The following is a 57,671-nucleotide window of genomic DNA, read 5'->3' as shown; positions in this document are numbered from 1 at the left end:
CCGGTCCTTATAATCCATGATATGAAGCATCCACATTATGTCGAAGCCACGCCAGAAATCATGCCGACGTACTTTCATTTCGCCCGTAGTCTGGTCGAGATACAGCGCAGTGCGACCAAAGTCATCAAAGTCGATACGCCAGATTGGCAAATGCGCTGGGTTTAGCTCGCTCGGAGCTTCTGTTGTCAGCAGTTCAATATTGGTAATGCGCGCTTCTTCTTTGAATGCATAATAACTTTCAGCAAGTGCGCGGATATCGGACTTACCGAGAACCACAGGCTCTAGTGTGTTGGCATCTACGAGACGATCACCGAAATGCGTACGTAGTTGCCAAAGCAGCCTGTATTCACCATTAACCAGACGATTGACCAACTCTGCTTCTGTGGTATGCGGAAATTTCTCTGTGACCTCTGCCAGTGATGCAGCACCAGGGTTTACTGGTAGCTTCTGGTCACTTTCCTGAGTTAAATGAACTCCATGGATAAACGGCAGCTGAACAATCACCATGTAGGCCCCGGATATCGCCCAAATCACCATCTGTACGCCCAGTACAAGTGATAACCAGCGGTGCCAGACACGGTAGGTGCCGGAACGTTGTTTCATACGTCAACCTCAAAAAATTCGAAAAGCGCCGGGAGCCCCATCAGCCCCCCCGGACAAGTACATTAAAACTCGTAACGGAGTTTCAAATATAGTTGGCGACCCATAAGGTCGTAGGTCATGGTGTCTGTGTTCGCATCAGTCCAGCTTCGAACATAAGGAGCTGATTTATCGAACAGGTTGTTCACGCCGGCCTGCACAGTCCAATTGTCATCAAGATAATACGTACCCTGAACATCGTGGTAAAACACGTCAGAGACGCTGGCACCGATATCACCAGGTGAAGCATTGATATCGTCGGCACTGCCAATCATACGAACCGTGTAATTGAATCGCCAATCGTCGCTGCGCAATGTCATATTTACATCACTACGCACGCGGGCAAAACTTCCGCTGCCGCCAGTTAGTTTGCCTGCATAGTCAATTACAGGGGCACCTTCATACGGCTGAATGGAATATTCATCCAGGTACGTCAAGTTCCAGTTGAAGCGAGCGTCAAGCCCAGCCAACGTGGTCGCATAGAAAACCGATGCATCCCAGCCCGAAATCTTTTCGTTAGCAACGTTATCTGGTTGAGCAGATAAGAAGTTAACCTCACCAGTCAAAGCGTTACGGGTGAACGTATCGTCACTACAGAATTGATGCGACATACCTTCTGAATTATAGCAAGCAGACAACTTCGTTGAACCAGCTACGCTTCGAATGGCGTTCGACATTTCAATACTGAAGTAGTCAACGGTAACCTGCAGGTTTTCTACCCAGTCTACGTCCCACACCAATCCTGCTGTGAACGTATCTGCGTGTTCTGGCTGCAGGTTAATATTTCCGCCAGTCTGCGTCAGAATGTTGGAACCTTGCTGTTGGAAGCCTTCTGGCACGCCATCTGCCTGGCAGTTCGCTGAAACGACCGGATCTGCACTTGGCTGATCCCAACCGCTACATGGGTCGCTGGTCGTCAGGTTACCTTCACCAACACCTGAAAATAGCTCTGGAATACTCGGAACGCGGAATGCTGTGGAGAACGTACTACGCAATTTCACGTTATCGTTCACATTCCAATGCAGGCCAACCTTGTAGTTACCGTCGCTTCCGAACAAGTCATAATCTGAATAACGATACGCTAAATCCAAAGAAACTAATTCAGCGAATTGCATATCGGAAAGCAAAGGAATCGATGTTTCTACATAGGCTTCAGTAACTGAATACTCACCACTTAACGGCTCTTGTTGGTTGGTGTTCATAATGCCAGCAACAACCGATGAGTCCGGGTTGTTCCAGCCACGCTCTTTACGACGTTCAACACCAAAGGCTACCGGAATATAACCATGTCTGTTCTCGGTTAAGTCGCCATTAATATTAAAGCTAAGTGTCCGTTGCTCGTTACCGCCATTATCATCAATACGGAACAGTATATAATCCAATGCTTCCGGGCTCATGCTGTCAGCACCCAGAAGCGTGCTACATGGGATGTCACCCCCGCACTCTGAAGGTGTCAGAACCTGGTTAAGGCGTTGCAGGTTTACGATGTTGTCTGCACCGTCGCGCCCAGTGTTACGTCCATAATTGTATGAAAATTCCCAGTTCCAGCCATCACCGACTACACCTTGTAAACCAGTCACAAAGCGCCAGGTATTTACTTCCTGATCAAAATGACGGCCTCCACCTTCGTCAAGGCGACGCATCAGAACTGTAATGTCTTCACCGACTGGGTTACTTGGATGGTCTGCTGCAAAGTCGATATTGCGCAATGTATTCGGCGCACCCGTCTGATTTGAGCGACGTTGGTTGTATAGCACTTCAGCAAAAGCGTACGTATCGCCCTGTAGTCTGTAGTCACCAAACGTGGAAAAACTAATCGTCGAAACTGGGTTCACCGCATTGAGGTACGGAAAGGAGTTACTGCCATGAACTTCCGGATCATAAGGGGCGTAAGAATTCGGGTCACCGCCAGGATCCTGATTGAAATTGATAATCTGGCCCGCATCAGGCCCACTGGAAATTACAGCGCGGCCACCCGGTGTTGAACCACTTGGTGAGCAAGACAGTTGCCCTGTCGTCCGCTCAACAAGCGGACATGGAGCACGATCAGCCATATTGACTTCATCAGTATCGCGATAGCTTAATGTTAATACTACTCGACCGCGGTCTGAACTTGCACCGAGCATCATATTAATCTGGCGTTCTTCCCCGTCGCCGTGCTCAGTTCCTGCCAGACGGCCTTCAATCATAAAGCCGTCGTAATTTTTTTTGGTGATAATATTAACTACCCCGGCAACCGCGTCTGCCCCGTAAATCGCCGACGCACCGTCTTTCAGTACTTCGACACGTTCGATAATCGACGTTGGGATTACGTTAAGGTCGACTGACGCATTGGCACCTGAGCCTCCATTCACTACGCGTCGGCCATTCAACAGCACCAACGTTCTGGAAACACCTAATCCACGCAGGTTTACCTGAGCGGTTCCCCAACCGCCACCAACCCAGTAGGTGCTGGTTGGGTTACCGCCAAAGCCGGCCGATGCAGACATTTGCTGGAGAATCAGCTCCATTGACGTTAAGCCCGAAGCTTCAATATCTTCTGCTGTAAATACCTGTACCGGTGCAGCGCTCTCTGCTTCCGTGCGCTGCAGGCGCGATCCAGTGACTGAGATCCGCTCTACATTTGCGGATTCTTCAGCAGCGTCTTCTTGTGCCTGAACTGCCGTAAATGGAAGCATCGCCAGCCCCATTGCTACAGCAAGTTTTGAAAGTCTGTGGTTTTTCATGCTAGTCCCCTGATTGTTGCTTTTTGATTAACTACCATTTAATTGTTAGCAGATTTTTGCTTGTATATGCAACTTTTATATCAGGCTATTTTTGGGAATTTGACTATCAAATATAAACCTTTTCTATACATTTATGGTCATAATTTACGCAAATATTGTAGTTGTATAGACATAGTATCCGCATAAATACGCACAAATATTGTATTTCTTATAGCCTTGTATAGATCGCTTGCTTGCGGGTTGTATATCTTTTGGGGTAGTGAAAAATGTTGTAAAAAAAATCATCTCGATGATCTTTCCTTTCGCCTCGTCTTTATTTTGTTGATAGGTGTCGGTGTTAAATCATGATTATTATCGCTAAATGTTATAGGCTGAATTGAGTATTTCGATTACACCAAGGAATAAATGCTGCTGTGAGCATAAATAGCTCAAACAGACGCTCCCGTTTTGCGAGAAGATTAACCACCAGGCTGCTGATTAATATCAGCCTGTGGTCGCTTATGCTTGTTGTCGCACTCTCAACAGTCAGCTTCTGGGTTTCATATCAGCAAGCAAAAGCGGATCATATTCAGAGCCTTACTGAACAAGCGGAACGCCGCATAGAACGGGAAAGCAGATTGTTCCGCACTATTGAAGACCGAGCAGCTCAACTTGCCGCTGCCTTCGAGAGAAGGTATTCAGCGCTCGCCGATAACCCGGCTTACACAGAAAAATTTGACCGTTGGCACGTTGAAACAGAGCCAGGTACCTTAAGGCTAAGAGAGGATTTTTTTGAAGGTACTACCGCTGACAGTCAGTGGTTCGAATCCGTGACTACGTTTGCAGGCCCTGGCCCCCGACCGCTTTCAGACGAAATTAAGGCGAGAACCATCATCGCCCAGTATCTGGTAAACGAATTTGGCCCAGCCTTGCATGGCCTGGTGACCAACACCCATATCTCACTACCCGAAAACATCCTGACAATTTATCAGCAGGACAATCCTTGGGGGTTATTAGCAGCACCTGAGTTGGTAATAACTGACTTTACCACCGTGGGCTCAACACTTCAGGAGGACAATCCTGAGCGCACTCCAGTCTGGACTGGTTTGTACTTTGACCTCTCTGCAGGTTACTGGACGATTACCTATCAGGTTCCGGTTGATATTGATGGCCAACACATGATCAATGCCAGCCACGATGTCGCCATGACCAAACTCATCGCCGGCCTGGTGGAACCGGAAATCCCAAACGCCCAAAGCATGGTTTTTAACAACAGCGGACAACTTATTGCAGCAGAAGAAACGCTTTCTGAATTTCATCAGCAACAACTACTAACTCAGCCGGCAACTTGCGCCTTTTAATGCTGGCTTTATTGGTAGATTCTAGTGCTTGTTCAACCCATTCAAGGGGGATAGACTGTTTGAATGTTGACAAGTGTTCCGGAACAGCGAACGTATCTGTATCAAGTAACCAATGACTAAGTAAAAAAATACCCTCATAACCAAACGATGATGAGGGTATTTTGAACTAACCTTGGGATCGTTCAACCGATCGCAAAAATATTTCTTAACTGAACGGTGTTAGCCCGGAGGCGTCTTTCTAATCATAACATATCGTCTTAGAACGACATTGAGAAGCTCGCAGAAATATGATCCCGGTCTTGCATTGGGTCATAATCAGCACCGCTGTAGTTGTTATAACCAACAACAACGCGATACTTACTCATGTAGCTTCCTTCAACTAACAGACCAAGGTTCAAGCGGCCTTCGATGAAGTTCGCGTTCGGCGAGTAACCTTTCACGTCATGGTTAACAACCAAAGTCGGGGTGACGTTCCAACCGCGAATTGCGTTGTTAAAGTCGAACGCTGCACGCAAACGATAACCATAAGACGTCGTGGTTACGAAACCTTCACAGTTAATGTTGCCTGCTGGCGCTGGGTTACCCAGGCGCTGCTGGTCACGTACTGTTAAACACTTACCGTAGACTGGGTTACGACCGAAACGCTGCTGGTCTAAACCTGGTAAGTTGTCGATGTGGTTTGCTGCAACTTCCGCAATCACTGTCATCCGGTCAGAAATCCAGAACTGCTCGAAGAAGTTAATGAAAGTCATTTGTGCTTGATAGACTTTCAACTCTTCGTAACCAGCTGCGTAATTACCAACTGGGACGCCATTCGGACGTGCCGCATGAATGCGTTGCTCAAAAGTACTTGGTACGTTTGGCTGCAAACCTGCAGTTAAGATTTCTGTGGTGTTAATTTGGACGGCCTGATTTGGACGATAGCTCACTTCACCAGCCCATGACCAGTTACCTAACATGGTACTAAAGCTTGCGCCCCAAATTTGGTTGTCTTCTGGCCACTCAGCAAAATACATTGGACCATTCGTCGAAACAATGTTGTTGCTTGGTGCTGGCGTGTTCCAGTCATACGCAGAGATAATCGGCGCATGGTTGTGAACATTAATGTAGTAAAGACCAAACTCAGTGTCGAGGTTCAATGAATAGTGGCGTAAGCCAATACCCCATTGACCGCTATTGCTCGCTTTAACGTCCTCAGCACGCGCAACGTACAAGCCAGCTTCAACTGATTCACGATCGCTTAAGAAACGACCTGGAGCAACTTCTGGGTTCAGAGTAACTTTGTTACAACCTGGGCCACCAAGAATGTCCACCGTCGAGAAGAAGGTACCGCAACCATCAAGCTTGGTATTGTCCCACTCGAAACCAACGAAGGTATCAAGCGTGGTGTTGTCGAATAAACCGATCGACGCACTCACCATACCAACCGGTAGCAATGCTTCTTTAATTTCTGCGCCCGGGCGACGTGCAGCGTTTACATCTAATGGGTTAATCGAGTTAACGCCGTTGAAAATAAACGTACTTTCACCCCAGCTCAGTACTTGGCGACCAACCCGGAAATCTACTGGACGGTTGCCTAAGTCAAACTGTGTGTAGTAAAACGCATCGAGTAAGTTGATGCCTTTACCTTTTGAATAGTCGTCAAATGAGTCAGAGTCGAGACGTGCATTTGGGAAGTAATTTGTGCCTGTATGACCATGAGCGAACGCTTCGTTCTCAAGCACATCGTCGTACCAGTAATTAAACCGCACAAAAACACCGCCCATGTTGGCTGTGCTAATGTCGAGATCGTGAACACCTTTGAAAACTAACGAGGCTAAATCGCCACGGTCGAAGTTTAGGTTACCGTCATCGGCAACACCAGACTGGCCACGACCACCTTCATAGTTCCCTGGATGCAAGACGCGCAGGTCCCGTGAACCGGTCCGCCAAATCGCACCTAAAGAGAAGGTTGAGTCAAATTTAACAGCAAATGGACCAACTTCGAAATCCGTTGCTTGTGCTGGAGCGGCCGCGATAGCTAAGCCGACAGCTGCTGCAAGTGGGAGTTTTTTGAACATAGTTGTTTTTCTTTTCATTGTTGTTGCCACCTATCCTGCGTACCCCAAGCCGGGTGTCCCTGGCTAATGACTTTCAAAAATCATGTATGATTACTCGCATTTACGCAAGTCTTTCAAACAAATTAGCCAACTTTTTTTAATCTTTTATTAACAAGCAGGTTAGCAGAGGACCAACCTGCTTGTCACGCAGTTAAGATAATGCTTTTTCTAATTCCGGCAGGGCTTCAAATAAATCTGCAACCAAACCGTAATCGGCAACCGAGAAAATCGGCGCTTCTTCATCTTTATTAATGGCAACAATGACTTTCGAGTCTTTCATACCCGCTAAGTGTTGAATGGCGCCACTAATACCAACTGCAATATACAGCTCTGGTGCGACAATTTTACCCGTTTGGCCAACCTGCATGTCGTTTGGTACGAATCCGGCATCAACGGCCGCACGGGAAGCGCCAATTGCAGCGCCAAGTTTGTCGGCTACTTTTTCAAGTAAAACGAAGTTTTCGCCGTTTTGCATACCGCGACCACCAGAAATAACGACGCGTGCCGCCGCCAGGTCTGGACGCTCAGAAGCAGCCACTTGCTCACCAACAAATTTTACTTTCTCAGAAGCGAAAACGTCCCCGATGGCTTCAACCGCCGCACTACCACCTTCAGCAGCGACAGCATCAAATGCAGTTGAACGTACAGTAATTACTTTAATTGCTTCGTCACATTGAACGGTTGCAATGGCGTTACCGGCATAAATTGGACGCTTGAATGTGTCGGCTGATTCAACCGCAATAATGTCGGATACTTGTGCAACATCAAGCAACACCGCAACACGCGGCATGAAATTCTTACCGGTTGTTGTAGCTGGTGCAACAATGTGGCTATAACCTTTGCCTAAGCTCACAACCAGCGCGCTAAGGTTTTCAGCGAGGTGGTGTCCGTAAGCGGCGTTGTCTGCATGCAATACTTTGCTTACGCCAGCAGCTTTTGCCGCTTCGTTAGCAACGTCTGCACAGTTTTCGCCCGCGACTAAAACGTGAATGTCATCACCCATCGCTTGGGCGGCAGTTAACGTTTTCAACGTGGCAGGGTTGAGGGTTTTATTATCGTGTTCGGCGACAACTAAAATGCTCATAGTACTTTTGCCTCGTTTTTCAATTTCTCAACTAACTCGGCCACACTGGCCACTTTAATACCTGCGCTGCGTTCTGCAGGTGGCTCGACTTTGAGCACGGAAATTTTGCTTGCTAATTCAACACCTAGGTCTGCTGGTGTTTTCACGTCGAGCGGCTTGCGCTTGGCTTTCATGATGTTTGGTAGCGACGCATAACGCGGTTCGTTGAGACGTAAATCGGTCGTCACAATGGCCGGCAAGGTCAGTTCAAGGGTTTGCAAACCGCCGTCAACTTCACGAGTTACCTGAACTTTATCGCCGTCAACTTTCACTTCTGAAGCAAACGTACCTTGTGGCATGTCACTCAAGGCTGCCAACATTTGGCCGGTTTGGTTATTGTCTGAGTCAATTGACTGTTTACCTAAGATCACCAATTGCGGTGCTTCTTCAGCGACCAACTTGTTGAGAATCTTGGCCACTGCTAGCGAATCAGGCATGGCGTCAGTTTCTACATGAATACCGCGGTCTGCGCCAAGTGCTAAGGCCGTACGAATTTGTTCTTGGCAAGCTTTCGGACCAATCGAAACCACCACGACTTCTTCAGCAACGCCTTTTTCTTTCAGGCGAACAGCTTCTTCAACCGCAATTTCACAGAATGGGTTAAGCGCCATTTTAACGTTACTTAAGTCAACATCAGACTGATCGGCTTTGACGCGAACTTTGACGTTATAGTCAATCACGCGCTTCACCGCGACCAAAATTTTCATAACCTCTTCCTTCTTCTCAAACCTACGTCGAATTGACATAAGCGTGCATTATGTAAAAGCAGCCTGCATGACACAAGTGTTGGCGGTATAATGATGGCAAATTCACCAACACCGAACTGTCAACTCTAGCTGGCAGTCTGTTTAAAGCAGTCTCAAACGAGGAAACCGCCATGACATGGCCAACTGCAGACGAAATTCAAACAAGTTTACAGCAAGCCAACGGTTGGGAGGCACGTTACCGACTATTACTCCAGTGGGCACGGCACCTGACTGCAGAGGATCTTGCTGAGCGCAGCAACGACAACTATGTCGACGGCTGTGAAGCTGCGGTTTGGCTCGATTATACCGTAAAAAGTGACGCAACTCTTTACTTCCAAGCGGATAGTGAATCACGTCTGATTCGCGGTCTGTTAGTGGTTCTATTCGCGCCATTGCAAAACCAGACACCCGCAACCATTGCCAACTTCGACTTCAATGCTTGGTTAACAACCTGCCAATTGACGCATCAACTCACGCCTTCGCGTACCAACGGCTTGTATCAAATCACGTTACGGGCACAAGCGCTAAGTCGTTCACTGCAGCCTTGATCACAAGGGTTATCTGCTTACGAACTGGGGGTTACCTCGGGCAACAAACGTTTCAACAATTGCGCCGCAGCGAACAAGCCAAAACTTGCGGTCACCATCATGGACGCACCAAAGCCCGTGGCGCAATTCATATTCACGCCACGGTCGCCCGGTTTTGCGTAAGACACACTGCCATCTTCACGCGGGTAACGTAACTGCTCGGTGCTATACACACAATCGATGCCAAACTTACGTTTCGGATTACGGCTAAAACCGAAATCGCGACGCAATTGATTACGCACTTTCGCCATTAAGGGATCCTGCGTCACTTTCGCCACATCGGCGATGGCAATTTGGCTTGGGTCAATTTGCCCACCAGCACCGCCAGTGGTCACCACGGTTATTTTCTGCCGCTTACACCAAGCCAACAATGACACCTTGGCTTGTAAGCTATCGATCGCATCGAGCACCCCGTCTGGAGCTGAAGCGAAATGCTCGGCTAAGTTGTCTTTGTTAATAAAGTCGTCGATTAAGGTCAGCTGTAGGTCTGGATTAATCGCGCGTAAACGCTCACCAAGAACATCGACTTTCAACTGACCGACGGTGTTCGTTAACGCATGAGACTGCCGATTCACATTACTAAGGCACACCTCGTCCATGTCTATCAGCGTCAGTTTGCCGACACCACTGCGAGCCAAGGCTTCTGCTGCCCACGAACCCACGCCACCAATACCAACCACAGCAATATGCAGTTGTTGTAATTGTTGCGCAGACTCATGACCGTAAAGGCGTTCAATACCGCCGAAGCGACGCTGCCAATCAGCACTACTCATGGCTTATGCTTTTCCTTATAACTCGATTGTTTCTAATTAAATAGCGACCGGTGCCTTGATGTGCGGATGCGCTTGGTAGTTTTCAAGCTCGAAGTCTTCGAACTTGAAAGCAAAAATGTCTTTCACCGCTGGGTTAATCCGCATCGTCGGTAATGGCAGTGGCTCCCGGCTTAATTGCAGCTTGGCCTGCTCCATGTGATTTGAATATAAATGCGCATCACCAAAGGTATGGATAAACTCACCGAGTTCGAGGTCGCACACTTGCGCAACCATCATGGTAAACAATGCATAACTGGCGATATTGAATGGCACGCCAAGGAAAATATCGGCGCTACGCTGATACAGCTGGCACGACAACTTACCGTCAGCAACATAGAATTGAAACAGTGTATGGCACGGCGGTAGCGCTTGCCGCCCCTGCTCTGCATTGACCTTTGGTGACACTTTCGGGTTCGGCAACAATGCCGGGTTCCAAGCGCTGACGAGCAGGCGACGCGAGTCTGGATTTTGTTTAATTTCCGCAATCAAGTCGGCAATTTGGTCGACATGCTGGCCGTCTGGCGTTGGCCAGTTCCGCCACATCGCCCCGTAAACCGGTCCCAAATCACCGTCAGCGGTAGCCCACTCGTCCCATATACTCACACCGTTTTCACGCAAGTAACGAATATTGGTGTCGCCCTGCAGAAACCACAAAAGCTCATGAATAATCGACCGCAAATGACACTTTTTGGTTGTCACCAATGGAAAGCCTTCGGCAAGGTCAAACCGCATTTGGTACCCAAACACACTGCGCGTGCCGGTGCCGGTGCGATCTTCCTTCACGGTTCCGTGTTCAAGCACGTGGCGCATTAAGTCCAAATACTGTTGCATGCTTTCTCTCCTGCTGTTGTTTGTATCTGCTTTAGCTGATTAAACTCTGACGTTATTTACGTTTCTTATTTTTCTGCGTTGTCGACCCTTTCGGCTTAGCTGGCTGTGCTGTGCTTGTTGGAGCTGCAAACTTTCCTTGGTAGGCGAGCCACATAATGAGCGCACCGGCAATGACCATGGGTAACGACAACCATTGTCCCATACTAAACAATCCGAGCAAGCCGAGGTGCTCGTCCGGCTGCCGGAAATACTCCACCATAAAACGGGCAACGCCGTAGCCAAGCAAGAATAAACCGCCAATGGCACCGACCGGCCGAGGCTTGCGACTAAACCAGTACAAAACCAAGAATAACAGCAAGCCTTCACCAAAAGCTTGATATAACTGCGACGGGTGTCGTGGTAAATCACCTGCAGCCTCGGCGGGGAACACCATCCCCCACGGCACTTCCGTGACTCGACCCCACAGCTCGCCGTTAATGAAATTACCGATACGCCCAGCGCCTAAACCAACCGGCACCAGTGGCGCAACAAAATCACCGACGCTCATGAGCGTGCGTTGCGTGCGTTTCGCATAAATCACCAACGCCGTGATGACACCAATTAGGCCGCCATGAAACGACATGCCACCTTCGCCAAAACGGAACAAATAAATCGGGTCCGCGAGCAGGCGTTCAAAATTATAAAAGAAAACGTAGCCTAAACGACCGCCGATAATCAGTGCTAAAAAGCCCCAAAACAGCAGATCTTGCCAGGCTTCACGGTTCCAGTTCGGGTCTCGGTCAGCTTGTTTGTTTCCCCACCACAATGCAAAAGCAGCACCAACCAGGTACATCAGTCCGTACCAATGGACTGACAAAGGTCCTATTGAAATAGCGACTGGGTCCCAACCGGGGAATTGTAAATACTGCTCTGACATGAAAATTCCTTAAAGCAATTTAGCTAAGTAACAGATGCACCGACACAGACACCAATAAAATGGCAAATGCTCGCTGCAAATAGCGTACGGGTAAACGATGGGCAATGGCGGCACCAACCCGGGCAAAAATCACCGAAGTCGCTGCGATGGCAAACCATGCTGGTAAATACACATAACCGATTAAGCCGGGAATATCTCCGTGCTTCAGTTCCGGTGCCAGTAGCATGTAACTAAAGGTTCCCACAGCCGCTAACACCACACTGCATACTGCCGCAATGGCCACCGCATTGCGCATGGCCACTTGATAATAATGCAGCAACGGCACCACTAAGGCGCCGCCTCCGATGCCCACGAGTGCAGCAATCGTACCAATGCCTACACCTATGCCGCGCACCACTTGTGGATTATGTTGCCGGTCTTGTGCTTGTGGACGCTGCTTCCAGATCATTTGCAGCGCCAGCAACAACAAAACGATAGCAAAAACCCGCTGCAATACGTCCGGCGGCAATCGCGCCCCTAAAGCCCCACCAATAAATCCGCCAACCACCATCGCTGGGGCAATTAACTTCACCCACGACCACTGCACATAACCACGTTTAGCGTGAGCGCGCGCACCTGAAAGGGTCGTTAGCATAATCGTCGCTAAGCTTGTGCCAATCGCCGTCGGTACCACAAGTGCGGTCGGCATTCCCATTATCGGCAATAAATAAATGAGTAAGGGGACAATTAAAATACCGCCGCCAATGCCCAGCATGCCCGACAGTAAGCCCCCGGCGACACCGCCTGCGAGACAGATCAATAAGCTCATTAACATGGTTACTTGCCCGCCCGGACAAACCCACCAAGCCCTAAACCTTCAAGTTTAATTCGCAACAGTCGCCGCACTTGGTCGGGATGTGTTGAGCTCATCACTTGGGTTAGTAGCACCTGCAACATTTTGCTGTCGAGATGACGCAAAATCCAGCGTATTTTATCAAGGTTGTGCGTACTCATCGACAATGAACGATAGCCCATCGCCACTAAGAGAATTGCTCCACCTGGGTCGCCCGCCATTTCCCCACAAACGCTCACCGGCTTGCGCAATTCGGTACAGCGTTGAATAATGTGCTGCAGCGCATGCAACATCCCCGGGTTGAGAGTGTCGTACAGGCTCGCCACGCGCGGGTTGTTGCGGTCAACGGCGAGCATGTACTGAGTTAAGTCGTTCGTACCTACCGAGAAGAAATCAACTTTCGGGGCAATCGCATCAAGTTGATAAAGCAATGCAGGCACTTCAATCATGACACCGACCAGCGGTCGCTTAAAATCTAAGTTCGGGTTGGTTTGCACCAATTCATTGCGCACTTCAAAGTAGGCTTGGTTAATCAGTCGAGTCGCTTCTTCCACTTCATCGACGGTGCTGATCATCGGCAATAAAATTTGTAAGTTGTGCAAACCGACATTGGCGCGCAGCATCGCTCGTACTTGCACCAGGAAAATCTCTGGGTGGTCTAAGGTCATGCGAATGCCACGCCAACCAAGGAATGGGTTTTCTTCTTGAATTGGAAAATATGGCAATGGTTTGTCGCCGCCAACATCGAGGGTCCGCATCACCACAGGTTTGTCACGACAACTCTTTAGGATTTGCTTGTACAACTGATACTGCTCTTTCTCAGTTGGGAAGCGTTCCCGCATCATAAACGGAATTTCCGTGCGATAAAGTCCAATGCCCTCGAACGGTCCAAGATTCTCGTGCTGATGATCCGCATTCAAGCCTGCATTTATTTGCAGTGAAATGGCAATGCCGTCTTCTGTTTCGGCTGGCAGATCGCGGTTCGCTGAGACAATCTCGACTAATTCGCGCTCTTCGTCACGGAGTATTTCGTATTCTTGAATCAGCTGTTGTGGTGGGTTAACGAAAATATCACCACTGTATCCGTCGACGATCAAATGCTGGTCAGACAGGTAAGCGAGCGGAATGTCGCTAACCCCAAATACCGCTGGAATGCCCATACTGCGTGCCATAATGGCCGCATGCGAGTTGGTTGAGCCTTGCAATGACACTAAGCCCTGCAATTTATCGCGCGGGACGCCGGCAAGCATACTTGCCGTCACTTCTTCGGCAATTAAGATACAAGCGTCGGGGAAGCTATGGTTTTGGGTTGATTTGTCCTGCAAGAACGACAAAATGCGCTGACCGAGATCACGTACATCCACCGCTCGCTCGCGCAAGTAGGAGTCGTCGAGCTCCTCAAACTGAGAGACAAAATCATCGACTGCCATTTTGACGGCGGTTTGCGCCATCCAGCCGTCTTTGATTTTTGCTTCTACCGCGTCACCTAAGCTTGCCGCATCGAGCATGCTTTGATAAACGTCAAAAATCGCCAACGTATCTTCGGCCACATACTCTGCAACTTGCTCTGCCAGCTCACGCAACTGCATGCGAGTTTGCATGACCGCCTTGCGGAACTTATGAATTTCACGCCATGGGTAGTCGGTTTTGCGTGGCACCACCGAACTTAATGTCGCTGGCGGTCGACCAATAAAAGCCTGACCAATTGCAACACCGGGTGCTGCGGCCAGTGCTCTTAGATTACGGAGCCAAGGCGAATAGTGACCACTAACTAACCCGCGCGCTTCAGCGTGTGCAATAACGGTTGCCAGCTGCGCAGCTAATGTGACTAAAAAGGCTTCTTCTTCACCGGAAAAGGCGCGGGCTTTTTTCTGCTGTGCCGCAAGGACACCAAGAACTTTACGTTGATGAATAATCGGCGCAACCAACATGGCGCGAAAGGCTTCTTCGCCAACCGATTCAACGAGCTTAAAATTTGGGTGTTCTACGGCATTGGCAACGTTCAGCGGTTCTTCCCGCTGCGCCGCTAAACTAATCAGGCCTTCGCCGAAATTCAAAGCCACCCGCTCATGCTCTTGCAGCACAAGCCCTTCGGTGGCCATGAGTACAAACTGTTCGGCTTCATGGTCGGCAAGGTACACCGAACAAACGTCACTGCCTAATGCTGCCCGTGCTTTTTCGACAATAGTCCGCAGCGCCGAATCTAAATCCGGCGCTTGATTCACGGCCTCTACAATTCGCTGCAGTACAGTTAGCATGAGTTATCGTTTACGCTTATGTCGTTTCGGACGGGATTTGTTTTTGAACGGCATGGCTATTGCGGCGAATTCTTTCATCACCCGACGGTAAACGTCGCGCTTAAAAGCCACCACTTGCCGCACAGGGTACCAGTAACTCACCCAGCGCCAGCCATCAAATTCAGGATGGCCAGACTGGAGAACGTCCACATCCGCTTCGTCACAGGTCAGTTTCAGCAAAAACCACTTTTGCTTCTGGCCAATACACAGCGGACGCGTCCCTTTGCGCACCAATCGTTTTGGTAGTCGATACCGATACCAAGTGCGACTGGTATAAATCAGTTCCACTTGGTGCGGTCTTAAACCAACTTCCTCATAGAGTTCACGGTACATCGCTTGCTCGGGAGATTCACCATCGTCAATCCCTCCTTGCGGAAACTGCCAACTCTGTTGACCAAAACGCCGTGCCCAAAATACTTGCCCATGCTCGTTACAAATCACTATGCCGACATTCGACCGATATCCTTCGGCATCAATCACGCGAGCATCCTCTCAAATCTTGCATTACCCTGATTTGACCACAAAGCAGCGCTCGCGGCAAATATCTTGTTGAGTCCAGAGGCCTTTTCGTCGTCACCCAAAGCCACTCTGAACCACTGCAGGCTTGGCGCTTGCGTCCACTTGCACAAATGCCTAACATGACGGACATGATCACCGTTCATTTGGAGCATGACTGTTGACTGCCTCCCCACTCGCAATAGCCACAACACCACCCGCTGATATTGAAGAACTCATGCAGCGCGCCGACCAACTTATCGGTCAGTCGTTTGGTGACTTAGCCCGCTATGCTGGGGTCGAGGTACCCACTTCCATGCGCCACGCAAAAGGTTGGGCGGGGCAACTCATCGAGCTGTATTTAGGTGCAACGGCAGGGTCAAAGCAACAACAAGACTTTCCCACTCTCGGTGTTGAACTCAAAACCATCCCGGTTTCTCCAGACGCCAAACCATTGGAAACGACCTATGTCTGCATTACGCCTTTACTTGGCTTAAATGGTGTCACTTGGCAGCAAAGTAATGTGCGCAATAAGCTCCAACAAGTGTTGTGGATTCCCGTTGATGGCCGCCGCGAAATACCGATTGCAGAACGCACCGTCGGCATCCCTATTCTGTGGCAGCCAAGTCCTGAAGAAGATCAGCTGTTACGTCAAGATTGGGAAGAAATCAGCGAACAAATCATCCTGGGCCAAGTGGAATCACTGACCGCCCGGTTTGGTACTGCTCTGCAGTTGCGCCCTAAAGCTGCGGATGGTTCACGCCTAACCGATGCGGTTGGTACCCATGGCGAGCTCATCAAAACACGTCCACGTGGCTACTATTTGCGTAAAGAATTTACGCAGCAAATATTGTTACAAGGCTTACAGCAGCGGCTGCAAGCAGGGTTAACATTTTAAATGCAGGTTTCCCGATGAGTACGCCACAGGTCATTATTCGCCCCAGCAGTAAACGTCACGGTCAGTTTTTGACGCTGCTCGGCGTGGCTCTCGTTCTCATCCTCTTTATCTGGAATCTCGTTGCACCTTTGCCGTTGGCTGTTTTAATTGTCACCTTAAGTGCGGCCATCGTGCTCAGTGTCATTGGCATTGCGAAAGTGCTGGAACCGGACGCCGCACTGACGGTCACGCCGCAATTCATTTGTTATCAACATCGCAAGGGGCAGTGGCAATTGGCATGGGACAATATTCTGCGCTTTGACCAACCCCGCATTCAACGTTTTCTCGATTTACAAGACATGCCCTATGTTGGTTTTCGTTTGCATTCGTACCATGACTTCTTGGGACAGATTTCGCAGCGCATGGCGGTTCATTTAATGCTTGAACAACGTAACCTATTGGTGGTGGCACTGCGTTATGAAAAGCCAAATGAGCGCGACTATGCTCAGTATTTCGACGTACCGCTGAAATACAAAAGCAATGAGGGACATGTTTATGAGGGCGTAAAAGCGGCGTTTTGTTGGCGCATGGAGCAATTGCGCGAGTTATTGGGCTATGACTTGTATATCAGCGAAAACGCATTCGATCGCCCCGCTGATGAATTTGTGCAATTGTTGCGGCAACTGCGTGCAACCCGCAACAATCATATCGAAAACAAGCCGACTAGCGAGGGTACGGATCCGCCAACGCATTAAGCTGTGGACGGGCAAAGTGATAACCTTGCATCAAATAAATGCCGAGGTCTTTTAACGCCGACACTTCGTCAGGGGTTTCAATGCCTTCCGCAATCACTTTAATGTCGAGCTCACACGCTACCGCAAGAATACCCTTTACGATAATTTGATTAACTCGCCGTTCGTGAATATTACGAATCAAGTTCATGTCGAGCTTGAGTAAGTCGGGTTGAAAGTCAGCTAGTAAATTCAAACCCGCATAGCCTTCACCAAAATCATCAATTGCAGTTAGGAAACCATGCTTTTTGTAAGTATCGAAAACCTCAACTAACAGTGAATGGTTTTCTATCTTCTCGTGCTCTGTTACTTCAAAAATAATATTCTGATGCGGAAAGCTTAGCTTTTTGGCAGTTCGCAATGTCCGCTCTAAGCATGTTTCTGGCTCATAAATCGCATTGGGCATAAAGTTAATGCTCAGTTTACTCTTAAGAGCCAGCGCTGCAGCTTGTTCAATGGCTGTCATGCGACAGGTTTGATCAAACGAATACATATTATCTGACGTGATTTGTGCTAGCACTTCCCCAGCGCCCTGCCCTTGCTCTCCGCGCACCAGCGCTTCATAGGCATACACTTTCTCAGCCTGAATATCGACAATCGGTTGAAACGCCATTTGGATATTGAAGCCTAAATTTTGGTAACACGAACATGTTCCGCACGCTGGCATGGGGAGTCCTTTAAATTTTGGTTCTGCATTAACGTCAGCTATGGCTATAATTTGCAGAGTCGTCATTGTTAGCGCAGACTGACCTCTAAGTCATGTAAACGGGTAGAGGTTAGCCATGTGTTTAACCATACCTGCATTTACAGAAAAAGCCTAGAATTGGTTCACCAAATAGCAAGGTTATGGTAACAAAAAGTGGCAGCTACATAGGCAGCATTGCCGATAGACTCCAAAAGAAGACAAGGAATCCCTGTGACAGAAATACTTAACCAAGGCGGCAAGCCTTACCATGTAACTGGTTGGCGCGAGTGGCTAGCACTACCAGACCTCGGCATTCACAAAATCAAAGCCAAAGTCGATACTGGCGCACGGACATCCTGTTTGCATGCGTTCCAATTAGAGCCATTTGAACGCGACGGTCAGAACTGGTTACGCATCTGGGTTCACCCTATCCAAAACGATTTAACTGAGCATGTTTGTGAAGCGCCGATTCTCGAACAGCGCCAAGTCACCGACTCCGGTGGCCATAAGGAAATGCGCTATGTGATTCGAACGCGAGTGATCATTGGCAATGGCGACAGCCGCCAAGAATTTTCTGCTGAATTAACGCTCACAAATCGTGATACAATGAAATTTCGCATGTTGTTGGGGCGTCAGGCTCTCAATGGGCGTTACTTAGTCAATCCGCAAGCTTCTTATTTACAAGGAATTCCAGCATGAGAATCGCTATTCTCTCACGCAACAAACACCTCTATTCCACTCGTCGCCTCATTGAAGCAGGCGAAGCGCGCGGACACGAAATGCACGTGCTTGACCCCTTACGGTGTTACATGAACATTAACGCCAAAGAGCCCGAAATTCACATGCGTGGCAAAGAGCTACCGCAGTTCGATGCAGTGATTCCGCGCATCGGCGCTTCCGTAACTTTCTATGGCACAGCGGTATTACGCCAATTCGAAATGATGGGCACTTACCCGCTAAATGAGTCAGTGGCAATTAGCCGCAGTCGTGACAAACTTCGCTCACTGCAGTTGTTGTCGCGCAAAGGCATTGGTTTGCCAGTAACCGGTTTCGCGAGCAAACCGTCTGACATCCCTGACCTGATAGACATGGTTGGCGGCGCCCCACTGGTGATTAAATTACTTGAAGGTACCCAAGGTATCGGTGTGGTACTCGCTGAAACTCGAAAAGCGGCAGAAAGTGTAATCGAAGCCTTCATGGGCCTTAACGCTCACTTTATGGTGCAAGAATATATTAAAGAAGCCGGAGGCGCTGACCTGCGCTGCTTCGTTATTGGTGACAAAGTCATTGCCGCCATGAAACGCCAGGCCAAACCAGGTGAGTTCCGTTCAAACTTGCACCGTGGTGGCAGCGCAACGTTAGTTAAACTCAGCCCAGCTGAGCGAGCCACCGCGGTTAAAGCCGCCAAAACCATGGGCTTAAATGTTGCAGGGGTTGACCTCTTGCGCTCAAACCACGGCCCATTGGTCATGGAAGTGAACTCCTCACCGGGTCTTGAAGGTATCGAAAGCGCCACTGAAAAAGACGTCGCAACCCAGATTATTGCCTTTATTGAAAAAAACGCAAAACAGCATAAAACACGTACGAAAGGGCGCGGTTAACGCCCGTTTGTCGTCGCATTAGAGGAATCATGCTATGGCGCGTAAACGCAGCCAACCTTTTCAGCTCGGTGAAACAAGTGTCGCTCCGGGTACGCAGGAACGTGTGCTGCTGCCTGCGGCGCGGCTTTATTCAGATACACCGCTCGATCTTCATGTTGAAGTTCTGCATGGCACGAAACCTGGGCCAGTGTTATTGGTGTGTGCCGCCATCCATGGCGACGAACTCAATGGAATCGAAATCTGTCGCCGATTAATTCAGCTTGTCGATCCCCGTGAATTATCAGGGACGCTCCTGATTGTGCCAGTTGTGAATATGTTCGGTTTTATCCAACAAACTCGCTATTTGCCTGATCGCCGTGATTTAAATCGCTGTTTTCCCGGTTCCGAGCGCGGTGCCTTGGGCAGTCGCCTAGCGTTTTTATTTCGCACCCAATTGGTGGAGCGCGCGACCCATATTATCGATCTCCACACCGGCGCGATTCACCGCAGTAACCTGCCGCAGATTCGAGTGAACTTCGACAATTCAGAAGCAACTGCGATGGCCGAGGCATTTAATTGCCCCGTAATCATGAACTCAAAAGATCGCGACGGCTCTTTGCGTTCAACGGCCAGTGAATTCGGTATTCCGCTTATTCTTTACGAAGCAGGCGAAGCACTGCGTTTCGATTACGCGTCCATTAAAGCAGGTGTGAACGGCGTCACCAACGTCATGAAAATGCTAAAAATGATGAAAGGCCGACGGACACGCAAAAAGGTCACACCAGTGTTTTCTCAGCGCTCGGTGTGGATGCGCAGTGAAGGCGATGGCTTGGTGATTCTGAAAGTCGAACTTGGCCAACAGGTCAATCGTGGGCAGCTGCTGGCCCACATTGCGCCGCCTCATGGTGGTGAGCATACATCCGTCTTCGCTTCGGTTAGTGGCATTGTCATTGGCATTAGCAACATTCCGGTCAGTAACGAAGGCGAAGCACTGTTCCACATTGCATGTTTTGATGCCGACGAAATTCCTTTGGCCAGCGAAATGGTGGAAACTTTCGTCGAAGCTTACCCTGACCGACTGAGTTAAACCGCAATATGTCATTACCTGCTCACACTCAATTACTCATGCGGCAACTCGACTGGTTGCCGCAGTCTCGACTCCTGCTGGTAAATCCGCCCGCGGAGCAAAGTCGGAGCCTGAAAAACGAAGGCTTTGAGACCGTCAGTTGGCATTTATATGCCTCAGCTGCGCATAACCTCGGACCCGGCGAGCAGCTGACGCCGTTCTTACAAAGCTGCCCAGACATTGACGGCGTGGTTGATGGCAGGGTTGATGGCAGGGTTGACGGCAGGGTTGATGGCGTAATTGTCAACGTGACCAAAGAAAAGCAATTAACGCACATGCTCATGGCCAATTTAGCGGCCCTGTTGCCGGTGCAGACACCGGTGTTTTTGGTCGGTCATAAAGAAAGCGGCATTCAATCTTACGCGAAACTCCAATTCTCCGGTTATTCCCCAACCGAAAAACTCGCGAGCGGTAATCATTGCCAATTGATGCGCTGCACGTTAACGGCACCGCAAACCTTTACTGCCGACGACTACCTGACGTCTTATCAGCTCGATGACCAATTCGGCGCCCTATCAATTTACAATTATCCGGGCGTATTCAGTCATAACCGGCTCGATGCCGGCAGCGCACTCTTGCTCGAAGCTCTTTTCCAGCAACCCAAGCAACATTTTAGCGGTCGTATGCTCGACTTCGCCTGCGGCTCGGGTGTGCTTGCCGCGGCCTTGCAACACTATACGAAGGCCACGCAAATGACGGGTATTGACGTCAATACCTTGGCACTGGCGGCAGCCGAAAAAACTTGGCAGCAACTCGGTTGCGAATTTGAGCTGATTGCCAGCGACGGCCTAAGTGTGCTTATGCAAAAGTCACCACAGCCACAATTTGATTGCATTGTCACCAATCCGCCTTTTCATACGGGGAAACAGACCGACTACCAGATTACCCAAAGCTTTGTCCGCGAGTGTCGCCAGTTTTTGCGTCCAGAAGGCCACTTGTATCTCGTCGCCAATAGCTTCTTACCCTATCGCGATGTTTTACAGCAAACGTTCCGACAGGTTAATGTGTTAGTCGACAATCGTAAATTTACCGTTTGGCATGCGCACTCATAAGTCGCTTAGGTATCTCATCATTTTAGGGTGGTAACATAGTCGTCATGCAGCGCACCGACAAGCAACATGCAAAAGAATCTCTCTCGCTAAGCAGCCGGTTATTTACACTGGTGTTTGGCTTGGTGACTTTGATGATGTTGCTTTACATTGCGCTCACCACACTGCTTACCTCGAATAACGAACGCATTCGTATTATTCAGCAAGCAGAAGTTGTCGCCCAGCAAATCGCGCTGAAGGCCGCTGGCGTTCAGCTTGACGATGACGAGGCCGTCGCCTTACTACAAGGCTTAGCTGCCTACGATGCGATTCAACACGCCCACCTCTATGCATACTCGCGCAATAGCTCGGTACTTGAAGTAGCGGCCAGTTATAATCAGCCTGGCCGCGCTGCCTTGCCGTCTCAAAGCGCTCAAATTAACGACATTCAGCCCTATCGATTTTTTGGCGAGCAACTAGAAGTTGTGCATCCCATTCAAGTCAGTCGTATGAACAATACGACAGCGACGATTGGCTATGTCTATTTGCGCGTGTCTCTCGAAGGTGTGACCGCGACCTATCAACGACATTTAGTCACAAGCTTTGGCGGTTTTGTCCTATTGTTGGTGACACTCGCTGTTGCATTGAAGTTATTCCTGTCCTACGTGCAACAAAACACCCAACGCTTTAGCCGCTTAATTAGCCAAGCCATCTTAGACGACCAATTGGATATTCATAAGAGCCAACCCATTGCCGACGAGTTTTTTGAGCTACGGTTACAAATTCGCAGGCTGTTAGAGAAATTCCGTCACGAAAAACGTTACGCGGCGCATAGTGCCAATCAAGCGCGCGATGCCTATGAAAAACTGGAAACTGAATCGCAACAACGGACCAATAATTTACGCGAAGTGAACCAAAAGCTCACGGAAGCACTCACCCAATTACATGCCTACCAACGTCGTCGCCTTGAACAAGACAAGCTAGCTTCACTCGGCGACCTCGTGGCCGGCATTGCTCATGAGCTGAATACCCCGCTTGGAACCAGTTTAACTGCGATTACTCGCTTACAACACGAGCAAGCCTCCATTATGGCGGCACACCAAGAAAAAAACCTTACCGCTGCTCAGTTTCAAGAGTTTCTCGACCACGGCGAAGAGATGTTGAGTCTATGCTATCGCAATGTCCAACGCAGCACTGAGCTGGTCCGCCATTTCCAACAAATGGCCATGTTTAATCGTACCGACGCACCGAAGAAAATCGCCTTGCCGGTATTTTTAAATACCTTGTGTGAACGACTTAAGGACGAATTAAATCTACCCGATTTTGTGCACATTTCTTGTCACGCCGACGACGTAATCGTGCACATGCGCACAATTATTGTCGAACATATTTTGACTGAGCTGCTCGACAATACAATTGCTCACGCACCAATCCGCCACGCCAATAACGATGTTGAGCCGTTGAAGATTGAGTTAACTGCGACGACCGACGAACATGCCATTATTCTCGTTTTTCGAGACAATGGGAAAGGCATTGAACCGCGTTTGAAGAACAAAATTTTTGAACCATTTGTCACCTCGAATCGAATGGAAGGTGATCAAGGCCTTGGTCTTTTCCGTGTGCACAGCTGGGTGACTAATTTGCTGCTTGGGGAGATCCGTTGCGAGTCAGACGTCTATATTGAAGGCGATGAAAACAAGGCGCACGGAACGACGCTGACGATTCGCATGAGTAAAGATCTAGAAAACGATGACTAATCAGGGAAGTTTCTGGCGAAAATGTTAAAAAATCGGGAAACTTACTTGCAATCATTCAGTCAGAGAACTTATTCTATTATATTAATTGTTAAAAATTGCGCGTCTCTTTTTGTCAGCTAGCGGAGAAATAAAAACAGCATGGAACCTAAAATGAACGTAAAACTTCTTATCGTGGAAGACGAGGTGGTAACACGACAAACACTGACTCGCCTGTTCCAACAGGAAGGTTACGAAGTGTTTGATGCTGCAGATGGCCGTCAAATGGAGCACATTATGGCGCAGCAGCAAATCGACATTATTATTATGGATGTCAACTTGCCTGGCCAAAGCGGTCTTGAGCTAGCGGAGTCTTTGCGCGAACAAAACAATATCGGATTGGTATTTTTGACCGGCCGCGACAGCGATGACGACCGTCTATTAGCACTTGAACTCGGTGCCGACGACTATCTCATTAAGCCATACAACCCGCGCGAACTGACCGTGCGCGTTCGTAACTTGGCGCGTCGTATCGAACAAATCAACGAAACCAAAGAGTCGGAAGTTGAAGGCAGCAAGCAATATCACTTCAATGGCTGGGTTCTTGACTGTGATAGCCGCTGCTTATATGCGCCGGATCGCAAAATGTTTCGCTTACCGAAAAGTGAATACCGCGCACTTGAATTATTCCTGAATAACCCAGGAAAAATTCATGACCGCGACACGTTAGTGCGGAAAATGCTCGATCGTGAATTACGCCCGAATGACCGCACCGTCGACGTTGCCATTCGTCGTATCCGTCGTCACTTCGAAGCGCATCCAGACACACCAAACCTAATTACAACCATTCATGGTGAAGGCTATCGCTTTGTTGGTGATGTCGAAATAAAAGTCGCCCAGTAGCGAATAGAATTGTTCCAAGGCCTCGCAACTCGCGAGGCCTTTTTGTTACTGGCTGCTCTGGTAAGCGATTCTTCGGCGCATTAGCCTTGGGTTAACAATGCACTATCTTGCTCGAACTGAGCTGGCCACGCCGCGACTGTCTCGTCAACTTCCTGCCACTGCCACTGCTCTTTTTCTAACCAAGCCATCACCTCACCGACACGCATGAGTCCAAGTGAACGACAGCTACCTTTAATCTTGTGTGCTTGCGAGCGTGTTGTGCGCTCGTCGCGCGCAACCACGGCCGCTTTTAATTCCACTACATAGTCCGGCATTACCCGTTGCAACATCGCAATACTGTCATTTAAACCGTCATGACCGAGCAAGGTCCGATACTGGTTGATGAGGTCCCAATCGATTGCTTGGTTATTTCGTGAGTTCATTCAATCCAAATGCCTATCTGCTGCGTAAAGGGAGGTCTACTATAACGCGAATTACTCGGACTTGTCCTTATTCTGTCATTTGGAATAGCGTATAACGAGAAATTCTGCGGAAGAGGTGAAGTTGTGGCCACTCTTGTTGTATAATTAGCGGTCATGTTTTTGAAAAAAGCAGCAAAGCGGAGAACGATTGCATGCCGACATCAATGCCGGATATTGCCAACCAGGTGCAAGCGCAAACCGAGGGAACTCTCGACTGGGTAGGCATGAGCCAAATTGAAATGCCGATGATGGTTGCCAGCGAAACTGGTCTGCCGCAGCAAGTCGGTGCTCGTATTGAGGCCTTTGTGAGCCTTGACGACCCGAAAGCGAAAGGCATCCACATGTCACGTTTGTACTTGGCCGTCGATGAACTTGCCAATGACAACGTGTTAAGCGCCAGCAGCATCAAAGAATTACTGGGTAAATTCATTGCGACGCATGAAGGGCTAAGTCAGTCTGCACGCGTTTCTTTTGCTTTTGAGTATTTACTTCGCCGCAAATCATTAATCAGCGGCAAGCAAGGTTGGAAAGGTTACCCAGTCACCGTCAGCGCTGAGCGTGTGGGTGATCAAGTCACCTTAGAGCTCGAAGTGGGCGTGACCTATTCGTCAACCTGCCCGTGTTCAGCTGCGCTTGCGCGTCAGCTCATTCAGCAAGCGTTCCGCGAGCGCTTTAGCGAAGAAGACGTCAGTCGTGAAGAGATCGTGGCTTGGTTGGGTACCACCGAAGGTATCGTGGCAACGCCACACAGCCAGCGTTCACTTGCTGAAGTGAAAGTTAAGCTAACTGACAACGTTGATATTCTGCCGATCGTAGCAATGATCGATCGCATCGAAAACACCTTAAAAACGCCGGTTCAAGCCGCTGTAAAACGCGAAGACGAACAAGAATTTGCGCGTCTTAACGGTCAGAACCTCATGTTCTGTGAAGACGCGGCGCGGCGCCTGCAACATGAATTAAATCGCGTCTCGACCGTCCGTGATTTCCGCGTGCGGGTGAATCATTACGAGTCATTGCATGCCCACGACGCCGTGAGTATCACAACAAAAGGAATTTCTGGCGGTTATCGCCCATAAATTCGTGTATAATATTCGGCCTTAAATTTTAACTCAGCTAGCGAATCGAGCGTAATGAAAACGTACGACATTATCGGCGTAGGAAACGCCTTGGTCGATCAAGAATTTAAAGTCACTGACGAGTTCTTGGCGCGCCATAATATTGAAAAAAGCATCATGACTTTGTTGGACGAAGCCCAACAACAGTTGTTATTGGCCGAATTGCACAAAGAATTCACCCTCGAAAAACGTGTCGGTGGTGGCTCTGCAGCAAACAGTTTAGTTGCGTTTAGCCAATTTGGTGGCAAGGCGTTCTACTGCTGTAAAGTTGCCAACGACGATGACGGTAATTTCTACCAGCAAGATCTCGATCGCGCTGGCGTGTCTACGCACCTCGTTAAACAAAACAACGACGGTCATACCGGCAAGTGTGTCGTCATGGTCACCCCTGACGCCGAGCGCACTATGTGTACGTTCTTGGGTATCACCATCGACTTCTCTACCGAAGAGCTCGAACCGGAAGTGGTTGCCGACTCAAAATATCTGTACGTCGAAGGTTATTTGGCAACGTCTGAAATTGCTCGCGCAGCGGTGCGTGAAGCCCGTGAGGTGGCCGAGCAAAATCAAACCAAAATTGCCCTAACTTTCTCTGACTCTTCTATGGTGAAGTACTTCAAAGAAGGGTTGGACGAGTTTTTGACACCTGGCGTCGACATTTTGTTTTGTAACCAAGAAGAAGCTGAAATCTATACCGGCAAAGAAGGTATCGAGCCAGCTATGGAAGCGTTGTTGCAATTTGCTCGTCAAGTGGTCATTACCCGCGGCAAAAATGGTGCATTAATCGGCACCAAAGAGCGTCGGATTCAGGTGCCAGGCTTCAAAGTTCAAGCGATTGACACCAATGGTGCCGGAGACATGTTCGCTGGGGCCTATTTATTCGGTATCAGCCAAGGCCTAACGCCTGCTCAAGCAGGTACGTTAGCTAGTCGCTCGGCCGCCGAAGTGGTCAGCAATTATGGCCCTCGTTTAAGTATTGCCCAACAGCAAGCAATTCTTGCGGAATTAAACTTAGTTGAGGAGCTGGCTGCCTCTTAAGCCGCCAGTTCATTCATTCATCGAATTGAGAGTAGTAACATGAGCGCATTTCAAGATTACAAAGTTGCAGATATTAGCCTCGCCGATTACGGCCGCAAAGAAATTCAAATCGCTGAGTCAGAAATGCCAGCATTGATGGCTATCCGCAACAAGTACAAGGCAAGCCAACCGCTGCAAGGCGCGCGGATCATTGGTTGTATCCACATGACCATTCAAACTGCAGTACTGATTGAAACCTTAGTCGACCTAGGTGCCGAAGTGCGTTGGTCATCATGTAATATCTTCTCAACTCAAGACCACGCTGCCGCCGCTATTGCAGCTGCTGGCATTCCGGTTTTCGCGTGGAAAGGCGAAACCGAAGAAGAATACGAGTGGTGCCTTGAACAAACTTGTATGAAAGACGGCCAGCCTTGGGACGCCAACATGGTGCTCGACGACGGCGGTGACGTGACCTTATTAATCCACGAAAAATTCCCAGCTATGCTGGAAAAAATTCACGGCATCACGGAAGAAACCACCACTGGCGTTCATCGCTTAGTTGAAATGTTGAAGAAAGGTACGTTAAAAGTGCCTGCAATCAACGTTAACGACTCTGTTACCAAATCAAAAAATGACAACAAATACGGTTGCCGTCACTCGTTAAATGACGCCATTAAGCGCGCCACCGACCACTTGTTATCAGGCAAGAAAGCTCTGGTTGTCGGCTACGGTGACGTGGGTAAAGGTTCAGCTGCTTCTTTGCGTCAAGAAGGCATGATCGTCAAAGTCACTGAAGTCGACCCAATCTGTGCCATGCAGGCTTGTATGGACGGCTACGAAGTGGTGTCACCCTATATCGACGGCATCAACAGCAACGACGGTTCAACGATTAATCACGAATTGCTCGGCAACACCGACTTAATCGTCACCACCACCGGTAACGTTAACGTCTGTGACCGTTACATGTTAGCTGCCCTGAAAAAAGGTGCTGTGGTCTGTAACATCGGTCACTTCGACAACGAAATCGACACTGCTTTCATGCGCAAAAACTGGCGTTGGGAGCAAGTGAAGCCGCAGGTTCACACGGTATTCCGCTCTGACGATAGCAGCGATTACTTAATCCTGCTTTCGGAAGGCCGTTTGGTCAACTTAGGTAACGCAACAGGCCACCCAAGCCGTATTATGGATGGTTCTTTCGCTAACCAAGTCCTCGCTCAAATTCATTTGTTCGAGCAAAAGTTTGCCAACATGTCTGCTACCGACAAAGCTAAGCACTTAACTGTTGAAGTGTTACCAAAACAACTCGACGAAGAAGTTGCCCGCTACATGGTCGAAGGCTTCGGTGGCGTCATCACCAAAATGACCCAAAACCAAGCCGACTACATCGGCGTACCGGTCGAAGGCCCGTTCAAGCCAGACACCTACCGCTACTAAAAAAAGGGGCTTCCGCCCCTTTTTTGTGCCCACCGCTGCGGTGCTGGGTGGCTAACGTACCGCACACCGCTGCGAGAGCGGCGCTAGGTGGCGCCCGTACCGCCCACCGCTGAGAGATCGGTGCTAGGTGGCTTCCGCGTTTTACCGGAACCCATTTGTCGATCGCTCAAGTACATCCATGTATCGCTATGGCGTCGCCATCCATGGCGACGACATTCGTCAAATGGGTTCCGCCTCAACGCTCGCGCCACCTGCTCGCTCATTGCTGCGGTGAACGATGCGGGCGCCACCTGCTCGCTCTTTACTGCTGTGAGCGATACGGACACCTCCTGTTTTCTCTTTACTGCGGTGTGCTGCTCGGAGGCCGCACAGCACTAAGCGCAAGTGCGGACGAGGGGCTCGTTCTGAGAATGTCGTCGCCATGGATGGCGACGCCATAGCGCTACACGGATGTACTTGAGCGATCTCAGAATGAGCCCCTCGGTAGCACGGAAGCTGAATGCGCAGCCATTGTCTAAGCCATCCTCGACTAGGTATAATGGCGCAAATAATAATGAGAGAGTGGGCGTATGGCACGGTTAAGTTTTCGGCAGATGCAAGAGACGGATTTTGAGGCGGTAATCGAGCTGGGGAATAAAGTGCATGGTGAGAATTATTTGACGCCGGAAAATTTGGCTGATTTTTATGCACGCGGCCAAACCGAGTGTGGGCGCAATTTGCATTGGCTTGCGTATGCCGACGATGAACTTGTGGGTATTCGTATTACCTTTGCGCCGAATCAGTGGCCCGTCGATCAGCATTGCACGCCTGAGAAGTGGCCGTTTAGCGCTGACGAACTGTGTTATTTCAAATGCTCCGCAGTCGACCCGGATTTTCAGGGTGGTGGCGTGGGCAAGTCATTGCTGATGCACTCCATTATCGAAGCACAAGGTGCGGGTTGTTTAGGTGGTTTGGCGCATATTTGGAAACAAAGTCCAAACAACAGCGCATTTGAATACTTTAGTCGCTGTGGTGGCGAACTGATTGCGGAACATCAAAATCGTTGGCTGCAGTCTTCGTTAGACGAGGGTTATTATTGTCCGGTGTGCGACGGCGACTGCTATTGCACAGCCGCCGAAATGCTCTTGCGCTTTTAATCCTCGCTCGCTAGTGACTAAGAGCCGAACCAGCGTTGCCATTGATATAAGCCTCGCAGTGCCACTCGTCTGAATTGTGGCATGGGGTATTTCGGTAACGGGGTCTGATAAAACGGCAAGGCTGGTAAGGTTTCCCCTGCGGCTAATTGAGCTAGGCGCTTGCCGGCTAGGCTTGCAAACGCAACACCTGCACCACAATAACCGGCACTGGTAAATACGCCAGGGCTGGGGCTAAAAACTCTTGGCATCGAATCGAGTGCTACCGAAATCCAACCACTCCAGAAATAGTCCGCATACAAGCCTTCCAATTGTGGGAAGGTTTGTACCAAAGCTCGTTCCAGCCGTTGGCGTTGTTTACCGCTATCGGCGTCTTGACCACGCACGGCACCACGTCCGCCGAATAATATGCGACCGTCAGGTAATAAGCGGTAATAGTATTTCAGTAAGCGCGTGTCCATCACCAGATCATTAACGGTTAAGCCGAGCATTTGTTGCTCAACTGCATTCAATGGTCGGCTAACCAAGATACTCGACAAGACCGGAAATTGTCGTTGGCTAATATCGGCAAATGGCTGCGCCGGTAAATAGCCATTGGTACAAACCAGAACCTGTTGACAACGAATCGTCGAGCCGGCTGCTTCGAGTTCGTGTGTACCGTCCCCTAGTGCTTGCCAATGGGTGACTGGATGGCCCGTCACGATACTCACACCAGCGGCTTTCGCTTGTTCTAAATACACCGCGGTTAAGGCCCGTGGATTCAAGGCTGCAGCTGGGGTTAAGGCTAAACCACCATGACCCCACGGCAAACCTTGGATTTGCTGTTTTAGGCTGTCAGCCGTTAGCCATTCAGCGTCCAACAGAGTCGGTTGATAGGCTGGCTGTTGCTGCTGTAACAGCTGTGCCGCTTTGGCATTGTGGGCAATACGCAAATAACGGGCATGCGTGAAGTCACAATGATACTCACTGTGATCAATGGCTTCGTGGACATGGGCGATACTGGCGGCAAACTCGTTTTGCACTGCTTGTGCAACGTCGACGCCATATTTATTGCGGTAGTCTTGAAAACCTAAGCGGCCGGTACCGGGCAATAAAAAGCCCGCATTCCGCGAGCTTGCACCGGCACCAATGCTGCCAGCCTCTAGTAAAACAACTTGTTTGTTATACTCTTTTGCTAACGTCGCTGCCGCATTCAGGCCGGTATAACCAGCACCGATCACAACTACATCAGCTTGTGCAGGCAAGGCCACCGAATCCGAGTCCGGAAACGGTGTCACGGCTTGCCAGTAAGTTGCCATACCGGCTTCATGAAACGCCGGTATGGTTTTGCTTGTCAGTGGATCATACATGGAAAATTCCTAATCGAACGTTCTCACTTATAAACCAAAGATTACTTTTTCACTCTTCAGCATGCGTGTGACTACCCATACCAATATGGCGGTCAGCGCTAGAGTGACGAGTCCGCCAACGCCGACGTGCAGCCAATTAATGGCCTGGCCGCCTATGGTATTGAGTAACATTTGGTGCTGCGAGGTTACCGGTAGCACACTCAATAAAGGATGCTCTACGCGACTGAATTCAATCCCGAAAATCACTGCCACTGGAATAAACATCACCAACGAGATATAGGTTTGTGCTTCTTTAAATGACTTCGCGCGGAAGCTCACAAACAGCTGCAAAATACTCGCCAATAAGGCCAACGGAATCAGGGTCACGATCATCTGTGCCTGACTCACGGCTGACAAGCTAAATTCAATTCCGAGTTTTTCCAGTGGTACAAACACGAACACCAACGGGATCATCAATATACTCAGCACCGCACCCACAAACGCAAAGGTGGCAGCAGCTCCGGCTTTCGCCATCACTAGCCAATGTGTTGGTATCGGTTGGGCCAATAAAAACTCTAGCGAGTTACGTTCTCGTTCACCAGCACTGGTATCGATAGCTACATTCATGCCGGAGAAGAAAATCGCCATCAACACAAACACCATGACGGTGCCCAAGATTAAAGCGGCACGTGACTCTTTGGTTGCTGTGTCTTGTTTATCGACCACCAGCGGACGAATCACTTCAGCGCTAATACCACGCAAGGTTAAACGCTGTGCGGCAATGGTGCTGCTATACTCGCGAATCGCAGTTTCCACGCGATTACGCTGGCTACTTTCACTGCGTACTGAGTAATCGGCTCGCACGACGATATTGATCATCTCTGCGCGCGCTAACTTGTCTTGGTAATCCTGCGGAATAATGACATCGATATCGCGTGCTTTATTCTCTTCTGTACCCGCAAAAATGCGCCGCGAGCCAAGAAAATCGACAAATGCCGGCGCATATTCGGCACCTTCGATATTCACATACACATCGCTTTCAGACACTGCGTCATTGATAATCGCCATAAAGGCGACTGCCATTAAAACCGGTCCGAAAAATGCGTAAGACATAGCGGCCATGAGGCTACGACGATCACGAATCGCGTCGAGCATCTCTTTGCGCCAGATAGTAAAAAATAGCGATTTCATAGCATGATGCCCTCTTCGGTTCCGATTAACTGCACAAACGCTTCTTCAAAGCTGCTTTGGCCGGTGCGTTCACACAGCTCTTGCGGTGTTCCTTCCGCCACGACCTGTCCTGCCACCATAATCACAACGCGGTCACAGAGTGCCGCGACTTCTTGCATGACATGGCTGGAAAACAGGATGCAACGCCCCTGCTCACGCAGGCTGTAAAGCAGTTCACGGAGGATCCGTGTACTCATGACGTCAAGGCCACGACTCGGCTCGTCGAGGATTAAGTTTTGGGGTTGGTGCACAATCGCCTGGCCGAGCGCCACTTTCATGCGTTGACCTTGCGAAAACCCGGCCGTTTTACGGTCGGCAATATCTTGCATACCTAAGTCGTCGATGACTTTCTGCACTGCCTCGGCACCGGTTTTGCCATGCAAACCATGTAATGCAGCAAAATACGCGATGTGCTCGCGAGCGGTTAGGCGTTCTTGCAGACCGAATTTATCGGGAAAAATACCAATCCGCCGACGCACTTCCAATGGCTTTTGACTGGCATCAATTTGATCCACCATTGCGGTACCTTGGTCGGCATGAATTAAACCATAGATACTGCGTAAACAAGTGGTTTTGCCGGCGCCGTTAGGGCCCAACAAGCCAGTGATCTCGCCGTCTTTTGCCTCGAAAGACAAACCACGCAGCGCTTTTACGTCTTTATAAGACTTCTCTAGTCCTTGTGTAGTAATCATGCTTACATCCCCGCTGCGTTAACGTTGCGTACAAACGGTAACAACCGTGTTTGCTCCAAACACTTGCCATCCACTTCCGCTGTTGGGTTCTGTAAAAAGCGGTCGATCATACGGTTGGCACAGGTGTGGCTAAAGATCGTATGGCCACCGTGTTCGGCTACAAAATGCTGGCTGTTTGGTAAGGTTTCTGCGGCTAAATCACCCCACTCTGGCGGCGTGACCGGGTCTTGCCGACCTGACAACAATAGGGTCGGAATTTCGCTATACACAGGTTGTGCATGATCGAGACCTGCGAGCGGTTCTACCGGCCACCCGTTACACATGCGTTGAAACTCACGTGCGACACTGCCGCCAATAAAGCGGTTGTCGGCATCGCGCGCCAATAATTCGGCGTCTGCTCGTGGTAAGTCTTCTTGGCACAACACGGACATCATCAGGCCCATGTACAAAGGTGAATTGGTTTCAAAACTACCCGCTAAACCACTAATGGGTCGCCAGTTGCCGTTTGCCGCTTCGCGAATCGCCAGTGGCATCAGTTGCCGTGAGCGCGGTGAGTAGAGGGCTGCACGCAAAATGCTCGCTAACCGTGTTGCGGTCACTAATACTTCATGCGGTTCGTCACTGCGGGCATCACGAATGGTCAAACGCTGCGGCTGTTCAAGAAGTTGCTCACGCAATGCGTAGTAGGTCGCACTAATATCGCCAAACTCTTCTAAACAACCTTCTTGGGCCGCACAATCCGCGTTCATAATATCAAATGCGCGTTGGCTAAACGTCCCGAACGGGCCAATCACTACTTGCGTTGGTGCGAGGCCATCAAGTACAACACTGCGCAGCGTCTCAGGTTTCTCGCGCATCCATACCAGTCCAGCGCGTGTGCCATAGGAGCCGCCATATAAATTGACCTGCTGATAGCCCAATGCAGCCCGGACGCTATCGAAATCGCGAATAGCGTTTACTGTATTGTAGTGTTGAAAATCAATCTCTTGTTGGCTTTGAATATCCGCCGCACAGCCTGCAGCAATACCAGTCAGATCAACTTGGTCGTCTGGCACCAACATGTCACCTAAATCGCCGAGTGGGCATTCGAGCGGGTTTGACTGCCCAGTACCGCGTTGGTCAACAAGAATGATATCGCGGGTTTGCCGTACGTCACGAAACAACTGCGCTACAACACCGGTTAATTCGGTAGCAGCTTGACCTGGCCCACCCGCTAAAAAGAAGACTGGGTCGCTAGTCCGTCCCGAACTAACCGCCGGTAAACGCACCACGTAGAGGTCGAGCGTCCGTCCTTGTGGTTCATCGTAGTTTTCTGGCACGGTATAAAATCCACATTCGACTTGTTCAGCGAGTCCTTGCACGTGGCAGGGTTCCATCGTTAAACGCTGATTATTAGCGAATGCGGGATTGCTCATTGCATGGACAACGAGTAGTGCTGTCGTCGCTGCAATGCTCATTGCCGCTTTTGCGAGTGTTGTCATTGTTATTCTCACTTTTGTTGTACTTAATATTTTACTTATTCTGTTGATTGTTCGAGCAACAACTTACTTTTTTTCGTATAGGTAGCCGTGATAGGCCAATGTATTTTCAGCATCGACCGCTTGCTCGCGAAGCAAGGTGCGTTGCCATTGTTCAGGGTGATACTCAGGAAACCAGGTGTCACCGTCTACTTCTAAATCAATATGAGTCAGGTACAGCCTCGTTGCCAGCGGCAAAAAGGCTTGGTAGATCTGCCCACCGCCAATAATCATGATTTCATTCAGCGTTTGGCCATTGCGCTCAGCTTCTGCCTTTGCAGCTGCAATTGCGGCTGCGGGGGAGTCAACCACGGTGACTTCTTGCGGAAGGTCGCCGGCGTTGCGGCTAATGACGATATTGTGCCGACCCGGTAGTGGTCTGCCAATCGACTCAAAGGTCTTGCGTCCCATGACAATCGGTTTGCCCATGGTCAGGCTTTTGAAGTACTGCAATTCACCAGGCAAGTGCCAAGGCATATCGCCTTGCTTACCAATCACGCGATCATTCGCCATCGCGGCAATTAAAGAAATGTGCATGCGCTGTGCTCATTGTTATTTTTATAAGTAACAGACTGTATTGTAACTTGTTTTTAGGCAAAAAAACGGCAGCTGCTCGAAAGCACGCTGCCGTTTCTATTATTTGCGATAAATAACATGACCATCGTCGGGCTCATCGTCGTCCCAATCGTCGTCATCCCAATCATCATCGTCGCCTTCATCCCACTCTTCAGCATTACGCATTTGCTCGGCGTGGTGACTCGACCATTTGAATTCAACTTTCTCAGCTTCTTCCGGCTCCGGCTCAACCGGCTTAGGTAAAGCTTCCAGGTACTGCATGATAGCGCCCATGAGTTCTTTACACGCTTTACCAGTGAGCGCAGAAAGCTCGTAAACAGGACCTTCCCAGCCAAGTGCATCAACCACTTGCTGGCGGCGCTCTGCTAAGGTTTCCTCGTCCAGCAAGTCAGTTTTGTTCAGCACTAACCAACGCGGCTTTGCGGCTAACTCAGGGCTGTATTCTGCCAGCTCATTAATAATCGTCACTGCTGCCTGAGCAGGGTCAGACTGGTCATAAGGTGCGACATCGACAAGGTGCAATAACAAACCACAGCGCTCAAGGTGCTTCAAAAACTGAATACCTAAACCTGCGCCGTCTGCTGCGCCTTCAATCAAACCTGGAATGTCGGCGATTACAAAGCTCTGGTGACCCGATAAACGCACCACACCTAAGTTCGGTGTTAACGTCGTAAACGGATAATCAGCAACTTTCGGTTTCGCCGCAGAGACCGAGCGAATCAAAGTTGATTTACCGGCATTCGGCATACCCAACAAACCAACGTCCGCTAGCAACAACAGCTCTAACTGTAAGTTGCGATGCTCACCTTTGGTGCCATCGGTTTTTTGCCGCGGTGCACGGTTGGTACTACTTTTAAAGCGAGTATTCCCAAGGCCGTGAAAGCCGCCTTTGGCAACCATCAAACGCTGACCATTCTTGGTCAGGTCACCGAGTACTTCACCGGTGTCCATGTCTTTGATGCGAGTTCCCATTGGAACTTGCAGAATTTTGTCATCACCGCGTTTACCGGTACAGTTACGGCTCATGCCGTTCTGTCCACGCACAGCACGATGCGTGCGCTCGAAATGGTAATCAATTAAGGTATTGACGTTTTCGTCGGCGACTAACCAGACATCCCCGCCATCGCCGCCGTCACCGCCATCGGGACCGCCCTTAGGGATAAATTTTTCACGTCGGAAGCTGATACAGCCGTTACCGCCGTCTCCTGCTTCTACGCGAATTTCTACTTCATCAACGAATTTCATGGTTTTGCCTGTGTTCGACGAATCAATGTGCTTAAGTATACAAAAAACCCCGCACGATGGCGGGGTTTTTCCGGAAATACTTTTCAGTATTAGTCAGCGTAAACGCTGATGAACTTCCGGTTTTGTGGTCCACGAGTTTCGAAGGTAACTTTACCGTCTACTTTTGCGAACAAAGTGTGGTCACGACCTAGACCTACGTTGTCGCCTGCGTGGAATTTGGTGCCCCGCTGACGCACCAAGATGTTACCGGCCAATACTGATTCACCGCCGTAACGCTTAACACCTAAGCGTTTGCTTTCTGAATCACGACCGTTTTTAGTTGAACCACCAGCTTTTTTGTGTGCCATGTGTCTCTACTCCTCTTAACCGCTGATGCCAGTGATTTTCACTTCAGTGAACCACTGACGGTGACCCGCCTGCTTGCGGTGATGCTTACGACGACGGAACTTCACGATCGTCACTTTATCACCACGGCCATGAGTCACAACTTCAGCCTTAATTTTACCACCTGCAACGAAAGGCGCGCCGATCGTTACTTTTTCACCATCAGAGAGCATGAGCACTTGCTCAAATTCGATTGTATCACCGGTAGCTGCTTCGAGCTTTTCCAGGCGAACGGTCTGGCCCTCGGTGACACGGTGCTGTTTACCGCCACTTTGAAAAACCGCGTACATATTATTCTCCACATGCCTTGTACAGGCGCAACAAACTTAATTCAGGCCGCGGATTTTACGGAAAAACAGATCGCAACGCAAGTAAAAAGTCAAAAAATGATCAAAGGCGAAGAAATCTGGCAGAAATTTTTAATTCAGGTAAAATCAGCCGCAAATTATCTGTAAAGACGAGCCGATTATATCATGGATTTAGCTGCTGTACGCGCCCTCAATCAAGCCGATATGGACGCTGTGAACAACATTATCACAGCACAGTTAAACTCGGACGTCGCCCTGATCAATCAGCTGGGTTTCTACATTATCAACAGTGGTGGCAAGCGCCTGCGTCCGCAACTAGCGGTTCTTGCAGCACGAGCGCTTGGCTACAACGGCGACAAACATCATTTGCTCGCCGCGATTGTCGAATTTATTCATACCGCCACCCTGTTACACGACGACGTCGTTGACGAGTCCATGACTCGACGCGGACGTGACACCGCGAATGCCCTGTTCGGTAACGAAGCAAGCGTCTTGGTTGGTGATTTTTTATACACTCGCGCATTTCAATTGATGGTCAAAACCGAAAGCATGCGTGTGCTTGAAGTCCTTGCCGATGCCACGAACGTCATCGCTGAAGGGGAAGTTTTGCAGCTCATGAACTGCAATGACCCAAACACGACAGAAGCCTCCTACTTCCAAGTGATTTACAGCAAAACCGCTAAGTTGTTTGAGGCGGCGACACAGTTATCGGCGGTGCTAGCTGGCCAATCGGCGGAAATTGAACAAGCAGCTGCCGATTACGGCCGTTACTTAGGCAATGCGTTCCAACTCGTTGACGACCTGCTCGACTATACCTCGGATGCAGAGACCATGGGCAAAGATGCCGGCGACGATCTTGCTGAAGGCAAGCCAACGCTACCACTGTTATACGCGATGTGGAATACCGACGCCGACAACGCCGAACTGATTCGTAGCGCTATTGAAGAAGGCGGTCGCCGCGATGCTCTCGAACCAATTCTCACCATAATGAAAGAGACTCAAGCGCTCGAATACACCCGCAACAAAGCGCTAGAACAACGCGATCTTGCGATTCAAGCACTCGACGTTTTTCCCGACAATGACTACAAAGAAGCCCTTAAGGCATTGGCTCACTTAGCGGTTGAGCGTGTGGCATAAGCCTTTAGCTCGGACATAAGCCTTTAGCCCTGGCACGCCATAGTAAACTGCAAATAACCAAAGGCCGGCAACCAGTTTGCCGGCTTTTTGTATGGGCGGCAGCCATTCATAACCAATTTGGCCGTAAAATAAAATCGCATTCATCACCGGCAGCGCCAACGCCAACAGCCCCAGCAAAAACAACTCCCAAGCCCGCAATTGCCATAGCCAATGCAGCAAAGTAACAGCCAATGTCAGAAAACAAACCAGCGCGAGTGTCACCTTAATGTGGTGCAGTGGTGTCGTCACCAAAAACGCAAATATTGCGGTACCAAAGCCAGCAATGCGAATAATCCGACCATGTGGGCTAGCCTCTCCAGCATAAACTCGACGTGACCAGCGTTGTGCGAACGTGGCAATTGTGTGGAATACAACCGCAACACTCAGGCAAAACAAAAACACCGCAAAGGTCGCGTACCAACGCGCTGGGTTTGGCTCGCCATTCACCGCATACGGTTGAAATAGAGCGGAAATGGTATTCTCATTCCAACTATACCCCACCGTGGTTGGGTCAAGTTGCGTGCCGCCCGGATATAAACCAGCGCTCCACCAAAACAGCAGAACTGCGCTAAGTACTCCGAGTAAGGGTAAATGTTTCATCTGTCCTTCAAACCGATTAAATGAGAAGGTTCACTTCATAGAGTAATTTCTCAATATTTTGTTTCGTCGACATTAATACTAAAAGCTCAATACATCTGCTTTCTTCATCAATGCGATACATGACGATATTGTGGTCGTCGACTAACCACTGCCGATACTCCGCGATACCGAGACTAAGAAGACGCTCACTAACAGGTGCAATATGGGGATTGAGCGTCAGCTCTTGGCTAATTTTCGTTTTGATCCGACTAACTAAGTTCTCTGCCATTGCGGCTGAATACTGACCTTCGACAAATGCGCGGAAGCGCCTAACGGAAAGTTGGAATACGCGTGACGCAACGATAGTGTATCGCTCAGTCGAAGGCTTCATCAAGACTTAGCCTATTATGATGAAGTGATTTTTCCGAGAGTGTTAACAGCTTCAAAAGTGCTATCGTTTCCTGTTGAAACTCATAATCAGCAAACGATTGGACCACATAAGCGGGCTTGCCTTTTTTGGTGACCAATAGTGTTTCATTGAGTTCGAGGGAGTTAGCGTTTTCCTTTAGATACGTCACTGTTTCCGTTTTCATAACAGACCTCAAAAAGACTTTTTAAAGACCGTTTCAGTGTAGCAGTCCTGGTCGCGTTTGCAATCAACAAAGCGCTTTCACAAAAACAAAAAACCGCGCTGGCGAAACACGCCAAGCGCGGTTTTTCAATCAGCTACGAAGCTTATTGATTAGCGAAGTCGATACCCATTTGGATGTCTTTCTTCAGGCCGTCCAACATGTCAGCTTTCGCTTTTGCTTCAAACGCGCTGAGCTCGCCGTATGGCAGAATTTCTTCAACGCCGTTCTTACCTAAACGTACTGCTTGTGCGAAGTACTGCGCGTCGCTACCGTCACCTTCAACATAAGCGTATTCAGTCACTGCTTCGCCTTGCAGGCCTTTCACCAGCGAGAAACAGAAACGTGCTGCTGCTTGGCCCATAGACAGGGTTGCAGAGCCGCCGCCAGCTTTCGCTTCAACAACTTCAGTACCCGCGTTTTGAATACGGTGGGTTAATGACTCGATTTCTTCTTGGCTGAACTCAACGCCTTTCACCTGCGACAATAATGGCAGAATGGTCGTGCCGCTGTGGCCGCCGATCACTGGTACGTGTAATTCAGCTGGGTTCAAGCCTTTCAGTTCGCCAACGAAGGTTTCCGCACGGATAACGTCAAGAGTCGTCACACCGAACAAACGGTTTTTGTCATAAACGCCTTTCGCTTTCAACACTTCTGCAGCGATAGCAACAGTCGTATTCACTGGGTTGGTGATAATTCCGATCAATGCTTTCGGGCACGTGTCGGCAATGTGCTCAACCAAGTTTTTGATAATGCCCGCATTCATGTTGAATAGGTCTGAACGATCCATGCCTGGCTTACGAGGTACGCCAGCTGGGATGAGAACCACGTCCGCACCTTCGAGTGCTTGAACTAAACCGTCTTGGCCATAACCTTTAACGGACACAGCCGTTGGGATGTGGCTTAAGTCAACAGCAACACCTGGAGTTACTGGTGCAATGTCGAATAATGCTAGGTCTGAGCCTGCAGGTAATTGGGTTTTCAACAGTAAAGATAACGCCTGACCGATACCGCCTGCGGCGCCTAAAACTACAACTTTCATATCGCACTCCATTCAATTCGTTGCGGGGGGCTAAACCTTAGCCGATTAGCACCCAAAAAACAATAAAACGCCCGTTTAAGAGCCGACAAATTTTGCTCGTAAAACTGAGCAAAACTAGGTGTTCTGGAAAAAATCCGATACACTGTGCCGTGATTACATAACTTCAACAATTAGACGATGGTATGGCTTCCGTATGGCATCTGCGCAACACGATCACTTAGTCGAAGCATTTCGTGAAATATTAAAAGAAGAGCGTTATTCATCGCAGGCGGAAATCGTTGCGGCCTTGCATCATCGTGGTTTCGACGGCATTAATCAGTCGAAAGTCTCGCGCATGCTCAGCAAGTTTGGTGCGGTACGCGCCCGCAATGCGCTTGAGGAAATGGTCTATTGCCTTCCGCCCGAGTTATCGATGCCTTCGGCACGCAGCTCGGTACGCCAATTGGTGCTCGAGGTTGAGCACAACGAAGTGATGATTATTATTCGTACCACCCCAGGGGCAGCGCAGCTCATTGCGCGCTTGCTCGACTCGGTTGGGCGCAAAGAAGGTGTGCTTGGCACAATTGCTGGCGATGACACCATTTTCATTGCACCGGTGAATACTGCCACCATCGACGAAACCCTCGAAAACGTGCAACGTTTGTTCGAGTCGGTTTAATCGTTGGTTTAATCGTTTAAACGCGACCACCAGCTTAAAGCAGGCACAAAATAGGCACTGCAGTGTTCGAGTTGCACGAAGTCTAATAATGGGTCGGTCGCGCCGTCCTCATCCGCTTCAAAACGATTCCGCATCCAGCGGTCAAGCATCGCTGGGTCAGCGGCAAACAACAAACTCAGTTCATGAGGACGTTGTAACGAACCAAATGGCATGTGTAAACGCCACAATTCACTATCGGTTTTTTCCGCATGGGTCGCTTTCGCGGTTTTCATCAGCTGCGCATTCGCTCGCTCTCGCCCCATAATTTTCTCTTGTTCGGCCACCGTCAACTGGTGAAACTTTTGTCGTGCCAGCTTACTGAGCTGTAACCACAGAAAACTCCCACCGGCAAACTCCGGATCTTGCTCGGCACCGATCAAAGCCAGCTCGCGACGACGCGGTCCGGTTACATGTTCATTGGTATATTTAAAGCCAAATAAATCGCGGCCATCAAGGTAACGAAACGGTGTGTACTCTTCGGCTAACTCGACTAAATCACCGAGCCAGTGCAATAGCTCTAAGCCAGCAGCATAGTTGGCATCATAACGATCTGAACGAATAATAATCGCCAAATCAAAAGGTGTTACCGGTAGTGAATGCTCACTTTTTGAAAACTCCGGCAATGCTTTCAAACCGTCAGGTCGGCTGTCGGGCGACAACACATCCCAGTACGGTTCACCAACGGCTAGGACCATGCTCAATAATGCTTCTGAAAACCGCGCTTCAAAACGCTCAACATAAGCGGGGAATTCAGCTAAACGTCGGCGCACCTTGTCCGGTTGTTCCGACGTGACATTCAACAATAACAGTAACCCGTGCAAACTGGCTTCTGCACAGACACCGGATTGAGCTCGTAGCGGTTGGGCCATGGTCAAATTCCTTGACGACAGTTATGTTGCGAACTGATTATGCTTTTTTATCGTGACGATCACGCCAGCCAATTTGTAACTTGCGAATTTGGCTACGTAATTTTGTATTGGTTTCTGAACCAGTATAGCGTCCTTTGAAAATATGCCTAATTCGATACACGCCTGGCAAGCTGATCGGTGTGCCCAAGGTTCTGAGTAACCAGCGGAAAGCTCGGTCTTCGTAACACTTCTGCCAACTGTCTGCAGGGGTTTGATACACCGACATGGCATCGCAGTAGCCGAGTTCGCGGGCGGCATCGCCATGGGTAATTTGTAATGGGCCTGTGGCTTTCGTGATTTTCTTGACGATAAATTCAGTACCATCAAGCGCGACCACTTGCGCGGCTGCGGCTTTTTGCAATAACGGGTCGTCTTCCGCCAGTAACGAAGTCACCCGCTCTTCAGTTGGATACACCAAGGCATCGGTGCGACCATCGAGCTGCTGCGCTAAGGCGTCTAAGGTGCCTTCGGCAAACACCACATCACAATCGGTAAACCAGATCCAGTCGGCCCGCGTGTTCAGCGCCGCATGATTGCGGCCAATACCACGGCGAAACAGCTGTTCTTTCGGCAGCGGACGCCAGTTCCAGGTCACATTTGCCACCTTCTGCTCGGCAAAGAATGCCAACAATGCAGTGGTTTTTTCGTCTTCTGGGCAATAGTACACCGTCATGGTGACATCAAGATCAGCAGGTGGGTGCAGCACCAACGAACTCAGCTGATAAGCTTGTAAGTGCGCGTACTGCCAACAATGACTGACTATCTCAAGGTGTAAACGCCCTGCTTTGGCAGGATACGCTTGCTTTGGTTTTGGATACAGCCAGCGAATGGGTAACACACCACTCACTGCTAACCGGGCCAATTGCCCTTGTAGTCCTCGATACCAACGTTGCGGGGCTACCCGCACAGACGATGCATTCATGCGCTCTATCTCAATGATGACTCAATAAAAAACCCGTGCTGCGATGGTATACCATCAGCGCACGGGTTTCATCTGTCAATTGCAGGTATCCGTTGTGCGACTTACTTAATACTTCGCCGGCACGTTGCGACCCGGTAAAGACGCTTTAATAAAGTCACGCAGATGGTTGTTCGAAAGCTCGAGGTCATGACGACGTAAATACATCATATGACCACTGCGATAGCCTTCAAAATACAAGCGATCTTTCATCTTACCGCTCGGATCCAGCTGCCACATACTGTACTTAGCATCGAAATAGTTGGTGGCACCATCGTAATATCCGGCTTGGAACAACACGTTCAAGTAAGGGTTTTGGGCCATCGCTTGGCGCAAGTTTTCCCCGGTATTGTTACCACTGCGATCCCACGGATGCACCGGGCCAAACATGTTGTATTTGGTGTCGGTTACAAAGCCCAGCTCTTCCCGCAAATAGTAGTTAATGGCTGGCGTAAACGAGTGTAGCCACGACGTCAGCTCAGAGTTGAAATCTGGGCGCACACCCACGTCTTTGCGGTCGAGACCTTTATAACGTGAATCGAGGCGGCCAACCGTATGGCCTTCGTCACGCAGCAACTCTTTCCAGAAAAACGCCGTGTCGATATCAAGGTTGCTCTGCAAGACAGACTCAACCGAAATACCCGCGTAACGCGCCACTTGCTCGGCAATGGCCTGCTTTTCGTCGTCCGCTAACCAAGCACCTTTCGCGAGTGCCGGTAAATAGGTGTTTATCGTAAATTCTTCAACTTTCGGCAGTAAATCATACAAGTCGCCTTGCTGCAGCTCGTCGTCAAGCTTGCCGTGATACCAAGCGGTTGCAGCGAAATAAGGCAAGCGATTTGCTGCTTTTACTGGGCCGTCACGGTCAATGCCCATGTCGGTTGGCGAAACCAGTACCACGCCATTGAGGTACATCCACTGCTGGTTTTGTAGCGCTAACGCTAAGCCAGCAACACGGGTCGTGCCATAGCTTTCACCAATAAGGAACTTGGGTGAGCGCCAGCGGTTGTAACGGGTTACAAAGGTGTTTATCCATTCAGACAGATACTGAATGTCGGCATTGACGCCAAAGAACATCCGTTGCTGTTGGTCGCGCGAGGGCATATTGCCATCTGGGCCTGGCAACACCCGTGAATAGCCGGTATTGACTGGATTAACAAAGACGATGTCGGTCACATCAAGAACCGAGTACGGGTTGTCTTGGACGCCATATGGCTGCACCGGATAACCTTCTTCATCGAGTAACAGCGACTTCGGTCCGGTATACGCAATATGCATCCATACTGACGCCGAGCCCGGACCACCGTTGAAGGAAATCATCAATGGCCGTTCTTCTTGATTGCGCACACCTTGGCGCTCGTAGTACGTGTACTGCAACGTCGCGGTCGGATGGCCATTGTCATCCCACACCGGCAATGTGCCTGCGTACACTTTATAGTCAACGCGTTGACCGTTAATTTGCATTCGGTGCTCAGTGACATTGACACTTTCGACCGGAATCGTACGGCGGTTTTCTTCCGCAACTGCAACGGTACAAACAAAAGCTAGTGCAACCACTAGGCCTTGCGCCAAAAGTTTCATACGTTGTCCTCATTGTTCTTGATTGTTAACACTCGGTTAATTTAGCGGCTCTTGGCATGAAGACCTAGTCAAATGCGGTCAATGGTGGAATTCTTGCAATCAGTCGATGAAAAGCCACTAGCGTTTCTCACTCTGGTGCATGGTTTATGCTTTAGGTTCAGGCTTTAGGTTCAGGCTTTAGGTTCAGGGTTCATGCTTTAGCACAAAGTCGATCAGTAACTGCTGGGCACTTTGCCGGTGGCGCAAAAATGCCATCACCAGCACCCTATTGTTCGTCACGTCATTGCGGAAAATGATTTTGTACTTTTTATACGTCAACTGCTGATAGTCACTCACGCCAAGCATGTCGAGTTCGTGACACACTGGATATTGTTGTGGACACTCCTCAAGTCGGCTAACACTTTGCGAAATCAAGTCTCGAAGAATGCTCTCTGCTTCGCTTTCGCCGACATACTGAGTCATGTAGCGTTTTAAAATGAGCAAAGTAACCTTGGCGACTTGCGTGAACTCCACGGACTGCGTCATGGCTTATAGGTCTTGTTATCATAGCCCAAATCAGCCAGCAATTCGGCTTCTGACAGCATTCGCCCGGAACGCACGTCACGTTCCGCAATGTTCATTAATTTTAATAAAGCGATACCCTCATCGCGCAGTTGCGCGGCCTGTTCTGACTCAATTCGATACACAGGCGTGCCTCCTTGAGTCACCACAATAGGCTCTTCAACATCAAGGTTTGCCGCGTGCTGTTTAATGTAACTGATCGTTTTAATTTGCATTGGAACACTCTTGAGAAACTCTTGAGAAACTCTCGGAGACACCCTTGGGGAAGCCCTTGGGGAAACCCTTGGGGAAACCCTCGCCGCCACGCAAGTCTAAAAATAGACCATATTTAGACCAACCGCAAGTATCGACAGAAAAAAACCCCGATACTTCGCAGTACCGGGGTTTGTGTTTTCGTCAGCGAAACGAATTAGGCAACATTAATCGTCGGAATAATGGTGTCTTTCGCTTTTTGCTCTGCTGCGCGGAAGTCAGGCATTTGGTCAAAGTTCAGGTACTTATAAACTTCGCCAGCCATCGCATCAATGTTCTGCGCGTATTCCATGTACTCTTCACGCGTTGGGATTTTGCCCAAGATAGCGCCAACTGCAGACAACTCTGCAGAAGCCAAGTACACGTTGGCACCATCACCTAAACGGTTCGGGAAGTTACGCGTTGAGGTTGAAAGCACGGTTGCACCCGCTTTCACCCGCGCTTGGTTACCCATACACAATGAACAGCCTGGCATTTCTGTACGCACACCGTTACGACCGTAGATGTTGTAGTAACCTTCTTCCATCAATTGCGCTTCGTCCATTTTCGTCGGTGGCGCAATCCACAACTGCGTGTTCAGTGGGTTGGTGTTTTGCTCAAGCAATTTACCTGCCGCACGGAAGTGGCCGATGTTGGTCATACAAGAACCGATGAAGACTTCATCCACTTTGTCGCCAGCTACGTCAGACAAGGTTTTCGCATCGTCTGGATCGTTCGGGCAGCAAAGAATTGGCTCAACGATTTCGTTTAAGTCAATTTCGATCACCGCAGAGTACTCGGCGTCTTGGTCAGCTTCCATCAGTTCTGGGTTCGCTAACCACTCTTCCATCTTCTGTGCACGACGCTCAAGGGTACGGACATCGCCGTAACCTTCGGCGATCATCCAACGTAACATGGTGATGTTCGAACGCAGGTACTCAGCAATCGACTCTTCTGACAACTTGATCGTACAGCCAGCCGCTGAACGCTCAGCAGAAGCGTCAGACAATTCGAATGCCTGCTCAACTGTGAGGTTGTCGAGACCTTCGATTTCTAGAATGCGGCCAGAGAAGATGTTCTTCTTACCACGTTTTTCAACGGTTAAGAGACCTTCTTTAATGGCATACAAAGGAATGGCGTGAACCAAGTCACGTAAAGTGACGCCTGGCTGCATTTTACCTTTAAAGCGCACCAAAACTGACTCAGGCATGTCGAGTGGCATAACACCAGTCGCTGCTGCGAAGGCAACTAAGCCTGAACCTGCTGGGAATGAAATACCCAGAGGGAAACGGGTGTGCGAGTCACCACCTGTACCTACGGTATCTGGCAATAACATGCGGTTTAACCAGCTGTGGATAATCCCGTCACCTGGACGCAGCGACACACCACCACGGTTCATAATGAAGTCTGGCAGGGTGTGTTGAGTTTCAATATCAACCGGCTTCGGATAGGCCGCCGTGTGACAGAATGACTGCATCACCAAATCGGCGTTAAAGCCCAAACAGGCGAGGTCTTTCAATTCGTCACGGGTCATTGGGCCGGTGGTGTCTTGCGAACCAACCGTGGTCATGCGTGGCTCACAGTAAGTACCAGGACGGACGCCGTCGATACCACATGCTTTACCGACCATTTTCTGCGCTAAAGTAAAGCCTTTACCGCTGTCAACTGGCTGTTCTGGCATACGGAACAAGTCAGTACGGCCTAAACCAAGTGACTCACGAGCTTTAGTGGTTAAACCACGACCGATGATTAAGTTAATCCGGCCACCTGCGCGTACTTCATCGATAATCACGTCAGAAGCATACTGGTACTCAGCAATCACTTCACCGGCTTCGTTTTCAATTTTACCCGCTAATGGATAAATATGAATGACGTCGCCCATGTTCATTTTGTCTACGTCTGCTTCAAAAACTAAAGTCCCGGTGTCCTTCATGGTGTTGAAGAAGATAGGTGCCACTTTGCCACCAATACAAATACCGCCAGAACGCTTGTTCGGGGTACCTGGCATGTCGTCACCAATGAACCACAACACGGAGTTGGTTGCTGACTTCCGCGAAGAACCGGTACCGACAACGTCACCGACGAACGCAACAGGGTTACCTTTCTTTTTCAGCTCAGCAATTTGCTCAGCTGCATTGGTAATTCCTTCGCGTGGCATTTTGTACATGGCTTTTGCATGCAAAGGAATATCCGGACGTGACCAAGCATCGGGTGCTGGTGACAAGTCATCCGTATTCGTTTCACCTGTGACTTTGAATACAGTCGCAGTAATTTTTTCTGGCATGGCTGGGCGGCTAGTGAACCACTCTGCATTGGCCCACGACTCCACCACAGCTTTCGCTACAGCGTTGCCTGCTTTCATACGCTCTTCAACGTCATGGAAAGCGTCGAACATCAAAATTGTGTGCTTCAGTTCTTCACCAGCGGCTTCGGCCAGTTCAGGGTTATCAAGCAATGCAACAAGGGTTTCGATGTTGTAACCACCGTGCATGTTGCCCAGTAGTTTCACCGCTAATTTCTTGTCGATAATGGGTGAAGTGACTTCACCTTTGGTGATTGCAGCTAAAAAGCCCGCTTTTACGTAGGCTGCTTCGTCAACGCCTGGTGGTACGCGGTCACTGATCAGTTCTAGCAAAAACGCTTCTTCACCGGCTGGTGGGTTCTTTAACAACTCAACCAAGTCTGCAACTTGCTCTGGGTTCAGAGGCTTGGGTGGAATTCCTTCTGCGGCACGCTCGGCCACATGTGCGCGATATTGTTCTAACACAAATGATTCCTCTCAGGTGGATGCCCGCCGCTCAAAGAAAGCGGCCAGCAATTTAGAAAACGGGGGGATTATACGTGAAATTGTGACTGTTTTGAATTTAAGCAGGTCTGACAACGCCTATTTCAGTCATTCACCGTGTTTATAGCATGTATTCACAAACGTCAGCCAAGACGACTAAAAGCGCGCATTGTACACTTCTTGAACAGCTGAAAGGATGGTTTGTTGAGCTGTTTCACTGGCTAATCGATGCTCGTCGTCAACCGTAATCAGTGGGACGCCAAAGCGCTTACAAAAGGCGACAACTTTGGTGTACGGCACCACTTCGTCGGCCATACCGTGAATCACCCGTACGCGCTGCTGCGACGGTAATTCTGTCACGCGGTCACCCTCTTCGGTATGCACCGCTGGCGCTAGCAACACCAGCGCTTTAATACGTTCCGGGTAAAGGCAATACAAACGCGCCGCTAACAAACCACCAAAGGATGAGCCGACCAGCACTAAGCCGCGTTGATCACGTGTTAACTCTTCGGCTTTGGCAAGGCGTTGCGCCAAATCCATGCCTTGAAAATCTGGCGATTCTAATTCCGGAAACTCATTTTTCAGTAAATGATATTTCTGCCCATGGGGGCCACTTTCCAGTCCATGGAAAAAATACAAACGACTCATTAGTCTACCTTTTTCAATAGCTCGCCCATGATGTCATCCATGGTCACAAAGCCTTCAAGTTCATTATCCTTTAGCACCACTAAGCGCTTCACGTGCTGTTGCACCATCATCGCAGCACACTGCTTTAAGGACAAGCTCGCACCCACGGCTAACGCCGGTTTTGCGCAAATGTCGTAAACATTGAGTAAATCGATGTCGCCGTCTTCAGCAATCACCGTTTTCAAAATATTGGTGTATGTAATCAAGCCATAGGCATCGCTATCGGTTTGTTTCTCAACCACCAATGACTTGATGTTTTTACTTTTTAATAAACTCAACGCCTCGCGAAGCTTCGCAAACGGCGAAATGGTTACTACGTCTTTAATCATCACGTCTTTGACTTGCATGACTGTGCTCCTGCTTTACCTTGAACCGGTTACAAAGTTTCTTTCACTGACTGTTCAGCTAAATGTTGTTCAAACTTCTCCAACTGTGACATATCAATGCCGCCAAGGTGCTCTAACGGCACGGTAAATACCATGCCTTGAGAATCGTGCTCGTCTGGCATAATCACTTTTTGAATCGCTTTCATAACGTGCAGCGACAGACCTTTTTCAAGCACCATCAGTAAGACTTTCTGGCTACCATCATAACTCATGCCAAAAAACGATTTCTTCGCTGTGTTACTAATTCCACGCCCCGACATCACCGTCATACCGCCAGCGCCTTGTTCACGCGCGGCATCAATCGATTCCTGCTCAAGTTCTTCTGGCACAATTGCCACCAATGCTGCAAACTTCATGCTAAGACCCCTCTGTTTCTGCTGCCTCAGCTCGCTCTCGCCAAGCCGTGACTGCTTGCGCAATAATTGCATAGCCCATTACCGTAACAATGGGGAAAATCGATGCAAATGCTATTAAACCAAAACCGTCAATCAGAACATTACGACCTTCAATGTGGGTGGCTAAACCAATGCCGAGAGCGGTAACTAGCGGCACTGTGACTTCCGAGGTGGTGACACCACCTAAATCGTACGCCAAAGCAATAATGTATTTCGGTGCAAAAACCGTCAGCGCAATCACAATGACATAGCCACCCATGACATAGTAGTGCATCGAGCCACCGCTAATAATTCGATGGACACCAATGGTAATGCCTATCGCAACACCTATCGCCACCAAAATTCGAATCACGTTGCCGTTTAATTTACCGTCCGCAGCTTCTTCCGCTTGCTGGCCAACTGCAATCAAAGCGGGCTCCGCCATGGTGGTTGCGAAGCCAATAGCAAAGGCGAATAAATAGATAAAGACAAAGCTATCGCGCTCGATCAATTGCTCAGCCATGGCCGTGCCAATCGGAAACAGGCCAAGTTTCAAACCAACAACAAAGGCATATAAACCAAAAATCACCAACAAAAAGCCTAACAACACGCGTCGTGGGTTCGCCAGTGGGCGTTTCAGAATTAGATATTGGAAGAACACAATGGTGATAATAATGGGCAACACATCACGGAACATTTCGAGCAGGTCCATGAGCGCAGCAAGGAACCCCGTTGCAACTTGGGTGTCTGCGCTCATCACCATGTCCGCTGTGGTATCTGGCTCGGCGCCACTGAACACAATAATGCCGTAAACTTGCACGGAGATCATCGGCACCATAACGGCTAACGCAACTAAGCCAAAGCCGTCAATGAGGGGATTGCGCCCCCGAATCGACGACGCAAGACCAATCCCGAGCGCGGCAATTAATGGCACGGTAACAATATTGGTTGTTACGCCACCAGAATCATAGGCTAAACCAACAATTTCTTCTGGCGCAAAATAGGTCACAATTACAACCAAAATGTAGCCAATAATCATGAACCACTGTAACGGATAACCAAAAATGGTTCGAAAGACCCCAAGCGCAACCACTAAGCCAACCGACGTGGCGACAATTAAACGCAAAATCAGTGCGTCAATGCGACCACCGCTAATGTCTTGTGCTTGTTGCGCCACGGCAATGAGAGCTGGCTCTGCGACAACCGCTGAGAATCCAAGCGCAAAACCAAACGCAAGAAGAATGGGCACCGAGCCTTTACGAGCAAACTGATTAGATAAGCTTTTGCCGACCGGAAAAATACTTAGTTCGAGGCCTTGTAAGAAAAGCGCCACACCAATGGCCACAATGCCAATACCAATGGCCATGCTGACGCTGTTGTCAGGAACAGTACGTAAGACGAACGCCTGAAAAACCAAAACGACCGCAATAATCGGAATCAGGTTTTTCAGAGCGTGAATGAGTGCGTGATAAAAGTCCTTTAAATGTGCCAAACGATAACTTCACTGTGTTCACTGCGATTAAAAAATAGTAGCGGGAGCTGGCCGCCGGTGCAATGACCTAACGCAAAGTTTTGCCAAATCTTGGTGTTAAAAGAAATACTGAACGCCAATCCCCGCTACCGACATCATGCCCAATAACGGGAACAGCCCGACTTTCCGACCAAACATTAACAATAATGCGGCGGCTGTTAAGATCATGGCATACATGTCAAAACTGCGCAGATCGGGTAACAAGACCTGCATACCGAAGCCGCTAAAGGTCAGTTGTTCGGCGAATAAATAGTTTAATGCAAACCATAATGCGAGGTTGGCAATCACCCCGACCACGGCTGCGGTAATCGCACCAAGTGCAGCACTTAAGCGTGGTTGCCCACGAAGTTTTTCAACATAAGGCGCGCCCGCAAAGATCCACACAAAGCAGGGCAAAAATGTCACCCACGTGGTCAGCAATGCCGCCAGTGTTGCCCCAAGTAAGGGGTGCATGCCCGTGGCGTCGCGAAAACCTGCGAGAAAGCCGACAAATTGGGTGATCAAAATCAATGGGCCTGGCGTGGTTTCCGCCAAGCCTAAACCGTCGAGCATTTCCCCCGGATTCAACCAGCCGTAGTTTTCTACCGCCTGCTGAGCAACATACGCGAGCACGGCATAAGCACCGCCGAAGGTCACCACCGCAAGTTTCGAAAAGAATAACGCGACTTGCGTCCAGACCGAATCGTCACCAAACAGTAGTAACAAAGCAACCAGTGTGCCTAGCCATAACGCTGCAGCAACAATTGCTGCCCGTTTTGTTCCGGGACGCACAACCACATCAATATCCGCTGCGGCGGGTGCTTGCGAGTCCCAGTGCCGTGCCAGAAACCAGCCAATCACACCGGCGCCGATAACCACGAGTGGGAAGGGCAAAGAGAAAACAAACAACGCAAGAAAGCCCGCAACGGCAAGCGCAACCGCAACGCCATGTTTAAGCGCCTTTTGCGACAGCCTCAGCATGGCTTGGGCGACAATGGCAAGTACCGCTGCTTTTAAGCCGAACAAGAGACCTTCAACCGCACCAACGTCGCCAAGCAAGACATACGCCCACGACAGGCCCAAGATCATGACTGCACCGGGCAAGATAAACAGTAAACCAGCGACAAGGCCGCCTTTCACACCATGCAGTAGCCAACCGACGTAGGTTGCCAATTGCTGCGCCTCTGGCCCCGGCAAAAGCATGCAGTAATTCAAAGCATGCAGAAAGCGCGCTTCACTCAACCACTGCTTTTCTTCGACAATCAGCCGATGCATGAGGGCGATTTGCCCGGCCGGTCCGCCAAAGCTCAATAGCCCGATTTTCCACCAAATTCGCAATGCATCGCGAAACGGGATGGTGTTTTCGGTGGCTGCTGTGGTCTGAGTAGTCTGAGGTTCAGACATAAGTCGCTCCGTATTTTTTAGTTTCTCTTATTATATGGCAATTTTATGTCATTGCCGTGACAGTTCGGTAAACGTGTGTTTAGCAGTGATGCTCTTGGGCAACAAAGCTTTCCCACAGCAAGGTGCCGGCTGGGCCCAATTGCGTGCTCGCCAATTTCACCAAGTGAATTTCGGCGTGAATATGATCAAGAAAACCGGGGATATCAACCTCGACGAGCTCGCCTTTAACCAACGACTGACGGACTAGATCGCGTGGGATCACTCCCCAACCAACGCCCGCTCGCAAAAACTGCACCATGGTGTGAGCGTCGTTCACCCGCAGTCGCGAACTTCCCGATAAACGGTAAATTTGCTCCGGGCTGATGCCCATATTGAGCTCTTTAGGTAGCAAGTGCGGAATTTCACTGAGTGCGTTGCGGCTAGTCGGCATGCCGTGTTGCTCTACTAGTCGCCGCGCCATCACCACAACCAATTGAAATTCACCGAGGCGCAAGCTTTCAAAGTCGGCCATTTGTTGGAAGGTCGGCAGCCAAGGTGTCAGCGCCAGTTCCACTCGGCCTTCACGCACATGCTGCAATGCTTGCAACTGTGAATGCCCAGCTATCAGCACTTCCGTGACCGGAAAGGCTTGTTGAATTTGGTGCACGGCCGGTAATAACAAATCGGGATTACACGAATAGTCGTAACCGACGTGAAGTTGCGGTTCAGCGCCATCACGCAATTGCGCCACCACAGAATTCAACCGATCATGTTGACGCAAGAGTTCATAAGCATGGCGCAAAAACTGTTGGCCCTCCGCCGTCAGCTGCAAACGATAGCCGCTGCGATCAAGTATGGCAAAACCGACATCGTCTTCAAGCTTACTTAAAGTTAAGCTCAAAGCCGGTGCCGTGCGATGCAGCGCATTCGCCGCCGCTTGTAAACTGCCACTTTCGACAACCTGGGTGAGCACCCGTAAAGGCCAAATTTTCATAGCAACTCGTTAAGTTAAATTTAATGAAATAACTAATTTATTTTAATATAACTTTATATTTTTGCACCCTATACTTACGTCTCTTGCTTTCGCTAACGTTCACGCACGGATGTTACCTACACCGTCTTTATTTTAAGGAGTGCCATGTGTCGCAAGCTCGCCCACGTTTAACTCGTCACTATGGTTGGGTTCTCACCGCCCTTTTCTTGAGTGCCTGTTCACCGGCTCCTCAGACCGAGCTAGCCGAACTGCCTCGTCCGGTGCAACTCCTCACCGTTGGCGCCAGTGCCGATAGTGAAATCCGCCGATTCCCGGCTGTAGTTGCGGCCACGCAAACGGCCGACCTGACCTTTCGGGTGGGTGGCGAAATCACCGAACTGCCTTGGCGTCCAGGCCATGAAGTGCAACAAGGTGACCTCATTGCAGCACTCGACCCAACTGACTATGAACTCGCTGCAGCACAGGCTCGAGCGCGGGCAGAACTTGCACAAGCCCAATATGATCGGCTAGCACAGCTCATCACCCAAAATGTTATTTCCCAAGCCCAATTCGACGAAGCAAGTGCTGAATTAGCGGTGGCTCGAGCTAACCTCAATACTGCCAACGCGAACGTTGGCTATACCCGCCTGCGCGCACCATTTAATGGCGTCATCGCCAATTTGCACGTGGAGTTATTCGAGAACGTCGGCCCGCAGCAACCGATTGTCACCCTCCACGTCGACGACATGATCGATGTTAGTATTCAAGTACCAGAGCGCCTGTTTTCACAAGTCCGCCGCGATACCGATTACCAGCCCGAGATCATCTTCGATTCATTGCCTAACCATGTCTATCAAGGCCAGATTCGCGAGTGGGATCGCATTGCCGACCCCGCAACCAATACCTATCGCGTGGTGTTTACCCTGCCCAAGCCTGCGGAAGGAAATATTTTGCCGGGTATGACCGCGACCGTCGTGATCGACGCCGCCCAAGTATTACCACAAGAGCAACAGCGCATTAGTGTCCCCATTGCTGCGTTATTCTCGCCACCGGGCTCCGCGCTTGACGAACAGGTACGGATGGTTTGGGTTTATACGCCGGATGCCCAGCAAAACCGTGGCCGTTTGAGCGCTCGCCGGGTCACCATTGGTGCGGCGACGAGCAGTGACGTGATGATCGTCCAAGGTCTCGAATCGGGAGAACATGTGGTGATCGCTGGTGTTCATCAACTACACGAAGGACAAACGGTGCGACCATGGATTCGTGAGCGAGGACTGTAAGCATGAATCTTGCGCGCTATAGTATCGAACGGCCTACGACCTCGTGGATTTTGCTGTTTATTCTCCTCATTGGTGGATTCATTGCCCTGCAAAGCTTGGGGCGTCTCGAAGATCCTGAGTTCACTATTAAACAGGCGTTAGTCATTACCCCCTACCCGGGTGCTTCCGCGCAACAAGTCGAGGAAGAAGTCACCGTTCCGTTAGAGAACGCCTTGCAAGAATTGGAATACATCGACCATATCACCTCAACGTCGATGCCCGGTCAGTCGCAAATCATGGTGGAAGTGAAAGACACCTATCGTTCTCATCAAATTCCACAAATTTGGGACGAACTGCGCCGTAAAGTCAACGACCAAGCCCGCAACCTGCCTCCCGGAGCAGGCCCGGTCATGGTCAAAGACGATTTCTCCGACGTCTTTGGCGTACTGCTCGCACTCACTGGCGACGGCTATGATTTACCGGCGCTCAAGGACCACGCCAAATACCTCCGCCGCGAGCTCGCGCTGGTTCCTGGCGTCGCCAAAGTCATTATTAGTGGTATGCAACAAGAGCAAGTCGTTGCCGAAGTCTCACGTTCTCGCTTAGCCAACCTCGGGATTCCACCGCAACGCATTTACGAGCTCTTGGCGACCCAAAACACCGTATCCAATGCGGGGCGCGTGCGCCTAGGTGATCATGCCGTTCGCTTTGAGACCAGCGGTGAATTCACGTCGGTAGAGCAACTAAGCACTCTTATTATCAGTAACCCAGGCGCTCGCGAGCAAATCTACTTAGGCGACGTGGCAACCATTTATCGGCAGCTGCAACCGATTCCAACACACGTATTGCGCTTTAATGAACAGCCGTCGCTATGGGTTGGTGTCTCATTTGCTCGCAATGTCAACGTGGTCGAGGTGGGTGCATCGCTGAATCAGCGACTTGCCGAACTTGAAGCCAACACACCGGTCGGTATGCAGCTGAATATTATTTACAACCAACCGGAAGAAGTAGACCGCTCCGTCTCTGGCTTCTTGCTTAACTTGGCGCAAGCGGTGGTGATTGTCATTGTCGCGCTCTTGCTTACCATGGGTTTGCGCAGTGGCTTCTTGATTGGTTTCGTGCTGCTTCTGACCGTTCTTGGCACCTTTATTTTCATGTACCTGTTGGGGATTAACCTCCACCGGGTTTCCCTCGGTGCTTTAATTATTGCCCTCGGAATGCTGGTCGATAATGCCATAGTGATTACCGAAGGCATGCTCGTTGGCGTTCAACGTGGACAAAGCCGTTTGCGCGCGGCACAGCACGTACTGCGGCAAAATGCGTGGCCATTACTGGGCGCAACGGTTATCGCGATTCTCGCTTTTGCCCCGATTGGGCTGTCGAAAGACGCGACCGGTGAATTTGCTGGGTCACTGTTTTGGGTGTTGCTATTGTCACTCGGACTCAGTTGGTTTACCGCCTTAATGCTGATCCCGTTTTTGGGTGACCGCCTGTTCCGCAAAGGCATCAAAACAGCAGCAAGCGATGCCGAGTTGTACGGTAATCGGATTTATCGCGGCTACCGCAGTTTACTTGCTTTCGCGTTGCGTTTCCGGGTTGGCACCATGGTGCTGATGACCGGACTGCTGGTATTTGCCCTGCTAGGCTTCACGCAAGTGAAGCAAAGCTTCTTCCCAAGTTCCAATACACCGGCATTTTATGTGGATCTTTGGTATCCACAAGGGACCGATATTCGTGCAACTGCCCGCGACAGCGCCAAGGCGGAACAATGGCTATTGCAACAACCCGAGGTCACTCAAGTAGCCAGCACTGTGGGTCAAGGAGCACCGCGCTTTACCCTGCCCTATATCGTTGAAATGCAGCATGAAAACTATGCCCAGCTCATTGTCCGTACCACTACACCGGACGTCTTGCCGAATTTAATTGCAAGAACCCAACAACAACTCACGGCTCATCATCCCGATGCCCGCATGCAACTGCGGCGGATGGAAATTGGTCCACCGGTCAAAGCCGCCGTGGAAGTTCGTTTTAGCGGCTCTGATCCAGACGTTTTGCGCCAGCTGTCATTGCAAGCGCAAGCCATCTTCCGTGCTGATCCGGGACTGAATCTGATTCGTGACAACTGGCGTGAGCGCAGTAAAGTCTTACGGCCGCAGTTTAACGAGTCCCATGCGCGACGAGTCGGCATTACCAAGCAGGATATTGATGACCTTATTCTGGCTAATTTCCAAGGCAAGCGCGTGGGCGTCTATCGTGATGGCACCAATTTATTACCGATTGTCGTGCGCGCCCCAGAAGAAGAGCGCGTTTATCTTGAGCAATGGCAGGACATTCAAGTCTATAGCCCTGCGTTGAACCGCTACATCCCGATGGCCCAAGTAATCGACAGCATGCCGCTCGCCTGGGAAGAGCAAATTATTCACCGCCGTGATCGCAAACGCACGCTTGCGGTCATGGCCGATGCGTATCCCATGCATGAGGAAACGCCCGCACAGATGTTCGCACGCGTGCGTGCCGACATCGAAGCCATTGCGTTACCACCGGGCTATGAAATGCAGTGGGGAGGTGAGTACGAAGCCTCAAGCAAAGCCAAAAACGCGCTATTTGCGTCCTTACCGCTCGGCTATTTAGCCATGTTCATTATTACCGTGCTGCTGTTTAGTTCTGTGCGCAAAGCCGTGGTGATTTGGACCACAGTTCCATTGTCGATTATTGGCGTGACCTTGGGCTTGCTCTTGACCAATCAGGCCTTTAGTTTCATGGCGCTGCTCGGTATTCTGTCGCTCACCGGTATGTTAATTAAGAACGGGATAGTCTTGCTCGAGCAGGTTAACACTGAAGAGCGTAGCGGCAAGTCCGGTTATCAAGCGCTGGTCGACGCAGCTGTTAGCCGGGTTCGCCCAGTGATGATGGCAGCGGTCACGACGATCGTCGGTATGATTCCGCTGTTGTTCGATGAGTTTTTTGCCAGCATGGCCGTGACCATTATGTTCGGTCTTGGTTTTGCCACCCTACTCACGCTGATTGTGGTGCCTGTCATGTACAGCCTGATCTTACGCCAGCGGCCACCGAGGGAGTCCGAGTAAGGCCTAATACGACTGCGAACCTTGCGTTTCCTCATCGTCCTCAGCGTCAGTTTCAATCGGTGACATTGGCGCTGTAGGGCTCTCTTCTTCATTGGTGGTCGTTGGCAAACGCGCGTTGATCTGCAACGTCGTATAGCCCGAACGCGGCATGTTATAACCCATTTCCATGATCAAGCCATTGGGCGTTTGACTCGCCTGCACCATCATCCGACGTACGTCCGGCGGCGTAATTAAATATCGGCTCACGTCCGAGCGCATGCGTA

General features: G+C 49.9%; 57 protein-coding genes and 1 pseudogene (2 of these 58 running past the window's edge). 18 read left to right on the top strand and 40 right to left on the bottom strand.

The window, feature by feature from the left end:
• Positions 1–603, bottom strand: the 5' portion of a protein-coding gene (locus tag CWE06_RS08570; protein ID WP_126793132.1) for a hypothetical protein. Its footprint begins 117 nt before the window's first position; only the first 603 of its 720 coding nucleotides appear in the window; the start codon lies at positions 601–603; its stop codon lies beyond the left edge, outside the window.
• A gap of 62 nt (positions 604–665) precedes the next feature.
• Positions 666–3,365 (bottom strand): TonB-dependent receptor, encoded by a 2,700-nt coding sequence (locus CWE06_RS08565; RefSeq protein ID WP_126793130.1) that lies wholly within the window; start codon positions 3,363–3,365, stop codon positions 666–668.
• Positions 3,366–3,778: 413 nt separating this feature from the next.
• Here CWE06_RS08565 and CWE06_RS12520 point away from each other — a divergent pair, with 413 nt between their 5' ends.
• A complete protein-coding gene (locus CWE06_RS12520) occupies positions 3,779–4,705 on the top strand; it encodes a hypothetical protein (protein ID WP_126793128.1) in 927 nt (308 codons plus the stop codon).
• On the opposite strand, the pseudogene CWE06_RS12395 reads toward CWE06_RS12520, so the two are convergent.
• From CWE06_RS12395 to CWE06_RS08540, 4 genes and pseudogenes are all read right to left on the bottom strand, one after another.
• Positions 4,671–4,835, bottom strand: a pseudogene (locus tag CWE06_RS12395) (transposase domain-containing protein); the annotation flags it as partial. The gene CWE06_RS12520 and the pseudogene CWE06_RS12395 sit on opposite strands and share 35 nt — an antisense overlap.
• A 127-nt stretch (positions 4,836–4,962) precedes the next feature.
• Complete coding sequence (locus tag CWE06_RS08550; protein ID WP_126793126.1) at positions 4,963–6,765, bottom strand: DUF1302 domain-containing protein; 1,803 nt, start codon at positions 6,763–6,765, stop codon at positions 4,963–4,965.
• Positions 6,766–6,955: 190 nt separating this feature from the next.
• A complete protein-coding gene (locus CWE06_RS08545; RefSeq protein WP_126793125.1) occupies positions 6,956–7,888 on the bottom strand; it encodes an electron transfer flavoprotein subunit alpha/FixB family protein in 933 nt (310 codons plus the stop codon).
• On the bottom strand, positions 7,885–8,634 hold the full coding sequence (locus CWE06_RS08540; RefSeq protein ID WP_126793124.1) for an electron transfer flavoprotein subunit beta/FixA family protein: 750 nt from the start codon (positions 8,632–8,634) through the stop codon (positions 7,885–7,887). Before CWE06_RS08540 ends, CWE06_RS08545 begins: the two co-directional genes overlap by 4 nt.
• A 170-nt stretch (positions 8,635–8,804) precedes the next feature.
• On the opposite strand from CWE06_RS08540, the gene CWE06_RS08535 reads away from it, so the two are divergent.
• Complete coding sequence (locus CWE06_RS08535) at positions 8,805–9,221, top strand: SufE family protein (RefSeq protein WP_126793123.1); 417 nt, start codon at positions 8,805–8,807, stop codon at positions 9,219–9,221.
• Positions 9,222–9,238: 17 nt separating this feature from the next.
• Here the strand turns inward: CWE06_RS08535 and tcdA are convergent, their stop codons facing one another.
• Genes tcdA through rppH form a run of 6 tightly spaced genes read right to left on the bottom strand, consistent with a single transcriptional unit; the run spans position 9,239 to position 15,428 of the window.
• Entirely contained in the window at positions 9,239–10,033 is a 795-nt protein-coding gene (gene tcdA, locus CWE06_RS08530; protein ID WP_126793122.1) for a tRNA cyclic N6-threonylcarbamoyladenosine(37) synthase TcdA, read from the bottom strand.
• Between the two features lie 36 nt (positions 10,034–10,069).
• The gene (locus tag CWE06_RS08525) at positions 10,070–10,903 is read right to left on the bottom strand and encodes a thymidylate synthase (RefSeq protein WP_126793120.1); all 834 of its coding nucleotides are present in this window, start codon (positions 10,901–10,903) and stop codon (positions 10,070–10,072) included.
• Between the two features lie 52 nt (positions 10,904–10,955).
• A complete protein-coding gene (gene lgt, locus CWE06_RS08520; RefSeq protein ID WP_126793118.1) occupies positions 10,956–11,819 on the bottom strand; it encodes a prolipoprotein diacylglyceryl transferase in 864 nt (287 codons plus the stop codon).
• A 19-nt stretch (positions 11,820–11,838) separates the two neighbouring features.
• On the bottom strand, positions 11,839–12,627 hold the full coding sequence (locus CWE06_RS08515) for a sulfite exporter TauE/SafE family protein (RefSeq protein WP_157981160.1): 789 nt from the start codon (positions 12,625–12,627) through the stop codon (positions 11,839–11,841).
• A gap of 8 nt (positions 12,628–12,635) precedes the next feature.
• The gene (ptsP, locus tag CWE06_RS08510) at positions 12,636–14,909 is read right to left on the bottom strand and encodes a phosphoenolpyruvate--protein phosphotransferase (protein ID WP_126793114.1); all 2,274 of its coding nucleotides are present in this window, start codon (positions 14,907–14,909) and stop codon (positions 12,636–12,638) included.
• 3 nt (positions 14,910–14,912) lie between these two features.
• A complete protein-coding gene (rppH, locus tag CWE06_RS08505) occupies positions 14,913–15,428 on the bottom strand; it encodes an RNA pyrophosphohydrolase (protein WP_126793112.1) in 516 nt (171 codons plus the stop codon).
• Positions 15,429–15,624: 196 nt separating this feature from the next.
• On the opposite strand from rppH, the gene mutH reads away from it, so the two are divergent.
• Both mutH and CWE06_RS08495 read left to right on the top strand, forming a co-directional pair.
• Positions 15,625–16,341 (top strand): DNA mismatch repair endonuclease MutH, encoded by a 717-nt coding sequence (mutH, locus tag CWE06_RS08500; RefSeq protein ID WP_275065574.1) that lies wholly within the window; start codon positions 15,625–15,627, stop codon positions 16,339–16,341.
• A 14-nt stretch (positions 16,342–16,355) separates the two neighbouring features.
• Complete coding sequence (locus CWE06_RS08495; protein ID WP_126793110.1) at positions 16,356–17,075, top strand: DUF2982 domain-containing protein; 720 nt, start codon at positions 16,356–16,358, stop codon at positions 17,073–17,075.
• Here the strand turns inward: CWE06_RS08495 and CWE06_RS08490 are convergent.
• Positions 17,044–17,724 (bottom strand): EAL domain-containing protein, encoded by a 681-nt coding sequence (locus tag CWE06_RS08490; protein WP_241972519.1) that lies wholly within the window; start codon positions 17,722–17,724, stop codon positions 17,044–17,046. The two genes, CWE06_RS08495 and CWE06_RS08490, sit on opposite strands and share 32 nt — an antisense overlap.
• A 303-nt stretch (positions 17,725–18,027) precedes the next feature.
• Between CWE06_RS08490 and CWE06_RS08485 the strand changes: the two genes are divergently transcribed.
• The 6 genes from CWE06_RS08485 to arcA all read left to right on the top strand — a co-directional run bounded on the left by CWE06_RS08485 (position 18,028) and on the right by arcA (position 24,166).
• A complete protein-coding gene (locus CWE06_RS08485; RefSeq protein WP_420808528.1) occupies positions 18,028–18,495 on the top strand; it encodes an ATP-dependent zinc protease family protein in 468 nt (155 codons plus the stop codon).
• A complete protein-coding gene (rimK, locus tag CWE06_RS08480; RefSeq protein ID WP_126793107.1) occupies positions 18,492–19,397 on the top strand; it encodes a 30S ribosomal protein S6--L-glutamate ligase in 906 nt (301 codons plus the stop codon). The genes CWE06_RS08485 and rimK overlap by 4 nt, the downstream gene beginning before the upstream one ends.
• A gap of 34 nt (positions 19,398–19,431) precedes the next feature.
• On the top strand, positions 19,432–20,463 hold the full coding sequence (locus CWE06_RS08475) for a succinylglutamate desuccinylase/aspartoacylase family protein (protein WP_126793105.1): 1,032 nt from the start codon (positions 19,432–19,434) through the stop codon (positions 20,461–20,463).
• A gap of 8 nt (positions 20,464–20,471) precedes the next feature.
• Positions 20,472–21,554 (top strand): methyltransferase, encoded by a 1,083-nt coding sequence (locus CWE06_RS08470; protein WP_126793103.1) that lies wholly within the window; start codon positions 20,472–20,474, stop codon positions 21,552–21,554.
• A gap of 44 nt (positions 21,555–21,598) precedes the next feature.
• Positions 21,599–23,287 (top strand): sensor histidine kinase, encoded by a 1,689-nt coding sequence (locus CWE06_RS08465; protein WP_126793101.1) that lies wholly within the window; start codon positions 21,599–21,601, stop codon positions 23,285–23,287.
• A gap of 150 nt (positions 23,288–23,437) precedes the next feature.
• Complete coding sequence (gene arcA, locus CWE06_RS08460) at positions 23,438–24,166, top strand: two-component system response regulator ArcA (RefSeq protein WP_126793099.1); 729 nt, start codon at positions 23,438–23,440, stop codon at positions 24,164–24,166.
• A gap of 80 nt (positions 24,167–24,246) precedes the next feature.
• Here the strand turns inward: arcA and CWE06_RS08455 are convergent, their stop codons facing one another.
• Positions 24,247–24,588 carry an Hpt domain-containing protein gene (locus CWE06_RS08455; protein WP_126793098.1) on the bottom strand — a complete coding sequence of 114 codons (342 nt, stop codon included), beginning with the start codon at positions 24,586–24,588 and terminating at the stop codon, positions 24,247–24,249.
• A 191-nt stretch (positions 24,589–24,779) separates the two neighbouring features.
• Here CWE06_RS08455 and folE2 point away from each other — a divergent pair, with 191 nt between their 5' ends.
• The 3 genes from folE2 to ahcY are packed head-to-tail and all read left to right on the top strand — an operon-like array spanning position 24,780 to position 28,190.
• Positions 24,780–25,703, top strand: coding sequence for a GTP cyclohydrolase FolE2 (gene folE2 / locus CWE06_RS08450; RefSeq protein ID WP_126793096.1), 924 nt, complete (start codon positions 24,780–24,782; stop codon positions 25,701–25,703).
• 54 nt (positions 25,704–25,757) lie between these two features.
• Complete coding sequence (locus CWE06_RS08445) at positions 25,758–26,777, top strand: adenosine kinase (RefSeq protein WP_126793094.1); 1,020 nt, start codon at positions 25,758–25,760, stop codon at positions 26,775–26,777.
• A gap of 39 nt (positions 26,778–26,816) precedes the next feature.
• Positions 26,817–28,190 carry an adenosylhomocysteinase gene (gene ahcY / locus CWE06_RS08440; protein WP_126793092.1) on the top strand — a complete coding sequence of 458 codons (1,374 nt, stop codon included), beginning with the start codon at positions 26,817–26,819 and terminating at the stop codon, positions 28,188–28,190.
• A gap of 219 nt (positions 28,191–28,409) precedes the next feature.
• Here the strand turns inward: ahcY and CWE06_RS08435 are convergent, their stop codons facing one another.
• On the bottom strand, positions 28,410–28,613 hold the full coding sequence (locus tag CWE06_RS08435; protein WP_157981159.1) for a hypothetical protein: 204 nt from the start codon (positions 28,611–28,613) through the stop codon (positions 28,410–28,412).
• A gap of 146 nt (positions 28,614–28,759) precedes the next feature.
• On the opposite strand from CWE06_RS08435, the gene CWE06_RS08430 reads away from it, so the two are divergent.
• Entirely contained in the window at positions 28,760–29,326 is a 567-nt protein-coding gene (locus tag CWE06_RS08430) for a GNAT family N-acetyltransferase (protein ID WP_126793088.1), read from the top strand.
• A gap of 17 nt (positions 29,327–29,343) precedes the next feature.
• Here CWE06_RS08430 and CWE06_RS08425 read toward each other — a convergent pair whose 3' ends face one another.
• The 8 genes from CWE06_RS08425 to rplU form a co-directional block, all read right to left on the bottom strand.
• Positions 29,344–30,672, bottom strand: coding sequence for an NAD(P)/FAD-dependent oxidoreductase (locus CWE06_RS08425; protein ID WP_126793086.1), 1,329 nt, complete (start codon positions 30,670–30,672; stop codon positions 29,344–29,346).
• A 27-nt stretch (positions 30,673–30,699) separates the two neighbouring features.
• Complete coding sequence (locus CWE06_RS08420) at positions 30,700–31,842, bottom strand: ABC transporter permease (protein WP_126793084.1); 1,143 nt, start codon at positions 31,840–31,842, stop codon at positions 30,700–30,702.
• On the bottom strand, positions 31,839–32,573 hold the full coding sequence (locus tag CWE06_RS08415; RefSeq protein WP_126793082.1) for an ABC transporter ATP-binding protein: 735 nt from the start codon (positions 32,571–32,573) through the stop codon (positions 31,839–31,841). Before CWE06_RS08415 ends, CWE06_RS08420 begins: the two co-directional genes overlap by 4 nt.
• Before the next feature lie 2 nt (positions 32,574–32,575).
• Positions 32,576–34,054, bottom strand: coding sequence for an alpha/beta hydrolase (locus CWE06_RS08410; protein ID WP_126793080.1), 1,479 nt, complete (start codon positions 34,052–34,054; stop codon positions 32,576–32,578).
• A 63-nt stretch (positions 34,055–34,117) separates the two neighbouring features.
• Positions 34,118–34,627: a type 3 dihydrofolate reductase gene (folA, locus tag CWE06_RS08405; protein ID WP_126793078.1), complete on the bottom strand. Its 510-nt coding sequence runs from the start codon at positions 34,625–34,627 to the stop codon at positions 34,118–34,120.
• Positions 34,628–34,726: 99 nt separating this feature from the next.
• Positions 34,727–35,911: an Obg family GTPase CgtA gene (gene cgtA / locus CWE06_RS08400; protein ID WP_126793077.1), complete on the bottom strand. Its 1,185-nt coding sequence runs from the start codon at positions 35,909–35,911 to the stop codon at positions 34,727–34,729.
• Between the two features lie 89 nt (positions 35,912–36,000).
• Entirely contained in the window at positions 36,001–36,258 is a 258-nt protein-coding gene (gene rpmA, locus CWE06_RS08395; RefSeq protein WP_126793075.1) for a 50S ribosomal protein L27, read from the bottom strand.
• Positions 36,259–36,273: 15 nt separating this feature from the next.
• A complete protein-coding gene (gene rplU, locus CWE06_RS08390; RefSeq protein ID WP_126793073.1) occupies positions 36,274–36,585 on the bottom strand; it encodes a 50S ribosomal protein L21 in 312 nt (103 codons plus the stop codon).
• A 183-nt stretch (positions 36,586–36,768) separates the two neighbouring features.
• On the opposite strand from rplU, the gene ispB reads away from it, so the two are divergent.
• On the top strand, positions 36,769–37,740 hold the full coding sequence (gene ispB, locus CWE06_RS08385; RefSeq protein ID WP_126793072.1) for an octaprenyl diphosphate synthase: 972 nt from the start codon (positions 36,769–36,771) through the stop codon (positions 37,738–37,740).
• Here the strand turns inward: ispB and CWE06_RS08380 are convergent.
• From CWE06_RS08380 to mdh, 4 genes are all read right to left on the bottom strand, one after another.
• Positions 37,717–38,379, bottom strand: coding sequence for a hypothetical protein (locus CWE06_RS08380; protein ID WP_126793070.1), 663 nt, complete (start codon positions 38,377–38,379; stop codon positions 37,717–37,719). The genes ispB and CWE06_RS08380 overlap by 24 nt on opposite strands.
• 16 nt (positions 38,380–38,395) lie before the next feature.
• A complete protein-coding gene (locus tag CWE06_RS08375; protein ID WP_198679072.1) occupies positions 38,396–38,647 on the bottom strand; it encodes a hypothetical protein in 252 nt (83 codons plus the stop codon).
• Positions 38,648–38,732: 85 nt separating this feature from the next.
• Positions 38,733–38,951 carry a type II toxin-antitoxin system Phd/YefM family antitoxin gene (locus CWE06_RS08370; RefSeq protein WP_126793066.1) on the bottom strand — a complete coding sequence of 73 codons (219 nt, stop codon included), beginning with the start codon at positions 38,949–38,951 and terminating at the stop codon, positions 38,733–38,735.
• Between the two features lie 142 nt (positions 38,952–39,093).
• Complete coding sequence (gene mdh, locus CWE06_RS08365) at positions 39,094–40,029, bottom strand: malate dehydrogenase (RefSeq protein ID WP_126793064.1); 936 nt, start codon at positions 40,027–40,029, stop codon at positions 39,094–39,096.
• 193 nt (positions 40,030–40,222) lie between these two features.
• On the opposite strand from mdh, the gene argR reads away from it, so the two are divergent.
• Positions 40,223–40,687, top strand: a complete 465-nt coding sequence (gene argR, locus CWE06_RS08360) for a transcriptional regulator ArgR (RefSeq protein WP_126793062.1) — start codon at positions 40,223–40,225, stop codon at positions 40,685–40,687.
• An 8-nt stretch (positions 40,688–40,695) separates the two neighbouring features.
• Here the strand turns inward: argR and CWE06_RS08355 are convergent, their stop codons facing one another.
• The 12 genes from CWE06_RS08355 to CWE06_RS08300 all read right to left on the bottom strand — a co-directional run bounded on the left by CWE06_RS08355 (position 40,696) and on the right by CWE06_RS08300 (position 53,084).
• Complete coding sequence (locus tag CWE06_RS08355; RefSeq protein WP_126793060.1) at positions 40,696–41,595, bottom strand: Dyp-type peroxidase; 900 nt, start codon at positions 41,593–41,595, stop codon at positions 40,696–40,698.
• A gap of 37 nt (positions 41,596–41,632) precedes the next feature.
• Positions 41,633–42,556, bottom strand: a complete 924-nt coding sequence (locus CWE06_RS08350) for a glycosyltransferase (protein WP_126793058.1) — start codon at positions 42,554–42,556, stop codon at positions 41,633–41,635.
• Between the two features lie 105 nt (positions 42,557–42,661).
• Entirely contained in the window at positions 42,662–44,173 is a 1,512-nt protein-coding gene (locus CWE06_RS08345; RefSeq protein ID WP_126793056.1) for a S10 family peptidase, read from the bottom strand.
• Positions 44,174–44,356: 183 nt separating this feature from the next.
• Positions 44,357–44,698 carry a type II toxin-antitoxin system RelE/ParE family toxin gene (locus tag CWE06_RS08340; RefSeq protein ID WP_126793054.1) on the bottom strand — a complete coding sequence of 114 codons (342 nt, stop codon included), beginning with the start codon at positions 44,696–44,698 and terminating at the stop codon, positions 44,357–44,359.
• Positions 44,695–44,949, bottom strand: coding sequence for a type II toxin-antitoxin system Phd/YefM family antitoxin (locus tag CWE06_RS08335; RefSeq protein WP_126793053.1), 255 nt, complete (start codon positions 44,947–44,949; stop codon positions 44,695–44,697). The genes CWE06_RS08340 and CWE06_RS08335 overlap by 4 nt, the downstream gene beginning before the upstream one ends.
• 194 nt (positions 44,950–45,143) lie before the next feature.
• Positions 45,144–47,732, bottom strand: a complete 2,589-nt coding sequence (gene acnB / locus CWE06_RS08330) for a bifunctional aconitate hydratase 2/2-methylisocitrate dehydratase (RefSeq protein WP_126793051.1) — start codon at positions 47,730–47,732, stop codon at positions 45,144–45,146.
• Positions 47,733–47,906: 174 nt separating this feature from the next.
• Entirely contained in the window at positions 47,907–48,398 is a 492-nt protein-coding gene (locus CWE06_RS08325; protein ID WP_126793049.1) for an alpha/beta fold hydrolase, read from the bottom strand.
• A complete protein-coding gene (locus tag CWE06_RS08320) occupies positions 48,398–48,784 on the bottom strand; it encodes a CBS domain-containing protein (RefSeq protein WP_126793047.1) in 387 nt (128 codons plus the stop codon). Before CWE06_RS08320 ends, CWE06_RS08325 begins: the two co-directional genes overlap by 1 nt.
• A 29-nt stretch (positions 48,785–48,813) precedes the next feature.
• Positions 48,814–49,179 (bottom strand): P-II family nitrogen regulator, encoded by a 366-nt coding sequence (locus tag CWE06_RS08315; protein WP_126793045.1) that lies wholly within the window; start codon positions 49,177–49,179, stop codon positions 48,814–48,816.
• A 1-nt stretch (position 49,180) separates the two neighbouring features.
• A complete protein-coding gene (locus CWE06_RS12625; RefSeq protein ID WP_126793043.1) occupies positions 49,181–50,689 on the bottom strand; it encodes a DUF1538 domain-containing protein in 1,509 nt (502 codons plus the stop codon).
• A 96-nt stretch (positions 50,690–50,785) separates the two neighbouring features.
• A complete protein-coding gene (gene chrA, locus CWE06_RS08305; RefSeq protein WP_126793042.1) occupies positions 50,786–52,111 on the bottom strand; it encodes a chromate efflux transporter in 1,326 nt (441 codons plus the stop codon).
• Between the two features lie 79 nt (positions 52,112–52,190).
• A complete protein-coding gene (locus CWE06_RS08300; protein WP_126793040.1) occupies positions 52,191–53,084 on the bottom strand; it encodes a LysR family transcriptional regulator in 894 nt (297 codons plus the stop codon).
• A 146-nt stretch (positions 53,085–53,230) separates the two neighbouring features.
• Between CWE06_RS08300 and CWE06_RS08295 the strand changes: the two genes are divergently transcribed.
• Both CWE06_RS08295 and CWE06_RS08290 read left to right on the top strand, forming a co-directional pair.
• Positions 53,231–54,343, top strand: coding sequence for an efflux RND transporter periplasmic adaptor subunit (locus CWE06_RS08295; RefSeq protein WP_126793038.1), 1,113 nt, complete (start codon positions 53,231–53,233; stop codon positions 54,341–54,343).
• Between the two features lie 2 nt (positions 54,344–54,345).
• Positions 54,346–57,408 carry an efflux RND transporter permease subunit gene (locus CWE06_RS08290; protein ID WP_126793036.1) on the top strand — a complete coding sequence of 1,021 codons (3,063 nt, stop codon included), beginning with the start codon at positions 54,346–54,348 and terminating at the stop codon, positions 57,406–57,408.
• A gap of 3 nt (positions 57,409–57,411) precedes the next feature.
• Here CWE06_RS08290 and CWE06_RS08285 read toward each other — a convergent pair whose 3' ends face one another.
• Positions 57,412–57,671: the end of a hypothetical protein gene (locus tag CWE06_RS08285; protein WP_126793034.1), read on the bottom strand. 418 nt of this gene lie beyond the right edge of the window; 260 of the gene's 678 nt are visible here — the last part of the coding sequence; its start codon lies beyond the right edge, outside the window — the gene reads right to left on this strand; the stop codon is at positions 57,412–57,414.

This window comes from Aliidiomarina haloalkalitolerans (genome assembly GCF_003987315.1).
In the GTDB taxonomy this organism is placed as follows: domain Bacteria; phylum Pseudomonadota; class Gammaproteobacteria; order Enterobacterales; family Alteromonadaceae; genus Aliidiomarina; species Aliidiomarina haloalkalitolerans.
The sequence above is the reverse complement of the archived record's forward strand: the minus strand, read 5'-3'. Positions and strand labels throughout refer to the sequence as shown.

Bases quoted from the DNA above. Each gene is read 5' to 3' on its own strand.
- CWE06_RS08445 (WP_126793094.1), top strand. From the start codon at position 25,758: ATGAAAACGTACGACATTATCGGCGTAGGAAACGCCTTGGTCGATCAA.
- CWE06_RS08340 (WP_126793054.1), bottom strand. From the start codon at position 44,698: ATGACGCAGTCCGTGGAGTTCACGCAAGTCGCCAAGGTTACTTTGCTC.
- ptsP (WP_126793114.1), bottom strand. From the start codon at position 14,909: ATGCTAACTGTACTGCAGCGAATTGTAGAGGCCGTGAATCAAGCGCCG.
- CWE06_RS08415 (WP_126793082.1), bottom strand. From the start codon at position 32,573: ATGATTACTACACAAGGACTAGAGAAGTCTTATAAAGACGTAAAAGCG.
- CWE06_RS08455 (WP_126793098.1), bottom strand. From the start codon at position 24,588: ATGAACTCACGAAATAACCAAGCAATCGATTGGGACCTCATCAACCAG.
- CWE06_RS08465 (WP_126793101.1), top strand. From the start codon at position 21,599: ATGCAGCGCACCGACAAGCAACATGCAAAAGAATCTCTCTCGCTAAGC.
- arcA (WP_126793099.1), top strand. From the start codon at position 23,438: ATGAACGTAAAACTTCTTATCGTGGAAGACGAGGTGGTAACACGACAA.
- tcdA (WP_126793122.1), bottom strand. From the start codon at position 10,033: ATGAGTAGTGCTGATTGGCAGCGTCGCTTCGGCGGTATTGAACGCCTT.
- CWE06_RS08545 (WP_126793125.1), bottom strand. From the start codon at position 7,888: ATGAGCATTTTAGTTGTCGCCGAACACGATAATAAAACCCTCAACCCT.
- CWE06_RS08380 (WP_126793070.1), bottom strand. From the start codon at position 38,379: ATGAAACATTTACCCTTACTCGGAGTACTTAGCGCAGTTCTGCTGTTT.
- ispB (WP_126793072.1), top strand. From the start codon at position 36,769: ATGGATTTAGCTGCTGTACGCGCCCTCAATCAAGCCGATATGGACGCT.
- CWE06_RS08355 (WP_126793060.1), bottom strand. From the start codon at position 41,595: ATGGCCCAACCGCTACGAGCTCAATCCGGTGTCTGTGCAGAAGCCAGT.
- CWE06_RS08370 (WP_126793066.1), bottom strand. From the start codon at position 38,951: ATGAAAACGGAAACAGTGACGTATCTAAAGGAAAACGCTAACTCCCTC.
- rpmA (WP_126793075.1), bottom strand. From the start codon at position 36,258: ATGGCACACAAAAAAGCTGGTGGTTCAACTAAAAACGGTCGTGATTCA.
- CWE06_RS08535 (WP_126793123.1), top strand. From the start codon at position 8,805: ATGACATGGCCAACTGCAGACGAAATTCAAACAAGTTTACAGCAAGCC.
- chrA (WP_126793042.1), bottom strand. From the start codon at position 52,111: ATGTCTGAACCTCAGACTACTCAGACCACAGCAGCCACCGAAAACACC.
- mdh (WP_126793064.1), bottom strand. From the start codon at position 40,029: ATGAAAGTTGTAGTTTTAGGCGCCGCAGGCGGTATCGGTCAGGCGTTA.
- CWE06_RS08320 (WP_126793047.1), bottom strand. From the start codon at position 48,784: ATGCAAGTCAAAGACGTGATGATTAAAGACGTAGTAACCATTTCGCCG.
- argR (WP_126793062.1), top strand. From the start codon at position 40,223: ATGGCATCTGCGCAACACGATCACTTAGTCGAAGCATTTCGTGAAATA.
- CWE06_RS08540 (WP_126793124.1), bottom strand. From the start codon at position 8,634: ATGAAAATTTTGGTCGCGGTGAAGCGCGTGATTGACTATAACGTCAAA.
- CWE06_RS08420 (WP_126793084.1), bottom strand. From the start codon at position 31,842: ATGAAATCGCTATTTTTTACTATCTGGCGCAAAGAGATGCTCGACGCG.
- CWE06_RS08315 (WP_126793045.1), bottom strand. From the start codon at position 49,179: ATGAAGTTTGCAGCATTGGTGGCAATTGTGCCAGAAGAACTTGAGCAG.
- lgt (WP_126793118.1), bottom strand. From the start codon at position 11,819: ATGTCAGAGCAGTATTTACAATTCCCCGGTTGGGACCCAGTCGCTATT.
- folE2 (WP_126793096.1), top strand. From the start codon at position 24,780: ATGCCGACATCAATGCCGGATATTGCCAACCAGGTGCAAGCGCAAACC.
- ahcY (WP_126793092.1), top strand. From the start codon at position 26,817: ATGAGCGCATTTCAAGATTACAAAGTTGCAGATATTAGCCTCGCCGAT.
- CWE06_RS08435 (WP_157981159.1), bottom strand. From the start codon at position 28,613: ATGGCGACGACATTCTCAGAACGAGCCCCTCGTCCGCACTTGCGCTTA.
- CWE06_RS08375 (WP_198679072.1), bottom strand. From the start codon at position 38,647: ATGGCAGAGAACTTAGTTAGTCGGATCAAAACGAAAATTAGCCAAGAG.
- CWE06_RS08565 (WP_126793130.1), bottom strand. From the start codon at position 3,365: ATGAAAAACCACAGACTTTCAAAACTTGCTGTAGCAATGGGGCTGGCG.
- CWE06_RS08525 (WP_126793120.1), bottom strand. From the start codon at position 10,903: ATGCAACAGTATTTGGACTTAATGCGCCACGTGCTTGAACACGGAACC.
- CWE06_RS08410 (WP_126793080.1), bottom strand. From the start codon at position 34,054: ATGACAACACTCGCAAAAGCGGCAATGAGCATTGCAGCGACGACAGCA.
- folA (WP_126793078.1), bottom strand. From the start codon at position 34,627: ATGCACATTTCTTTAATTGCCGCGATGGCGAATGATCGCGTGATTGGT.
- CWE06_RS08430 (WP_126793088.1), top strand. From the start codon at position 28,760: ATGGCACGGTTAAGTTTTCGGCAGATGCAAGAGACGGATTTTGAGGCG.
- CWE06_RS08350 (WP_126793058.1), bottom strand. From the start codon at position 42,556: ATGAATGCATCGTCTGTGCGGGTAGCCCCGCAACGTTGGTATCGAGGA.
- CWE06_RS08300 (WP_126793040.1), bottom strand. From the start codon at position 53,084: ATGAAAATTTGGCCTTTACGGGTGCTCACCCAGGTTGTCGAAAGTGGC.
- CWE06_RS08550 (WP_126793126.1), bottom strand. From the start codon at position 6,765: ATGTTCAAAAAACTCCCACTTGCAGCAGCTGTCGGCTTAGCTATCGCG.
- CWE06_RS08495 (WP_126793110.1), top strand. From the start codon at position 16,356: ATGAGTACGCCACAGGTCATTATTCGCCCCAGCAGTAAACGTCACGGT.
- cgtA (WP_126793077.1), bottom strand. From the start codon at position 35,911: ATGAAATTCGTTGATGAAGTAGAAATTCGCGTAGAAGCAGGAGACGGC.
- CWE06_RS08335 (WP_126793053.1), bottom strand. From the start codon at position 44,949: ATGCAAATTAAAACGATCAGTTACATTAAACAGCACGCGGCAAACCTT.
- CWE06_RS08290 (WP_126793036.1), top strand. From the start codon at position 54,346: ATGAATCTTGCGCGCTATAGTATCGAACGGCCTACGACCTCGTGGATT.
- rplU (WP_126793073.1), bottom strand. From the start codon at position 36,585: ATGTACGCGGTTTTTCAAAGTGGCGGTAAACAGCACCGTGTCACCGAG.
- CWE06_RS08425 (WP_126793086.1), bottom strand. From the start codon at position 30,672: ATGTATGATCCACTGACAAGCAAAACCATACCGGCGTTTCATGAAGCC.
- CWE06_RS08475 (WP_126793105.1), top strand. From the start codon at position 19,432: ATGGCGCGTAAACGCAGCCAACCTTTTCAGCTCGGTGAAACAAGTGTC.
- CWE06_RS08490 (WP_241972519.1), bottom strand. From the start codon at position 17,724: ATGGCGTTTCAACCGATTGTCGATATTCAGGCTGAGAAAGTGTATGCC.
- CWE06_RS08325 (WP_126793049.1), bottom strand. From the start codon at position 48,398: ATGAGTCGTTTGTATTTTTTCCATGGACTGGAAAGTGGCCCCCATGGG.
- CWE06_RS08345 (WP_126793056.1), bottom strand. From the start codon at position 44,173: ATGAAACTTTTGGCGCAAGGCCTAGTGGTTGCACTAGCTTTTGTTTGT.
- CWE06_RS08515 (WP_157981160.1), bottom strand. From the start codon at position 12,627: ATGAGCTTATTGATCTGTCTCGCAGGCGGTGTCGCCGGGGGCTTACTG.
- rimK (WP_126793107.1), top strand. From the start codon at position 18,492: ATGAGAATCGCTATTCTCTCACGCAACAAACACCTCTATTCCACTCGT.
- CWE06_RS08470 (WP_126793103.1), top strand. From the start codon at position 20,472: ATGTCATTACCTGCTCACACTCAATTACTCATGCGGCAACTCGACTGG.